Annotated in this window: 47 protein-coding genes and 1 pseudogene (1 of these 48 running past the window's edge); 26 read left to right on the forward strand and 22 right to left on the reverse strand. The window is 60.8% G+C overall.

Going from position 1 to position 56,778, the window contains the following annotated elements:
- Positions 1 to 1,418: the 3' portion of an ABC transporter transmembrane domain-containing protein gene (locus JV201_RS07965; protein WP_219406714.1), read on the forward strand. Its footprint begins 391 nt before the window's first position; 1,418 of the gene's 1,809 nt are visible here — the last part of the coding sequence; its start codon lies off the left edge, out of view; the stop codon is at positions 1,416 to 1,418.
- Positions 1,419 to 1,480: 62 nt separating this feature from the next.
- Here JV201_RS07965 and JV201_RS07970 read toward each other — a convergent pair whose 3' ends face one another.
- On the reverse strand, positions 1,481 to 3,409 hold the full coding sequence (locus tag JV201_RS07970) for a transglycosylase SLT domain-containing protein (protein WP_008437594.1): 1,929 nt from the start codon (positions 3,407 to 3,409) through the stop codon (positions 1,481 to 1,483).
- 212 nt (positions 3,410 to 3,621) lie between these two features.
- Here JV201_RS07970 and JV201_RS07975 point away from each other — a divergent pair, with 212 nt between their 5' ends.
- The gene (locus JV201_RS07975) at positions 3,622 to 5,541 is read left to right on the forward strand and encodes an ATP-binding cassette domain-containing protein (protein ID WP_003218986.1); all 1,920 of its coding nucleotides are present in this window, start codon (positions 3,622 to 3,624) and stop codon (positions 5,539 to 5,541) included.
- Between the two features lie 198 nt (positions 5,542 to 5,739).
- Here the strand turns inward: JV201_RS07975 and JV201_RS07980 are convergent, their stop codons facing one another.
- Positions 5,740 to 6,177: a universal stress protein gene (locus JV201_RS07980; RefSeq protein WP_003218985.1), complete on the reverse strand. Its 438-nt coding sequence runs from the start codon at positions 6,175 to 6,177 to the stop codon at positions 5,740 to 5,742.
- A gap of 104 nt (positions 6,178 to 6,281) precedes the next feature.
- Here JV201_RS07980 and JV201_RS07985 point away from each other — a divergent pair, with 104 nt between their 5' ends.
- The 7 genes from JV201_RS07985 to JV201_RS08015 all read left to right on the forward strand — a co-directional run bounded on the left by JV201_RS07985 (position 6,282) and on the right by JV201_RS08015 (position 14,666).
- A complete protein-coding gene (locus JV201_RS07985) occupies positions 6,282 to 6,719 on the forward strand; it encodes a hypothetical protein (protein WP_003218981.1) in 438 nt (145 codons plus the stop codon).
- Between the two features lie 452 nt (positions 6,720 to 7,171).
- Positions 7,172 to 9,319, forward strand: a complete 2,148-nt coding sequence (gene fadB, locus JV201_RS07990) for a fatty acid oxidation complex subunit alpha FadB (RefSeq protein ID WP_003218979.1) — start codon at positions 7,172 to 7,174, stop codon at positions 9,317 to 9,319.
- Between the two features lie 29 nt (positions 9,320 to 9,348).
- A complete protein-coding gene (gene fadA / locus JV201_RS07995; RefSeq protein ID WP_003218978.1) occupies positions 9,349 to 10,524 on the forward strand; it encodes an acetyl-CoA C-acyltransferase FadA in 1,176 nt (391 codons plus the stop codon).
- Positions 10,525 to 10,621: 97 nt separating this feature from the next.
- The gene (locus JV201_RS08000) at positions 10,622 to 10,858 is read left to right on the forward strand and encodes a DUF1653 domain-containing protein (protein ID WP_008437597.1); all 237 of its coding nucleotides are present in this window, start codon (positions 10,622 to 10,624) and stop codon (positions 10,856 to 10,858) included.
- A gap of 114 nt (positions 10,859 to 10,972) precedes the next feature.
- Positions 10,973 to 13,594, forward strand: a complete 2,622-nt coding sequence (gene topA, locus JV201_RS08005) for a type I DNA topoisomerase (protein WP_003218973.1) — start codon at positions 10,973 to 10,975, stop codon at positions 13,592 to 13,594.
- Positions 13,595 to 13,721: 127 nt separating this feature from the next.
- On the forward strand, positions 13,722 to 14,243 hold the full coding sequence (locus JV201_RS08010) for a DUF6586 family protein (protein ID WP_003218971.1): 522 nt from the start codon (positions 13,722 to 13,724) through the stop codon (positions 14,241 to 14,243).
- Positions 14,244 to 14,432: 189 nt separating this feature from the next.
- Positions 14,433 to 14,666, forward strand: coding sequence for a hypothetical protein (locus JV201_RS08015; RefSeq protein WP_003218969.1), 234 nt, complete (start codon positions 14,433 to 14,435; stop codon positions 14,664 to 14,666).
- 112 nt (positions 14,667 to 14,778) lie between these two features.
- On the opposite strand, the gene sulA is transcribed toward JV201_RS08015, so the two are convergent.
- Together sulA and lexA are read right to left on the reverse strand one after the other, a co-directional pair.
- Positions 14,779 to 15,252 (reverse strand): SOS-induced cell division inhibitor SulA, encoded by a 474-nt coding sequence (sulA, locus tag JV201_RS08020; RefSeq protein ID WP_003218967.1) that lies wholly within the window; start codon positions 15,250 to 15,252, stop codon positions 14,779 to 14,781.
- Between the two features lie 10 nt (positions 15,253 to 15,262).
- Positions 15,263 to 15,871: a transcriptional repressor LexA gene (gene lexA, locus JV201_RS08025; protein WP_003172575.1), complete on the reverse strand. Its 609-nt coding sequence runs from the start codon at positions 15,869 to 15,871 to the stop codon at positions 15,263 to 15,265.
- A gap of 262 nt (positions 15,872 to 16,133) precedes the next feature.
- On the opposite strand from lexA, the gene psrA reads away from it, so the two are divergent.
- Entirely contained in the window at positions 16,134 to 16,841 is a 708-nt protein-coding gene (gene psrA / locus JV201_RS08030) for a transcriptional regulator PsrA (RefSeq protein ID WP_087693656.1), read from the forward strand.
- A gap of 170 nt (positions 16,842 to 17,011) precedes the next feature.
- Positions 17,012 to 18,022 (forward strand): beta-N-acetylhexosaminidase, encoded by a 1,011-nt coding sequence (gene nagZ, locus JV201_RS08035; protein WP_003218962.1) that lies wholly within the window; start codon positions 17,012 to 17,014, stop codon positions 18,020 to 18,022.
- 112 nt (positions 18,023 to 18,134) lie between these two features.
- Here the strand turns inward: nagZ and JV201_RS08040 are convergent, their stop codons facing one another.
- The 3 genes from JV201_RS08040 to mfd are packed head-to-tail and all read right to left on the reverse strand — an operon-like array spanning position 18,135 to position 24,865.
- Positions 18,135 to 20,825, reverse strand: a complete 2,691-nt coding sequence (locus tag JV201_RS08040) for a DEAD/DEAH box helicase (RefSeq protein ID WP_008437598.1) — start codon at positions 20,823 to 20,825, stop codon at positions 18,135 to 18,137.
- A gap of 9 nt (positions 20,826 to 20,834) precedes the next feature.
- A complete protein-coding gene (locus JV201_RS08045) occupies positions 20,835 to 21,404 on the reverse strand; it encodes a CsiV family protein (protein ID WP_003218957.1) in 570 nt (189 codons plus the stop codon).
- Between the two features lie 11 nt (positions 21,405 to 21,415).
- Positions 21,416 to 24,865 carry a transcription-repair coupling factor gene (gene mfd / locus JV201_RS08050; RefSeq protein WP_219406715.1) on the reverse strand — a complete coding sequence of 1,150 codons (3,450 nt, stop codon included), beginning with the start codon at positions 24,863 to 24,865 and terminating at the stop codon, positions 21,416 to 21,418.
- A 339-nt stretch (positions 24,866 to 25,204) separates the two neighbouring features.
- On the opposite strand from mfd, the gene JV201_RS08055 reads away from it, so the two are divergent.
- A complete protein-coding gene (locus tag JV201_RS08055) occupies positions 25,205 to 26,668 on the forward strand; it encodes a glyceraldehyde-3-phosphate dehydrogenase (RefSeq protein ID WP_023659083.1) in 1,464 nt (487 codons plus the stop codon).
- Positions 26,669 to 26,831: 163 nt separating this feature from the next.
- On the opposite strand, the gene JV201_RS08060 is transcribed toward JV201_RS08055, so the two are convergent.
- Positions 26,832 to 28,130 (reverse strand): MFS transporter, encoded by a 1,299-nt coding sequence (locus tag JV201_RS08060; RefSeq protein ID WP_008437599.1) that lies wholly within the window; start codon positions 28,128 to 28,130, stop codon positions 26,832 to 26,834.
- Between the two features lie 286 nt (positions 28,131 to 28,416).
- Positions 28,417 to 28,959, reverse strand: a complete 543-nt coding sequence (locus tag JV201_RS08065; RefSeq protein ID WP_219406716.1) for a chalcone isomerase family protein — start codon at positions 28,957 to 28,959, stop codon at positions 28,417 to 28,419.
- 236 nt (positions 28,960 to 29,195) lie between these two features.
- Between JV201_RS08065 and sthA the strand changes: the two genes are divergently transcribed.
- Complete coding sequence (gene sthA, locus JV201_RS08070; protein WP_177040092.1) at positions 29,196 to 30,590, forward strand: Si-specific NAD(P)(+) transhydrogenase; 1,395 nt, start codon at positions 29,196 to 29,198, stop codon at positions 30,588 to 30,590.
- 42 nt (positions 30,591 to 30,632) lie between these two features.
- On the opposite strand, the gene JV201_RS08075 is transcribed toward sthA, so the two are convergent.
- Positions 30,633 to 31,355 carry a glycerophosphodiester phosphodiesterase family protein gene (locus JV201_RS08075; protein WP_003218946.1) on the reverse strand — a complete coding sequence of 241 codons (723 nt, stop codon included), beginning with the start codon at positions 31,353 to 31,355 and terminating at the stop codon, positions 30,633 to 30,635.
- Positions 31,356 to 31,421: 66 nt separating this feature from the next.
- Positions 31,422 to 32,006 (reverse strand): PilZ domain-containing protein, encoded by a 585-nt coding sequence (locus tag JV201_RS08080; RefSeq protein ID WP_003218944.1) that lies wholly within the window; start codon positions 32,004 to 32,006, stop codon positions 31,422 to 31,424.
- Between the two features lie 94 nt (positions 32,007 to 32,100).
- On the opposite strand from JV201_RS08080, the gene JV201_RS08085 reads away from it, so the two are divergent.
- Genes JV201_RS08085 through JV201_RS08095 form a run of 3 tightly spaced genes read left to right on the forward strand, consistent with a single transcriptional unit; the run spans position 32,101 to position 35,345 of the window.
- On the forward strand, positions 32,101 to 33,351 hold the full coding sequence (locus JV201_RS08085) for a lipoprotein-releasing ABC transporter permease subunit (protein WP_003218943.1): 1,251 nt from the start codon (positions 32,101 to 32,103) through the stop codon (positions 33,349 to 33,351).
- A 7-nt stretch (positions 33,352 to 33,358) separates the two neighbouring features.
- Positions 33,359 to 34,042: a lipoprotein-releasing ABC transporter ATP-binding protein LolD gene (gene lolD, locus JV201_RS08090; protein WP_003218941.1), complete on the forward strand. Its 684-nt coding sequence runs from the start codon at positions 33,359 to 33,361 to the stop codon at positions 34,040 to 34,042.
- Positions 34,043 to 34,100: 58 nt separating this feature from the next.
- Positions 34,101 to 35,345: a lipoprotein-releasing ABC transporter permease subunit gene (locus JV201_RS08095; protein WP_003218940.1), complete on the forward strand. Its 1,245-nt coding sequence runs from the start codon at positions 34,101 to 34,103 to the stop codon at positions 35,343 to 35,345.
- A 118-nt stretch (positions 35,346 to 35,463) separates the two neighbouring features.
- Here the strand turns inward: JV201_RS08095 and JV201_RS08100 are convergent, their stop codons facing one another.
- Positions 35,464 to 36,816, reverse strand: coding sequence for a heavy metal sensor histidine kinase (locus JV201_RS08100; protein ID WP_308340788.1), 1,353 nt, complete (start codon positions 36,814 to 36,816; stop codon positions 35,464 to 35,466).
- A complete protein-coding gene (locus JV201_RS08105; protein ID WP_003218936.1) occupies positions 36,816 to 37,496 on the reverse strand; it encodes a heavy metal response regulator transcription factor in 681 nt (226 codons plus the stop codon). The genes JV201_RS08100 and JV201_RS08105 overlap by 1 nt, the downstream gene beginning before the upstream one ends.
- Positions 37,497 to 37,652: 156 nt before the next feature.
- On the opposite strand from JV201_RS08105, the gene JV201_RS08110 reads away from it, so the two are divergent.
- Positions 37,653 to 38,177 carry a plastocyanin/azurin family copper-binding protein gene (locus JV201_RS08110; protein WP_219406718.1) on the forward strand — a complete coding sequence of 175 codons (525 nt, stop codon included), beginning with the start codon at positions 37,653 to 37,655 and terminating at the stop codon, positions 38,175 to 38,177.
- A gap of 57 nt (positions 38,178 to 38,234) precedes the next feature.
- On the forward strand, positions 38,235 to 39,065 hold the full coding sequence (gene queF, locus JV201_RS08115) for an NADPH-dependent 7-cyano-7-deazaguanine reductase QueF (RefSeq protein ID WP_177022890.1): 831 nt from the start codon (positions 38,235 to 38,237) through the stop codon (positions 39,063 to 39,065).
- Between the two features lie 126 nt (positions 39,066 to 39,191).
- Here queF and JV201_RS08120 read toward each other — a convergent pair whose 3' ends face one another.
- A complete protein-coding gene (locus tag JV201_RS08120) occupies positions 39,192 to 39,458 on the reverse strand; it encodes a DUF4404 family protein (RefSeq protein WP_219406719.1) in 267 nt (88 codons plus the stop codon).
- Positions 39,459 to 39,568: 110 nt separating this feature from the next.
- The gene (locus tag JV201_RS08125; RefSeq protein ID WP_219406720.1) at positions 39,569 to 40,180 is read right to left on the reverse strand and encodes an HAD family phosphatase; all 612 of its coding nucleotides are present in this window, start codon (positions 40,178 to 40,180) and stop codon (positions 39,569 to 39,571) included.
- A 195-nt stretch (positions 40,181 to 40,375) separates the two neighbouring features.
- On the opposite strand from JV201_RS08125, the gene JV201_RS08130 reads away from it, so the two are divergent.
- The 3 genes from JV201_RS08130 (at position 40,376) to rssC (ending at position 43,075) form a co-directional block, all read left to right on the forward strand.
- Positions 40,376 to 41,065, forward strand: a complete 690-nt coding sequence (locus JV201_RS08130) for a VacJ family lipoprotein (protein ID WP_008437615.1) — start codon at positions 40,376 to 40,378, stop codon at positions 41,063 to 41,065.
- 346 nt (positions 41,066 to 41,411) lie between these two features.
- Complete coding sequence (gene rssB, locus JV201_RS08135; RefSeq protein ID WP_003218921.1) at positions 41,412 to 42,593, forward strand: two-component system response regulator RssB; 1,182 nt, start codon at positions 41,412 to 41,414, stop codon at positions 42,591 to 42,593.
- On the forward strand, positions 42,593 to 43,075 hold the full coding sequence (gene rssC, locus JV201_RS08140; protein ID WP_003218919.1) for an anti-sigma factor antagonist RssC: 483 nt from the start codon (positions 42,593 to 42,595) through the stop codon (positions 43,073 to 43,075). Before rssB ends, rssC begins: the two co-directional genes overlap by 1 nt.
- 198 nt (positions 43,076 to 43,273) lie before the next feature.
- Here rssC and tal read toward each other — a convergent pair whose 3' ends face one another.
- The 3 genes from tal to JV201_RS08155 all read right to left on the reverse strand — a co-directional run bounded on the left by tal (position 43,274) and on the right by JV201_RS08155 (position 45,743).
- Positions 43,274 to 44,200: a transaldolase gene (gene tal, locus JV201_RS08145; protein WP_219406721.1), complete on the reverse strand. Its 927-nt coding sequence runs from the start codon at positions 44,198 to 44,200 to the stop codon at positions 43,274 to 43,276.
- Positions 44,201 to 44,503: 303 nt separating this feature from the next.
- Positions 44,504 to 45,499 carry a tRNA dihydrouridine(20/20a) synthase DusA gene (gene dusA, locus JV201_RS08150; protein ID WP_219406722.1) on the reverse strand — a complete coding sequence of 332 codons (996 nt, stop codon included), beginning with the start codon at positions 45,497 to 45,499 and terminating at the stop codon, positions 44,504 to 44,506.
- Positions 45,500 to 45,605: 106 nt separating this feature from the next.
- Entirely contained in the window at positions 45,606 to 45,743 is a 138-nt protein-coding gene (locus tag JV201_RS08155) for a hypothetical protein (RefSeq protein ID WP_166742147.1), read from the reverse strand.
- A gap of 227 nt (positions 45,744 to 45,970) precedes the next feature.
- Between JV201_RS08155 and JV201_RS29590 the strand changes: the two genes are divergently transcribed.
- Positions 45,971 to 46,204: a hypothetical protein gene (locus tag JV201_RS29590; RefSeq protein WP_003218911.1), complete on the forward strand. Its 234-nt coding sequence runs from the start codon at positions 45,971 to 45,973 to the stop codon at positions 46,202 to 46,204.
- Positions 46,205 to 46,291: 87 nt separating this feature from the next.
- Here JV201_RS29590 and JV201_RS08160 read toward each other — a convergent pair whose 3' ends face one another.
- The gene (locus JV201_RS08160) at positions 46,292 to 47,479 is read right to left on the reverse strand and encodes an MFS transporter (protein ID WP_134325967.1); all 1,188 of its coding nucleotides are present in this window, start codon (positions 47,477 to 47,479) and stop codon (positions 46,292 to 46,294) included.
- A 170-nt stretch (positions 47,480 to 47,649) separates the two neighbouring features.
- Here JV201_RS08160 and JV201_RS08165 point away from each other — a divergent pair, with 170 nt between their 5' ends.
- The 4 genes from JV201_RS08165 (at position 47,650) to JV201_RS08180 (ending at position 55,351) form a co-directional block, all read left to right on the forward strand.
- Positions 47,650 to 50,457: an ATP-binding protein gene (locus tag JV201_RS08165; RefSeq protein ID WP_219406723.1), complete on the forward strand. Its 2,808-nt coding sequence runs from the start codon at positions 47,650 to 47,652 to the stop codon at positions 50,455 to 50,457.
- Positions 50,454 to 51,653 (forward strand): EAL domain-containing protein, encoded by a 1,200-nt coding sequence (locus tag JV201_RS08170; RefSeq protein ID WP_102368407.1) that lies wholly within the window; start codon positions 50,454 to 50,456, stop codon positions 51,651 to 51,653. The genes JV201_RS08165 and JV201_RS08170 overlap by 4 nt, the downstream gene beginning before the upstream one ends.
- A 124-nt stretch (positions 51,654 to 51,777) precedes the next feature.
- On the forward strand, positions 51,778 to 54,675 hold the full coding sequence (locus JV201_RS08175) for an ATP-binding protein (protein ID WP_087693699.1): 2,898 nt from the start codon (positions 51,778 to 51,780) through the stop codon (positions 54,673 to 54,675).
- Positions 54,676 to 54,703: 28 nt separating this feature from the next.
- The gene (locus tag JV201_RS08180) at positions 54,704 to 55,351 is read left to right on the forward strand and encodes a response regulator (RefSeq protein WP_017477281.1); all 648 of its coding nucleotides are present in this window, start codon (positions 54,704 to 54,706) and stop codon (positions 55,349 to 55,351) included.
- Here the strand turns inward: JV201_RS08180 and JV201_RS08185 are convergent, their stop codons facing one another.
- From JV201_RS08185 to JV201_RS08195, 3 genes and pseudogenes are all read right to left on the reverse strand, one after another.
- A complete protein-coding gene (locus JV201_RS08185; protein WP_003218900.1) occupies positions 55,352 to 55,846 on the reverse strand; it encodes a fimbrial protein in 495 nt (164 codons plus the stop codon). It abuts the gene before it with no gap.
- A complete protein-coding gene (locus JV201_RS08190) occupies positions 55,843 to 56,310 on the reverse strand; it encodes a fimbrial protein (protein ID WP_003218898.1) in 468 nt (155 codons plus the stop codon). The genes JV201_RS08185 and JV201_RS08190 overlap by 4 nt, the downstream gene beginning before the upstream one ends.
- A 10-nt stretch (positions 56,311 to 56,320) precedes the next feature.
- Positions 56,321 to 56,778: pseudogene (locus JV201_RS08195) on the reverse strand (fimbrial protein); the annotation flags it as partial.

Below are 56,778 nucleotides of genomic sequence, written 5' to 3' on the forward strand. Positions count from 1 at the left end.
GCTCGGAAATCCAGTCCCGGCTGACCACCGACACCACCTTGCTGCAATCGGTGATCGGCTCCTCGCTGTCGCTGTTCCTGCGCAACGCCTTGATGGTGATCGGCGGGATCGTGCTGCTGTTTGTCACCAACCCCAAGCTCACCAGCATCGTCGTGATAGCGCTGCCACTGGTGCTGGCGCCGATCCTGATCTTCGGCCGCCGGGTGCGCAGCCTGTCGCGCCAGAGCCAGGACCGCATCGCCGATGTCGGCAGCTATGTGTCCGAGACCCTCGGCCAGATCAAGACCGTGCAGGCCTACAACCACCAGGTCCAGGACGAACAGCGCTTCGCGCTGACGGTGGAAGAGGCGTTCACCACCGCCCGCAAACGCATCGTGCAGCGCGCCTGGCTGATTACCCTGGTGATCATGCTGGTGCTGGGCGCCGTGGGCGTGATGCTCTGGGTCGGCGGCATGGACGTGATCGGCGGGCGCATTTCCGGTGGTGAGCTGGCGGCGTTCGTGTTCTACAGCTTGATCGTCGGCAGTGCCGTCGGTACGTTGAGTGAAGTGTTGGGCGAGTTGCAGCGCGCCGCCGGTGCGGCGGAGCGGATTGGCGAATTGCTGCAGTCGAGCAATGAGATCAAGGCGCCCGAAGCCAACGTGATCAAGTTGCCGGAGCGGGTCAGTGGCCGCCTGGAAATCCAGGATTTGCGCTTCTCTTATCCTTCGCGTCCGGATCGTTTTGCCATCGACGGCTTGAGCCTGAGCATCAATGCAGGCGAAACCCTGGCCCTGGTCGGTGCGTCCGGAGCGGGTAAATCGACGATGTTCGATCTGTTGCTGCGTTTCTACGATCCCCAGCAAGGCCGCATCCTGCTTGAAGGCCACCCGCTGACCGAGCTGGATCCGCTGGACCTGCGCCGCTGTTTCGCCCTGGTGTCCCAGAGCCCGGCGCTGTTTTTCGGCAGCGTTGAGGAGAACATCCGCTACGGCAATCCGACGGCCACCTTTGCCCAGGTCGAGGAAGCGGCGCGCATCGCCCATGCCCACGATTTCATTTTGCAAATGCCCGACGGCTACCAGACCCACCTGGGCGACGGGGGCATGGGCCTTTCGGGCGGCCAGCGCCAACGCCTGGCCATCGCCCGGGCCTTGTTGGTGGATGCACCGATCCTGCTGCTGGACGAAGCCACCAGCGCGCTGGACGCCCAGAGCGAACACCTGATCCAGCAGGCGCTGCCGCAGTTGATGGAAGGGCGCACCACCCTGGTCATCGCCCACCGGCTGGCCACCGTGAAGAATGCCGACCGGATTGCCGTGATGGACCAGGGCAAGCTGGTGGCGGTGGGGACGCATCAGCAACTGATCGCCAGCAATCCGCTGTATGCACGGCTGGCGGCGTTGCAGTTCAGTGATGGTGAGTCGACCACCCACTGATTCACCGCCCACAAAAAATGCCCGCATCTCTCAATGCGGGCATTTTTTATGGGACGCGTTACTTACTGATCATCAAAATACCGCTCATGCCAATCCACCAGCGGCTGCGGTGCATTGAGCTTCTGCCCGTAGATCACCGAATAAGACAGCACGTTCTGCACATACTGGCGGGTTTCGTCGAACGGGATGCTTTCCACCCACACATCGAAACTCAGGTGATCGGCGCCGCGCAGCCATTGGCGTACACGGCCCGGGCCGGCGTTGTAGGCGGCGGTGGCGAGCACGCGGTTGCCGTTGAACTGGGCGTGGACCTGGCTCAGGTAGGCGGCGCCGAGCTGGATGTTCTTGTCCGGGTCGAGCACCTGCTGTTGCGAAGCCAGCGGGATGCTGAACTTGCGCGCAGTCTCCTTGGCGGTGCCTGGCATCAGTTGCATCAGGCCGGTGGCACCGACGCCGGAACGCGCGTCGTCCATGAAGGCGCTTTCCTGGCGGGTGATCGCAAATACCCAGCTGGAATGCACGCCGCGGACCTTGGCTTCGCGCACCAGGGTGTCGCGGTGGGCCATCGGGAAGCGGATGTCCAGGTCGTCCCAGTACTGCGCCTGGCTGATGGTGCGGATCGCCGGGAAGTACCACTTCATGTCATAGGCCAGCTTGGCCTGGGCGACCATTTCGTCGCGGTTGAAATGCCGGCTGACGTGGTACCACTCGCGGCGGCCATCAACGATCTGGCCACGGGCGTAGAACTCCAGGGCGCGGCGCACGCCCGGTGTGTTGCGTACCTTGTTCATCAGCGCCTGGCTCATCACCAGTGGCTTGTTGTTCAGTTGGTACGGGGACTGGGAGCGATCCGCCGCCAGGAAACCGTAAAAGTCTCGTTCCTTGGCCAGGCCCTTGTACATCACCAGGGCTTGCGGGTTCTTCGGCTCTGCCAGTTCCAGGCTGCGGGCCTGCCAGTAGCGCCAGCGGTTGGTGGTGGCCAAATCCTGGGGCAGCTTGCGGGTCAACTGGTAGGCGTCTTCCCAGCGGGCCAGGCGCAACAGCAGGCGCAGGCGCCATTCGGAAACGGTGTTGTCCCGCAGTTCCGGATCGTATTTGGTCATCACGTCAAGGGCGCGCGGGTCGTAGCGACGCGCCAGGGTCAGGCCGATTTCCCGGGCGATCGACACTTTTTCGTCACGAGAGAAGTGCATGCTGCTGGCATAACCGTCGAGCAGGGCCATGGCCTTGTCCGGGTCCTGGCGTGCCAGGCGGCGCAGGCCAAGGCCTACGGCATCGGACATGGCTTCGTTGGCCGGCAGGAAGCGCGATGGGTCGCCGAGCATGTCGGGCTTCTGCGCCACGTCCACCATCAGGCGGCCCTGGGCGCCGAGGGTCGGCAGGGTCTTCACCAGGCTGTTGGCCAGCGGATAGTTGCGGGCTTCGGCGGCCAGCTTGGCGCGGTCCCAGATTTTCTGTTCGGTCAGTTGGCCGTCGGCGGCCCACTGGCCAAAGGTGGCATCACAGGCAGCAGGCTGGGATTTACCGGTCAGCCACAGCTTCTCGGTGGTTTTATAGCCTTCGGCTTTTTGGTTGTGGGTCAGCTGGAATTGGCCATGGAGGCAGTCCAGTTCGACGAAATTGAGTTTGGCGTCGTAGTACTTTTCAAAGGTTTGCCAGTCGCCACGGTCGGCCAGCCAGCGCAACCAGCGCAGTTTCATCCAGTTGGCCTGGGGCAGGTCGCCGTTCTTGGCGAGGAATTGTTCGATCTCCTCGTTGCTGGCGGTTTTCAGTCGCGCCGTGAGCTCGTCGTAGGCGAGGTACGGCGTCAACGGGTAGTCGGCCAGGGCCTGGCTGTATTGGAAATACGGGCCGCTGTCGCCTTTGGCGAGGGCTCGTTTGGCTTCATCGTAATATTGACGTTGGGTGGTGAGGTCCACGGCCTGGGCGGATTGAACGGCGGTGGCAGAAAGAAGCAGACAAGATAAAAAGCTGAAAAGGCGACTGCGCATGAGACGTCCGTGCAGAGGAATCTGGACTAGTGCCGACGTCGCCGACACTGATTGCCCCTAGCTTAGCCTTTTGCCCGCAACCGGTGAAAGCTTTGCCGGTCGCTTCGTTCAAGTTCATCTGAAATGTCCAACAGAACGTGTCAGCGGCGAAAATGCCGGCCGCCTCGAGCCCTAAGTCAGGTAGAATGCGCGCCCAGTTTTTGGAGAAGCGTATGACCCTGCTCAAATTCAGCGATGTGTCCCTTGCTTTCGGCGCTATGCCGTTGTTGGACAAGGTGTCCTGGCAGATCGCCCGTGGTGAGCGGGTGTGCATCATCGGCCGCAACGGCACCGGCAAGTCCAGCATGATGAAGCTGGTAAAAGGCGACCAGAAGCCCGATGACGGCTCTGTCTGGCGCGCCCCGGGCCTCAAGATTGGCGAATTGCCGCAAGAATTGCCGGTGGCCGACGGACGGACAGTGTTCGACGTGGTTGCCGAAGGCCTCGACGGCGTGGGCGCACTGCTCGCCGAATACCATCACCTGGCGCAGAACTGCGTCACCGAAGCCGACCTGGACAAGCTGATGCACGTCCAGCAAGACCTCGAAGCCCGCGACGGCTGGCGCTTGCAGCAATTGGTCGACAGCACCCTGAGTCGCCTGCAACTGCCCGCCGACAAGACCCTCGCCGAATTGTCCGGCGGCTGGCGTCGCCGCGTCCTGCTGGCCCAGGCCCTGGTTTCCGAGCCGGATCTGTTGCTGCTCGACGAACCGACCAACCACCTGGACATCGGCGCAATCGCCTGGCTTGAAGAAGCCCTCAAGGATTTCCAGGGCGCCGTGCTGTTCATCACGCACGACCGTTCCTTCCTGCAGAACCTGGCAACCCGCATCCTCGAACTGGACCGTGGCGGCCTGATCGACTGGAACGGCGACTACGCCAGTTTCCTGGTGCACAAGGAAGCCGCGCTGTCTGCGGAAGAAACCGCCAATGCCCTGTTCGATAAGAAGCTGGCCCAGGAAGAAGTCTGGATCCGCCAGGGCATCAAGGCCCGCCGCACCCGTAACGAAGGCCGCGTACGTGCCCTGAAAGCCCTGCGTGTCGAGCGCAGCGAGCGCCGTGAACGCACCGGCAAGGCCAATATCCAGCTGGACACCGCCGACAAGTCGGGCAAGCAAGTGATGGTCCTGGAAAACGTCAGCTTCCATCACCCGGACGGCCCGTTCCTGATCAAGGACTTCTCCATGGTCCTGCAGCGCGGCGACCGTATCGGCCTGCTCGGCGCCAACGGTACCGGCAAGACCACCTTGCTCAAGCTGATGCTCAACGGCCTGCAACCCACCAGCGGTACCGTGGAAGAGGGCACGCGCATCGACGTGGCCTACTTCGACCAGCTGCGCCACCAGTTGGACCTGGAAAAAACCGTGATCGACAACGTCGCCGAAGGTCGCGACTTTATCGACATCGACGGCCAGAGCCGCCACGTGCTGAGCTACCTGGGCGACTTCCTGTTCAGCCCGCAGCGTGCACGTACGCCGGTCAAGGCCTTGTCCGGTGGTGAGCGTGCGCGCCTGCTGCTGGCCAAGTTGTTCAGCAAGCCAGCCAACCTGCTGGTACTCGACGAACCGACCAACGACCTCGACGTGGAAACCCTGGAACTGCTGGAAGAGGTCCTGCTGACCTTCAACGGCACCGTGCTGATGGTCAGTCACGACCGGGCATTCCTCGATAACGTGGTCACCAGCACCCTGGTCTTCGAAGGTGAAGGCAAGGTGCGTGAATACGTCGGTGGTTACCAGGACTGGCTGCGCCAGGGCGGCTCGCCGCGCCTGCTGGGCGTGACCGAGAGCAAGTCCGGCAAGGCTGACTTGACCTCGGCCGTGGTTGCTCCAGTGGCTGCTGCTCCGGCACCAGCCCAGGAAGCACCTGCTGCGAAGAAGAAGCTCAGCTACAAGCTGCAACGTGAGCTGGAAGCACTGCCGGGTGATATCGACGCCAAGGAACAGCAGATTGCTGCCGTTGAAGCTGAAATGGCTGACGCGGGTTTCTACCTGCGTCCGGCTGCAGAAACCGCCAAGGTGATTGCATCCCTCGAGCAGCTTAACAGCGAGCTTGAAGCCCTGGTTGAACGCTGGGCCGAGCTGGATGCCTGAGTGATTCAAGCGCAATAAAAAACCCGGCGCTCATTTGTATGAGCACCGGGTTTTTTGTATGAAACGCGGTTCAGATGTGGGAACGGGCTTGCTCGCGAATGCGGTGTGTCAGTCCATATATTTGTCGACTGATCCACCGCTTTCGCGAGCAAGCCCGCTCCCACACAAGCCCGCTCCCACATTGGATTGCCGTTGGTCTTACGAGCTCTTGACCAGTTTCACGGCCAGCACATCGCAAGGTGCGCCGTGCAGCACGTCATTGGCGGTGGAGCCCAGCAGCAAGGCCAGGCCGTGACGGCCGTGGCTGCCGACCACGATCAGGTCGCAACCTTGCTCCTTGGCCAGGTGGTGGATTTCCTGGCGCGGCTGGCCGTAGGTCAGGTGGCTCTGGTCTTTTTTCAGGGCAGGGTATTTGTTGATCAGCCGGTCAAGGCGTTCCTTGGCCTGGTCGAACTGCTGCTGTTGCAGTTGGGAAAGGTCCATCGGCACATCGCCGCCAAAGGCCATGGCCATCGGTTCGACGATATGCACCAGGGACAGCTTCACCGAGTCGCCTGCAAGGCCTACGGCCCGCTTGATCACGGGGTCGCATTCTTCGGTCAGGTCCACGGCGACCAGAATATGTTCGTAGGGCATGAGGAGTCCTCCAAGGGAAAGCGATAAGTTCAGTATGGCTGGTTTCAAGCGGATGGGGTTGCGTCAGGTCAAATCCGCTCATCAAGAAATTCGGGAGTACACATATGACGGTCTGGATAGTGGTGTCAATCCTTGCGCTGGTTTTAAGCCCCCTGGCGTGGCTGCGTCCTTCGCGCCATTCGAGCGGGCGCATGGCTTTGCGCATGGAGGCGCGGCGCATTGGCCTGGCCATGCAACTGACGCCCCAGGAATGGCCGCACTGGCTCAAGCACGAGCCGCCAAGCCCGTGTGCCCAGTATCACCGGCCACGGCGTGGCACCACGCGGGTGACCTGGAGTTACTGGCAGTTGGAGCCAGGGGTTTGGGTCAATCAGTGGCAGGAAACCTGCGTCGATGAAAAGTTGTTGCCACATTTTGCGACGCTGCCGGCGAACGTCTACAAAGTCGAAGCCGACAAGCAAATGATCACCTTGTACTGGGGCGAGAAGGGCGAGTTGAGCGTGTTGCAGGACATTGACGCGGTGCTCAAGGCGCTGGCCTGAGATTCCTGCGGGCATTAAAAAGCCCGAAAGCATCATCGGGCTGGAGTTGGCCAGGCAGGCCGGTAATTCGTTTTACGTGCCGCTAGCCTAGCCGCATATTCGGTTCTGTACAGCCCTTTAAATCAAAATTCACATTATTGATTTCGCGAATGATTAAACATTGGCGGGGCGATGCCGGCTGCCCCGGGTTCTGAAATGACTGAAAAGTCGCGTTTTTGCGGCCCTTTCGAGCGATTGACAATTCTTCGGATTTGGCTGAAGGTGACGTACCCAAATCAAACGGGCGTATGAATTGAGCGTTTGTCTTTCAGACCGTTCGTACAGAATCCCGACTATCGCGTTGGCGGGTGTGCCTGGCAAATTGGCGTTAGCATCGACGGTAACGTCAGTGCCTACGCTGAATCCTGCGTCCGACGTGTACTGTTCAGCTTCCATATCGTGGAGATCAGTTGATGATTTACGAAGGTAAAGCCATCACGGTTAAGGCTCTTGAAAGTGGCATCGTCGAATTGAAATTCGACCTCAAGGGTGAGTCCGTCAACAAGTTCAACCGTCTAACCCTGAATGAATTGCGTCAGGCCGTAGACACCATCAAAGCAGATGCTTCGGTCAAGGGCGTGATCGTCTCCAGCGGCAAGGACGTGTTCATCGTCGGCGCTGACATCACCGAATTCGTCGACAACTTCAAGCTGCCCGATGCCGAGCTTGTGGCTGGCAACCTCGAAGCCAACAAGATTTTCAGCGATTTCGAAGACCTCAACGTGCCGACCGTTGCCGCGATCAATGGCATCGCCCTGGGCGGCGGTCTGGAAATGTGCCTGGCCGCCGACTTCCGCGTGATGTCTGCCACCGCGAAAATCGGCCTGCCGGAAGTCAAGCTGGGCATCTACCCAGGCTTCGGCGGTACCGTGCGCCTGCCGCGCATCATCGGTGCCGACAATGCCATCGAGTGGATTGCCGCCGGCAAGGAAAACCGTGCTGAAGACGCGCTGAAAGTCGGCGCCGTGGATGCTGTGGTGGCTCCCGACAAGCTTGCAGAAGCCGCGCTGAACCTGATCAAGGGCGCCATCAGCGGCGAATTTGACTACAAGGCCAAGCGTCAGCCAAAGCTGGAAAAACTCAAGCTCAACGCCATCGAACAGATGATGTCGTTCGAAACCGCCAAGGGTTTCGTGGCTGGCCAGGCCGGCCCGAACTACCCGGCGCCGGTTGAAGCGATCAAGACCATCCAGAAGGCCGCGAACTTCGGTCGCGACAAAGCCCTGGAAGTCGAAGCTGCCGGTTTCGTCAAACTGGCCAAGACCTCTGCCGCGCAGAGCTTGATCGGTCTGTTCCTGAACGATCAGGAACTGAAGAAAAAGGCCAAGGCCTACGACGAAATCGCTCGCGACGTGAAACAGGCTGCCGTACTCGGCGCCGGTATCATGGGCGGCGGTATCGCCTATCAGTCGGCGTCCAAAGGCACGCCGATCCTGATGAAAGACATCAACGAGCACGGCATCGAGCAGGGTCTGGCAGAAGCCGCGAAGCTGCTGGTAGGCCGCGTTGATAAAGGCCGCATGACTGCAGCGAAAATGGCTGAAGTGCTTAACGGCATTCGTCCGACCCTGTCCTACGGTGATTTCGGCCACGTCGACCTGGTGGTCGAAGCGGTTGTCGAGAACCCGAAGGTCAAGCAGGCGGTACTGGCTGAAGTTGAAGCCCAGGTGAAAGAAGACACGATCCTGGCGTCCAACACCTCGACCATTTCCATCACCTTGCTGGCCAAGGCCCTCAAGCGTCCGGAAAACTTCGTCGGCATGCACTTCTTCAACCCGGTGCACATGATGCCGCTGGTGGAAGTGATCCGTGGCGAGAAGTCCAGCGAGCTGGCCGTTGCCACCACCGTTGCCTACGCCAAGAAAATGGGCAAGAACCCGATCGTCGTCAATGACTGCCCGGGCTTCCTGGTCAACCGCGTACTGTTCCCGTACTTCGGCGGTTTCGCCAAGCTGGTCAGCGCCGGTGTGGACTTCGTGCGCATCGACAAGGTCATGGAAAAATTCGGCTGGCCAATGGGCCCGGCGTACCTGATGGACGTGGTCGGCATCGACACCGGCCACCACGGTCGCGACGTAATGGCTGAAGGCTTCCCGGACCGCATGAAAGACGACCGCCGCTCGGCGATCGACGCGCTCTACGAAGCCAAGCGCCTGGGCCAGAAGAATGGCAAGGGCTTCTACGCCTACGAGACCGACAAGAAGGGCAAGCAGAAGAAAGTGGCCGACCCATCGGTTCACGAAGTACTCGCGCCGGTCATCTACGAACAGCGTGAAGTGTCCGACGAGGACATCGTCAACTGGATGATGATCGCCCTGTGCCTGGAAACCGTGCGTTGCCTGGAAGACGGCATCGTTGAAACCGCAGCCGAGGCCGACATGGGCCTGGTCTACGGTATTGGTTTCCCTCCATTCCGTGGTGGTGCGCTGCGTTACATCGATTCCATCGGTGTGGCCGAGTTCGTTGCCCTGGCTGATCAATACGCTGATCTGGGCCCGCTGTACCACCCGACTGCGAAGCTGCGCGAGATGGCCAAGAACGGCCAGAGCTTCTTCGGTTAAGTGCCCAGACGACTAGAGCGAGAATATTTATGAGCTTGAATCCAAGAGACGTCGTGATTGTCGACTTCGGTCGTACGCCGATGGGCCGCTCCAAGGGCGGCATGCACCGCAACACCCGTGCCGAAGACATGTCGGCGCACCTGATCAGCAAATTGCTGGAACGCAACGTCAAGGTCGACCCGAACGAAGTCGAAGACGTGATCTGGGGCTGCGTCAACCAGACCCTGGAGCAGGGCTGGAACATCGCCCGCATGGCTTCCTTGATGACGCAGATCCCGCACACCGCTGCCGGCCAGACCGTCAGCCGCCTGTGTGGCTCGTCCATGAGCGCGCTGCACACCGCTGCCCAAGCGATCATGACCGGTAACGGTGATGTGTTCGTGGTTGGCGGCGTGGAGCACATGGGCCACGTCAGCATGATGCACGGTGTGGATCCGAACCCGCACATGTCCCTGTACGCGGCGAAAGCCTCGGGCATGATGGGCCTCACCGCTGAAATGCTCGGCAAAATGCACGGCATTACCCGCGAAGCCCAGGATGCATTCGGCCTGCGTTCCCACCAGTTGGCCCACAAGGCAACCGTGGAAGGCAAGTTCAAGGATGAAATCATCCCGATGAACGGCTACGACGAGAACGGTTTCCTGAAACTGTTCGACTACGACGAAACCATTCGTCCGGACACCACCCTGGAAAGCCTGGCGGCCCTGAAGCCGGCCTTCAATCCAAAGGGCGGCACCGTGACAGCCGGTACTTCGTCGCAGATCACTGACGGTGCTTCGTGCATGATCGTGATGTCGGCCCAGCGTGCCCAGGACCTGGGCATCCAGCCGATGGCCGTGATTCGTTCGATGGCAGTCGCAGGTGTGGACCCGGCAATCATGGGCTATGGTCCAGTACCGGCCACACAAAAAGCATTGAAGCGCGCAGGCCTGACTATCTCCGACATCGACTTCTTCGAGCTCAACGAAGCTTTCGCCGCACAGGCCCTGCCAGTGCTGAAAGATTTGAAAGTGCTCGACAAGATGAACGAGAAGGTTAACCTGCACGGCGGCGCGATTGCCTTGGGTCACCCGTTTGGGTGTTCCGGCGCTCGTATCTCCGGCACGTTGCTTAACGTGATGAAGCAAAATGGCGGCAACCTTGGGGTTGCAACCATGTGCATTGGCCTCGGCCAAGGCATCTCCACCGTCTTCGAACGTATCTAAACGTTTCGTTGACGGAAGCCGGGGCCCAGTGCCCCGGTTTTTGTTTTTTGGAATTTTTTATATTTTTTTTTAACAAATTTTGTAAGAGGGCCAGAGCATGAAAGTCGAACCAGGGCTCTACCAGCATTATAAAGGTCCGCAGTACCGCGTTTTTAATGTGGCGCGGCATTCCGAGACCGAAGAGGAAGTGGTGTTTTACCAAGCACTGTATGGCGATTACGGCTTTTGGGTGCGTCCCTTGAGCATGTTCCTTGAGACCGTCGAAGTTGACGGCGAACAGGTCCCGCGCTTTGCTTTGATGCAGGCCGAACCCAGCCTTTTTTCCGTGCAATAAAGGCAGGCCGCGCAGAATGCTGCGCTTGACCTCACCTTGTTGCCACTATATATAGCGTTGCCGCGTCAGGCGCCAACCGCCTTTCACTTCTCGAATTCAGGAATTTTCCGATCCATGGGCAAATCGCTGGTCATTGTGGAATCCCCGGCTAAGGCCAAGACCATCAACAAGTACTTGGGTAACGAGTACGTGGTGAAGTCGAGTATCGGCCATATCCGAGACCTGCCCACCAGCGGTTCGGCTAGCGCCAGCAAGGAGCCTGCCGCCAAGCGCGGCAAGGCGGCTGCGGGCGAAGGTCCGGTGCTCACGCCTAAAGAGAAAGCGCGCAAGCAGCTGGTCTCGCGCATGGGTGTCGATCCCGATCATGGCTGGAAAGCCAAGTACGAGATCCTCCCGGGCAAGGAAAAGGTCATCGAAGAGCTGCGCCGGCTCGCCAAGGATGCTGACACCATCTATCTCGCAACCGACTTGGACCGCGAGGGGGAGGCTATTGCCTGGCACCTGCGGGAAGCCATCGGGGGTGACGACAGCCGCTACAAGCGCGTGGTGTTCAACGAAATTACCAAGAAGGCGATCCAGGAAGCCTTCTCCAAGCCGGGCGAACTGGACATTGACCGCGTCAATGCCCAGCAGGCCCGTCGCTTCCTCGACCGCGTCGTGGGTTACATGGTCTCGCCGCTGCTGTGGGCGAAAATCGCTCGTGGCCTGTCCGCCGGCCGTGTGCAATCGGTTGCGGTAAAGCTGGTGGTGGAGCGTGAGCGCGAGATTCGTGCGTTCAACCCTGAAGAATATTGGGAAGTGCACGCTGACCTGGGCACTGCCAAGGGCAACAACGTACGCTTTGAAGTGGCCCGCGAGAAAGGCGAGGCCTTCAAGCCGCTCAACGAAGCCCAGGCCATGGCCGCGCTGGAGAAGCTCAAGGCTTCCAGCTACAGCATCGTCAAGCGTGAAGACAAGCCCACCAGCAGCAAGCCGTCGGCGCCGTTCATCACTTCCACCCTGCAACAGGCCGCGAGCAACCGCCTGGGCTTCGGGGTGAAGAAGACCATGATGATGGCCCAGCGCCTGTATGAAGCGGGCTACATCACGTATATGCGTACCGACTCCACCAACCTGTCGCAAGACGCGGTGGCGATGGCGCGCACTTATATTGAAAGCGAATTCGGCAAGAAGTACCTGCCGGAGAAGCCGAACGTCTACAGCAGCAAGGAAGGCGCACAAGAGGCTCACGAAGCGATTCGTCCCTCCGACGCCAACACCGAGCCAAGCAAGCTGAGCGGCATGGAGCGCGACGCTGAGCGCCTCTACGAGCTGATCTGGCGCCAGTTCCTGGCGTGCCAGATGCTGCCGGCGCAATACCTGTCGACGACTGTCAGCGTGGGTGCTGGTGACTTCGAGCTGCGTGCCAAGGGCCGTATCCTCAAGTTCGACGGTTACACCCGCGTGATGCCGCAAATCGCCAAGCCGGGCGACGACGATGTACTGCCGGACATGGCGCAGGGCGATGTGTTGAAGCTGATCAAGCTCGACCCGTCCCAGCACTTCACCAAGCCGCCGGCGCGTTACTCGGAAGCCAGCCTGGTCAAGGAGATGGAAAAACGCGGTATCGGTCGTCCTTCGACCTATGCGGCGATCATCTCCACCATCCAGGACCGCGGCTACGTGGCCTTGCACAACCGTCGTTTCTACTCGGAAAAGATGGGTGACATCGTCACCGAGCGCCTGTCCGAGAGTTTCTCCAACCTGATGGACTACGGCTTCACCGCCGGCATGGAAGAGAACCTCGATGACGTGGCCCAGGGCGAACGCGACTGGAAAAACGTGCTCGACGAGTTCTACGGCGACTTCAAGAAGAAACTTGAAGTGGCTGAAAGCGCCGAGAACGGCATGCGGGCCAACCAGCCGGTGATGACGGACATTCCGTGCCTCACTTGCGGCCGCCCGATGCAGATTCGTACCGCCTCCACCGGTGTGTTCCTCGGTTGCTCGGGTTACAGCCTGCCGCCGAAAGAGCGCTGCAAGGCCACCGTCAACCTGGTGCCGGGCGATGAAATCGCGGCCGATGACGAGGGTGAATCCGAGTCACTGGTATTGCGTGGCAAGCACCGTTGCCCGATCTGCAGCACGGCAATGGATGCCTACCTGCTGGATGAGAAGCACAAGCTGCACATCTGCGGTAACAACCCGGATTGCAACGGCTACGAGATCGAAGAAGGCACTTACCGCATCAAGGGCTACGAAGGCCCGAGCCTGGAATGCGACAAGTGCGGCAGCGAGATGCAGCTCAAGACCGGCCGTTTCGGCAAGTTCTTCGGTTGCACCAACCCGACGTGCAAGAACACCCGCAAACTGCTGAAAAGCGGTGACGCGGCGCCGCCGAAGATGGACCCGGTGAAGATGCCTGAACTCAAGTGCGAGAAGGTCAACGACACCTACATCCTGCGTGATGGTGCTTCGGGGCTGTTCCTGGCTGCCAGCCAGTTCCCGAAAAACCGTGAGACCCGTGCACCGCTGGTGATGGAGATCGTGCCCCACAAGGACGAGATCGATCCGAAGTACCACTTCCTCTGCGAAGCGCCGAAGAAGGACCCGGACGGTCGTCCGTCCGTGATCCGCTACAGCCGCAAGACCAAGGAGCAGTACGTGCAGACCGAGGTTGAAGGCAAGCCTACCGGCTGGAAAGCGTTCTACGACGGTGGCAAGTGGAAGGTCGAGGACAAGCGCCAGGGCGCTTGATACGATCAGCTACATGCACAAAGGCCGCCTTGATAGGCGGCCTTTTTTTTGCGCTTGCAGTGGCCTTGGCTGATCCGTGACACTGTTCAGCCAGCATCACGCTTTATTCGTTGTGGAGACTGCCTTCATGGCCAACGAACTCTATACCCGTACCAACCAGAAAATTTACTTCGCGGGTTTGTCCCTGGAAGCCCTTGGCCGTGCCGAGGAAGGAAAGGAGATGAACGCTATCGCGCTGGTACAGGCCGGGCGTGAAGCCGCGCTGTTCCACCTCTATGGCGCCTTGCTTGGCTTATGCCATGAGATCGCCGGGTTCTACCGTCTGCCGCAGGCCGGCTCGCCGCGTGCGGAAATGATCATCCACCGGGATGTGCTGGAGTCCATGGCCATCCCGGAGTTGGCCGAACTGGTGGAGATGGCGCAAAGCCCGGACAGTTGGCTGGCGCGCTTGCTGGTAGCCCACGCGGAGATGTTCCAACCGCCACGGGTGAAGCACACGCCCAAAGGCGATGTGACCCAGCCGCTGATCGTGGCCGTAAGCCTGGACGAAGAAGGACCCGAGCCGTTGAGCCGGGAAGAGCTGGAAAGCTGGCGGCAGGAGCTGAAGAAGTTGGCCATTCGGTTTCGGGATGGATTGAACGAGTGCTGAAGGCTTTTCGCTGACAACTACCGCTCTTAGTGGCGAGGGAGCTTGCTCCCGTTGGGTTGCGAAGCAGCCCCAAGGCTTTTCAGGCCTGGCAGTGTCAGCTGTCGGAGGGCCGCGGCTCAGCCCAATGCGGGCAAGCCCGCTCGCCACAAGACTGATATAATGCCGGCCTTTCGTGGAGAACAGACTTTTATGCCAACGTCCTTTCTGGAAATTGTTGAGTTGCCCGACGGCCGAATCGAGCTGCGCCGGGCTGAGGACGAGGGTTCTCTGGTGATCTTGGATTTTTCCGAGGACGCAAAAGCGTTCCTACAGGGCCAGCACGTGGAAGTGGCAAAAGCCATGTTGAGCGTAGGTGTGCAGATGGCGGGGCGCCTGGCTGAAGGCGAACCGGAAAAGGAAGACGGCCCGCGGATTCTTCACTGAGTCCGTCTGTCGACTTTTTTACAGGCTTCAATTGTGCAGATCGGCTTCTCAATTCTGAAGAAGCCTCGCGTCATGGCGGATCCTGACAGCTGTCAGTTACCCGCGTATCGTTTTATCCCAACCGAATGTTCAAGCTTTGCGCATCACCTGTGCGGGCGGCGCTGATCAGTTGCTGCCTGGCCGCTGTGGTCAGCGGATTCAGCCAGCTGACCACCGTATGGCTACGGCCCAGGCGCAAGGCTTCGCAGGTCAACTGCTGGGCGCTTTGAGCACCACGGGGTTGCAGCAACAGGATGCGTTCGCGGTTCAGGCCGGCATCCCGCAACCAGGCCTGGGTCAGACTGGACGGCGGGGCGATCAGCGTCAGCCAGCGGGCGTCCTGTTCCTCGCTCAATTCGCGAAGGATCGGCGCCAACAGGCTCAGGCAGTTCCCGGCAGCACCGCGCAACGACAGTTCACTGAACGCCTCGGGTTCGGCGCTCCAGGGCGCTTCGACCACTTCCTTGAGGATGGGCGCAAGGGGCTGGGCCATAAAGGCCTCAAACAGCGACAGTTGAGTGTGTTGTGGGGTCTGTAGGAACTGCATGATGCCTCCGTTAGCGGCGAATAACGCCGACGCTCAAGCCTTCAATCACCAGGTCCTGATCCTTCAGGTTCACTTCAATCGGCGCGAATTCGGGGTTCTCGGCCAGGAGCCAGACCTTGCTGCCTTCGCGCTTGAAGCGTTTGACCGTCACTTCATCGCCGATACGGGCGACGACGATCTGGCCATTGCGAGCTTCACGTGTGGTGTGGACGGCCAGCAGGTCGCCGTCGAAAATGCCCACGTCCTTCATGCTCATGCCATGGACCCGCAACAGGTAGTCGGCACGGGGATGGAAGAAGGTCGGGTTGATGTTGCAGGATTCCTCGACGTGCTGTTGCGCCAGGATCGGCGCACCGGCTGCGACGCGGCCGATGATCGGCAGTGTCGACTCGTCGGCCTTGGCTTCGAAGCCAGGGATGCGAATACCGCGTGAAGCACCCGGGGTCATCTCGATCGCGCCTTTGCGGGCGAGGGCCTTGAGGTGTTCTTCAGCGGCGTTGGGTGACTTGAATCCCAGTTCCAGCGCAATTTCCGCCCGGGTCGGCGGGTAGCCGTTGTCATCGAGGCAGCGCTTGATAAAAGCCAGAATCTCAGCTTGGCGTGGCGTCAGTTTTAGCATGTTGATCGCTCTGTCTTTTTATACAGTGACTGGGATTATATACAGTGGACTGCGCTTGGCAATCACCGTTTTCAGTCACTCCGCTGGACGGTCATTTATCACCTGTCCTACACACTGGAGACAGCGCTGCCTACAGACCTTGGCGAATGTGATTAAATGGCCATGAAATAGCTGACCGGCCAGCCGCAAACCGACCTGCAGGCTTGACAAGACATAGCTTGAAACGTATGTTTCAAACAAGTGTTTGTCAGGCGGAGTAGCCATGGCCCAGTCGGAAACCGTTGAACGCATTCTCGATGCTGCCGAGCAGTTGTTCGCGGAAAAAGGATTTGCTGAAACTTCATTGCGGCTGATTACCAGCAAGGCCGGGGTCAACCTGGCGGCAGTGAACTACCATTTCGGCTCCAAGAAGGCGCTGATCCAGGCCGTGTTCTCACGTTTCCTGGGGCCTTTCTGCATCAGCCTCGACCGTGAGCTGGAGCGTCGCCAGGCCAAGCCTGAAAACAAGCCAAGCCTGGAAGACCTGCTGGAGATCCTCGTCGAACAAGCCCTGGTGGTTCAGCCACGCAGCGGCAACGACCTGTCGATCTTCATGCGCCTGTTGGGCCTGGCGTTCAGCCAGAGCCAGGGCCACCTGCGCCGCTACCTTGAAGACATGTACGGCAAGGTGTTCCGCCGCTATATGTTGCTGGTCAACGAAGCCGCCCCGCGTATCCCGCCAATCGAACTGTTCTGGCGCGTGCACTTCATGCTCGGTGCCGCGGCATTCAGCATGTCCGGGATCAAGGCACTGCGTGCGATTGCCGAGACCGACTTCGGCGTCAACACCTCCATCGAGCAGGTCATGCGCCTGATGGTGCCGTTTCTCGCCGCCGGCATGCGTGCCGAAACCGGCGTCACCGACCAGGCCATGGCCGCCGCCCAATTGCGCCCGCGCAGCAAGTCAGCACCGGTCCCGGCCAAGGTTTAACCCCTCCCGGGTGTGCGCGGCCGCTTGCATCCGCTAAGCTAGCCGCCCATGCCGATTTCAGCTATTTATCCACAGCCCGTTGCGCTTGCTGAGCGTCCGTCTCCAGATTCAATCCTGGCGATGCGATCTCGCGGGGGCTTCGGGCTGCGCGCGTTATTTAAGGAAGCTATATGACCCAAGCCCTGCAAGGCTCTTTGATGGTGGACGTTGCCGGCACCTGGCTGACGGCTGAGGATCGCCACTTGTTGCGTCAGCCCGAGGTGGGCGGCCTGATCATTTTTGCACGCAATATCGAGCATCCTCGGCAGGTGCGTGAATTGAGCGCGGCGATTCGCGCCGTGCGCCCGGACCTGTTGCTGGCGGTCGATCAGGAAGGCGGCCGAGTGCAACGCTTGCGTCAGGGGTTTGTGCGTCTGCCGGCGATGCGTGCCTTGGCCGACAACCCGAATGCGGAGCAACTGGCCGAGCAGTGCGGTTGGATCATGGCAACCGAAGTGCTGGCGGTTGGCCTGGACCTGAGCTTCGCCCCGGTGCTGGACCTCGATTACCAACGCAGCGCCGTTGTGGGCACTCGCGCCTTCGAAGGCGACCCCGAGCGCGCCGCCGTGCTCGCGGGCGCCTTCATCCGTGGCATGAACAGCGCCGGTATGGCGGCCACCGGCAAGCACTTCCCCGGCCACGGCTGGGCCGAAGCCGATTCCCACGTCGCCATTCCCAACGACGAGCGCAGCCTGGAACAGATTCGCGCCAATGACCTGGTGCCTTTCGCGCGCCTGAGCAAGCAACTGGCAGCCGTCATGCCGGCCCATGTGATTTATCCACAAGTGGACGCGCAACCGGCCGGCTTCTCCCGGCGCTGGTTGCAGGACATCCTGCGTGGCGAGTTGCAGTTCGACGGGGTGATCTTCAGTGACGACCTGTCGATGGCGGGGGCTCATGTGGTCGGTGATGCTGCCAGTCGTATTGAGGCGGCGTTGACTGCCGGTTGCGACATGGGCCTGGTGTGCAACGACCGCGCCGCCGCCGAGCTGGCCCTGAGTGCTGCCCAGCGCATGAAGGTCACGCCGTCGGCGCGTATCGCGCGGATGCGTGGCCAAGCGGTGGCGTCGACCGAGTACAAGCAGGATCCGCGTTGGTTGGCGGCGTTGGGTGCGCTGCGGGATGCTCAGTTGATCGACTGACAACTGCGGTGCGCCCTTCGCGAGCAAGCCCGCTCCCACATCCGACCGCATTCCTCCAGGGTATATGCGGTCAAATGTGGGAGCGGGCTTGCTCGCGAAGGCGATCTAACAGTCAGCGCTTTTCCTGCTTATGAGGCAACGGCGCAAACAACGCCTCGATATCCTCATTCCCCAACTTCCAATCTCCCGTCGTCCGCCCATCCAGAACGCCCGCCGCCAGATCAGACTTTTCCTGCTGCAAATGCTGGATTTTCTCTTCCACGGTGCCCCGGGCAATCATCTTGTAGACGAATACCGGCTTCTCCTGGCCGATGCGGTACGCACGGTCGGTGGCCTGGTTTTCCGTGGCCGGGTTCCACCACGGGTCGTAGTGAATCACCGTGTCGGCTTCCGTCAGGTTAAGTCCGACGCCGCCTGCCTTCAGGCTGATCAGGAAGATCTGCAGCTTGCCGCTCTGGAAGTCTTTCACCGGCGTGCGCCGATCCCGCGTCTGACCGGTAAGCAGCGCATAAGCCACGCCACGCTTCTTCAACTCGGCCTCGATCAGGCTCAGCATCGAGGTGAACTGGGAAAACAGCAGAATCCTGCGGCCTTCGGCAAACAGCTCTTCGAGCATCTCCATCAAGCTGTCGAGTTTGCCCGAGCTACTGCCCTTTGCCGGCAGGGTTGCATCATTGACCAGGCGTAAATCACAGCACACCTGGCGCAACTTGAGCAGCGCCTCCAGGATGATGATCTGGCTGCGCGCCACACCCTTGCGGGTAATCTCGTCGCGGACTTTCTTGTCCATCGCCAGGCGCATGGTTTCGTACACGTCGCGTTGGGCTTCGTTGAGGTCGACCCAGTGGATGATCTCGGTCTTGGGCGGCAGCTCGGTCGCCACCTGCTCCTTGGTGCGACGCAGCAGGAACGGCTTGATCCGACCATTAAGGTGCTGCAATCGCACATCGCTGCCGCGCTTTTCGATCGGTACGCGGTAATCGCGGTTGAAGCTCTTCACGTCCCCCAGCCAACCCGGCAGCAGGAAGTGGAACAGCGACCACAGCTCGCCCAAGTGGTTTTCCAGCGGTGTACCGCTGAGGCACAGGCGCTGGCGGGCGTTCAGCTCGCGGGCCGCCTGGGCCGCCTTGCTGTTGGGGTTCTTGATGTACTGCGCTTCGTCAAGGATCAGCACGTGCAAGGGCAGGGCGGCCAGTTGCTCGATGTCCTTGGGCAGCAGGGCGTAGGTGGTCAGCAGCAGGTCGTAGTCCTGCAACTGAGGGAAATGTTTCTTGCGCCCCGCGCCGTACAACGCCATGACTTTGAGCTGCGGCGTGAAGTGCGCCGCTTCGTCGAGCCAGTTCGGGATCAGGCTGGTGGGCATCACCACCATGCACGGGCGGTCCAGGCGTCCGGCGATTTTCTCGCTGAGAATATGCGCCAGGGTTTGCAGGGTTTTGCCCAGGCCCATGTCATCCGCGAGAATCCCGCCGACGTCGAGTTGGCGCAGCGACTGCATCCAGCTCAGGCCTTCCAGTTGATAAGGGCGCAACGTTGCGTTCAAGCCTTCCGGCGCTTCGCAGCTGAAATCCTTGATGTCCCGCAGGCGCTGGGCGAAGTTGCGGATCTTTTCGCCGCCTTCCCATTGCAGCGGCAGGTCTTCCAGCGGGTTCAGGCGAATCGCGTCGGCCTTGGCCAGGCGCAGCGCGGTGGTGCCGGGCTCTTGCAGGTAGAACTCGCCCAGGGTCGCCAGCACCGGTTTCAGCCGGCCATAAGGCAGCGCGACTTGCAGCGGGCCGTGGCCGTTGGGCAGGCCGGGAATGTTCACCAGGATCAGTTCGTCATCGCGGCGCCGGGCGAGTTTTTCCGGGTTGAGAATCTCGGTGTGGGAGCGCATCAGGTTCAACAGGATCGGCAGCAAGCTCAGGCGTTCGCCGTTGACGATGATCCCCAGCTCCAAGTCGAACCAGTCACGCTCCGGCACTTCGTCGACGCTGGCGTACCAGTCGTCGACGGCGCTCAGGTCGAAGCCGAAATCTTCATCGATCTGTAGTTCCCAACCCTGGGCGCGCAGGTTCGGCGAGGCATTCAGGGTGAAGTTCAGCCACGCGCTGTCATTGACCATCTCGAACAGCTCGCCGGCGCTTTCCGGCAGGGCCTTGCTCTGGCGGGTGGCGATCTTGAAGCCCAGCAGGCGCAGCTGTTCGCGAAACTGCTGCTCCACCTCGGGGTGGCGCTTGATCCGCAGGCTCTGCTGTTCCTGGCGCACGATAATGTCGGCGTTCTTCTGGCCGCTGACGTAGTTGCCCAAATAGTTGAAGGACAACGCCGCGCGATGCTGGATATAACGCTGCATCTTGCCGTTGCGCGGTTCGAAGGCACTGAACTCGATACTCGCCAGCCACAGGCGCGGCACCGGTTGCACGTCTTCCATCACCACTTGCGGCAACACCACGCGGTTATCCAGCACCGCCTGGAGCTTCTCCAGCAACTCGGCATCCTGGGCCGCCGCCGGGTAGGCCAGGGTTTCCTGGACCTTGAGCAGCACGGCGGCGATGTGTTTGCAGTTGGTGTGCACGGGGCACGTGCAGCGGCTGTCCACCAGGATCAACGTGCCCTTGGCGGATTCGCGCAGCGAAATGGTCTGGCGGTAGACATTGCCACCCGAGCCTTCGCAGCTGGCAATGATGGTGCTGTCGCCGGACTCGACGATACGCACACGGTTTTCCAGGGCGTAGCGCCGGCCACGCTCGAGGCTTTGCTCTTTAAAGCGATTGGCCCACGAAGGGGCCAGGGGTTTGGTCAACGACGACGTCAGCGGCATGGTGCTGGATCAGTCCTGGACATCGGGCGGTGGAGCGCTGGGCGGCTTGGCGGTCAGCGAAGTGATCTTGATCAGCAGGGCGAGGTGGCCGCCGTCCAGGTAGTTGAGCTGGTTGTTCTTGGTGCGCACGTCTTGCTGGCTGAGGTGTTCGCTGGCGATGACGCTGCCGTTGGCGTCGAACTGGTTGACCCAGAAGTCTGCGTCGATATCGGTAAAGCGTCCAAGCTGCAGGTTCAGGGTACCTTCGATGGGGAACTGGCCGAACTGTTCCTGGCCATCGCTGATGGCCAGCTTCACCGGTTGCTCACCGAGATTCTGTTCCCAGGACTTGTGCAGCAATACGGTGTAGTCGCTGCTGGCTTGCAGCTTCTCGACAATATTGCCCAGTCGTGGCGGGCTCATTTTGTCAGTCCCCAGGCGTGGTGCGCCGGCGTCCCAGTTTTCCGGCGCCGCACGGCTGTTGATCACCGGCTCGGCGTTCTGGCGCACCAGGATCATCTCCACCAGGTACGGGCTGTCGGCGAACGCCGAAGGCGCAACGACCACCAACAACAAGCTCAAAATGCGGAACAGGCGCATTGGGGCGTCCTTCAAGCAGATTTCGGGATGAGGCGCTCAAACAGCGCCTCCAGTGTATTAAAGCGTTCTTCGGCGCGTTCCATCGGCACCATGAATTTGAACAGCGTAGCCCCTTCGAACTTGTAGCGATTGGGCTGGCCCTGAATCAGCTTGATCAGCACCAGTGGGTCCACCGGCGTCTGCGCTTCGAACTCGATACGCCCGCCTTGCGGGCCGGCGTCGACCTTCTTGATGCCCAGTTGCTCGGCCTGCAGTTTGAGCAGGGTCAGGCGCACCAGGTTCTTGGTCGGCTCCGGCAACAGGCCGAAGCGATCGATCATCTCCACTTGAAGGTCCTTGAGACCTTCTTCGTCGGTGGCCGAGGAGATGCGCTTGTACAGGATCAGTCGCGCGTGCACATCCGGCAGGTAGTCTTCGGGGATCAGCGCCGGCAGGCGCAGGTTGATCTCCGGGCCGCCACCCAGCGGTTGGTCGAGGTTCGGTTGTTCGCCCTTGCGGATGGACTTCACCGCGCGCTCGAGCATTTCCATATACAGGGTGAAGCCGACGGCCTGGATCTGCCCGCTCTGGCCGTCGCCCAGCAGTTCGCCGGCGCCGCGGATTTCCAGGTCGTTGGTGGCCAGCACAAAGCCGGCGCCGAGGTCCTGGGTGTTGGCGATCGCTTCCAGGCGCTTCTCGGCGTCGGAAGTGATCTGCTGGCGCGGCGGTGTCAGCAGATAGGCATACGCCTGGTGGTGACTGCGCCCGACCCGGCCGCGCAACTGATGCAGCTGCGCCAGGCCGAACTTGTCGGCGCGCTCGATGATGATGGTGTTGGCGCTCGGCACGTCGATGCCGGTCTCGATGATGGTCGAGGCGATCAGCACGTTGAAGCGCTTGTGATAGAAGTCGCTCATCACCTGTTCGAGTTCGCGCTCGCGCATCTGCCCGTGGCCGATGGCGATCCGTGCTTCCGGCACCAGTTCGGCGAGGTCGGCGGCGCATTTCTCGATGGTTTTTACATCGTTGTGCAGGTAGTACACCTGGCCGCCGCGCAGCAACTCGCGCAGCAGGGCTTCCTTGACCGTGCTTTTGTTCTGCTCCATGACGAAGGTGCGCACCGACAACCGGCGCGCCGGCGGCGTGGCGATGATCGACAGGTCGCGCATGCCCGACACCGCCATGTTCAGCGTGCGCGGAATCGGCGTGGCGGTGAGCGTCAGGATGTCGACTTCACTGCGCAGGGCCTTGAGCTGTTCTTTCTGGCGAACCCCGAAGCGGTGCTCTTCGTCGATGATCACCAGCCCGAGGTTCTTGATCTTCACGTCATCCGACAGCAGCTTGTGAGTGCCGATGACAATGTCGATCTTGCCTTCCGCCAGGTCGGCGATGGCCGCATTCACTTCCTTGGCCGATTTGAAGCGGCTCATCACCTCCACAGTCACCGGCCAGTCGGCAAAGCGGTCGCGAAAGCTGTTGTAGTGCTGCTGGGCGAGCAGGGTGGTGGGGACGAGGATCGCCACTTGGCGGCCACCGTGCACCGCAATAAACGCTGCGCGCATTGCCACTTCGGTCTTGCCGAAGCCCACGTCGCCGCACACCAGGCGGTCCATCGGCTTGGGCGCCAGCATATCGGCGCGCACGGCGTCGATGGTGGTTTGCTGGTCCGGGGTTTCTTCGAAGGCGAAGCCGGCGCTGAAGGTGGCGTAGTCGGCTTTTGGGTCGGCAAACGCATAACCTTCGCGGGCGGCGCGGCGGGCATAGATGTCGAGCAACTCGGCGGCCACATCGCGTACCTGTTCGGCGGCCTTGCGCTTGGCTTTCTGCCAGGTCTCGGAGCCCAGGCGGTGCAACGGCGCGAGGGCGTCGTCGCTGCCGGTGTAGCGGGCGATCAGGTGCAGGTTGGCCACGGGCACGTAGAGCTTGGCGCCCTCGGCGTATTCCATGGTGAGGAATTCGGCCACCTGGTTGTCGATCTCCAGGGTCTGCAGGCCCAGGTAACGGCCCACGCCGTGGTCGATATGCACCACCGGCGCGCCTTCGCGCAGCTCGGTGAGGTTCTTGATCACCGCATCGTTGTTGGCATCGGCGCGCTTTTCGCGGCGGCGACGCTGCATCACCCGTTGACCGAACAGCGGGCTTTCGGCAATCAGTGCCAGGGCCGGGTCGTCCAGCAGCAGGCCTTCGTCCAGCGGTGCGATGGTGATCGCCAGGCGGTCCTTGCTCTCGACAAAGTCCGGCCAGCTGTCGACGGTTTTCGGCCGCAGCTTCAGGCGTTCCAACAGCTCCAGCAGCACCTCGCGGCGCCCGGCGGACTCGGCGGTAAACAGCACACGGCCGGGGAAGTCACCGAGGAAATTCGACAGCGCTTCCAGCGGCTGGTTAGCCTTGGCTTCAATCGCCAGGTTCGGCAGCGCTTGCGCCGGAAAGCGCTCGCGGCCGGCGCCTGCATCCACGTCCTGCTGGCTGGCGACTACCCGCGGCCAGTTTTTCAGGCGGGCGAAGCAGTCTTCCACCGGCAGGAACAGCTCGGCCGGTGGCAATAAAGGACGGGACGGGTCGACGCGGCGTTCTTCATAACGGTTGCGCACGTCATTCCAGAAATTCTCCGCTGCCTGTTCGATGCCTGGCAGCGAGAACACCTGGGTGTCCTGGGGCAGGTAATCGAAGAGCGTGGAGGTTTCGTCGAAGAACAGCGGCAGGTAGTACTCGATACCGGCGGGGGTAATCCCGCTGCTCAAGTCCTGGAAGATCGGGCAGCGACGGAAATCCACGTCGAAGCGCTCGCGGAAACGTGCCTTGAAGCGCGTGACCGCGTCTTTTTGCAGCGGGAACTCCCGGGCCGGCAGCAGCTTGATCGACTGCACCTTGTCGATGGAGCGCTGGTTTTCCGGATCGAAGGTGCGCAGGGTTTCGATTTCGTCGTCGAACAGGTCGATCCGGTAGGGCAGTTTGCTGCCCATCGGGAACAGGTCGATCAACGCGCCACGCACGGCGAACTCACCGTGCTCGTACACCGTGTCGACGCAGCGATAACCGCTGGCCTCAAGCCGGGTGCGCATTTGCTCCACATCGAGCTTCTGGCCGATATCCAGCACCAGGCTGCTGCCCAGCAGGAACTTGGTCGGTGCCAGGCGGTGCAGGGCCGTGGTGATCGGCACCACCAGCACGCCGTGGGCCAGTTCCGGCAAGCGGTACAGGCTGGCGATGCGCTGGGAAATGATGTCCTGGTGCGGCGAGAACAGATCGTAGGGCAGGGTTTCCCAGTCCGGGAAATGCAGTACCGGCAAATCGGGGGCGAAGAAACTCAGCTCCTGTTCCAGCCGCTCGGCACTTTGGCTGTCGGCGGTGAGCAGCAGGGTAAAGCGCTTGGCAGCGCTGGCAGCCTCGGCGATGGCCAGGCTCAGGGCGGCACCGGGCAGATTGCCCCAGTGCTGTTTACCTGCCGCGGCAGGGAGAAGCGGTAGACGCAGAACGGGCACGGAAGGTTGAGCTCCAAGCGTTGCGACAAAGTCGGTAATTGTAACGGCCCTGAGTGCCGCCTGTCAGTTGCTGACTGAGCCTATTACGGTTTGTAGGAAATGTAGTGGCTAAGACAAACAAAGGTGCCTTTTGACTCATTATGTAGTGCCGAAATCGGTGTATGTTTCGGAGGGTTACGGACACTTTGTCACATTGGTCCAACAGGGGGTGCGCTGGAAGCCGCGTATTTACTGGGCTGCAGAGGGGCGATATTTTTTTGCAAGGGGTTTTGTTGCGGGCCGCGCATTGCTCCGAGGGCGGTCGGGCGGCATAATGTAGCCCCTTTTTTCTGCCCCTACATGTGGAAGGTTCCCGTGACTCAGAAGCCCGACCAGTGTCTTGGTGAATGGATCGACCGTGAAGCACTCGCTGAAGCGATGATTCCGCTTATCGGTCAGCTATACCGCAATAACAACGTGGTGAGCTCGATCTATGGCCGCAGCCTGATCAACCAATCAGTCATCGCGATTCTCAAGGCTCATCGCTTTGCTCGCCATCGTTCTGCCGACGATAGCGAACTCTCCGTCCACGAAACATTCCCTCTGCTTAAAGCCATGAGCGAGCTCAAGCTCGGCGCGGCTTCGGTAGACCTGGGCAAGCTGGCCTATAAATTCCGCAAGGAAGGCGCTGGCCGCACCGCCGAGCAGTTCGTACGTGAAGAAATGGCCGACGTGGTTGGCCAGCAAAACGCCGCAGCCCGCAAAGGCACCGACGTTGTGCTGTACGGTTTCGGTCGTATCGGCCGCCTGCTGGCGCGCATCCTGATCGAAAAAACCGGTGGCGGCGACGGCCTGCGCCTGCGTGCCATCGTGGTGCGTAAAGGTGCTGAAAACGACCTGACCAAGCGCGCGAGCCTGCTGCGTCGTGACTCGGTCCACGGTCCGTTCAACGGCACCATCGTCATCGACGAAGAAAACAACACCATCACCGCCAACGGTAACCTGATCCAGGTGATCTACGCGAAGAACCCGTCTGAGGTGGATTACACCCAGTACGGCATCAAGGACGCACTGCTGGTGGACAACACCGGTGTGTGGCGTGATGCCGAGGGCCTGGGCCAGCACCTGGCGTGCCCGGGTATCGACCGCGTTGTCCTGACTGCGCCTGGCAAGGGCAAGCTGAAGAACATCGTGCACGGCATCAACCACGGTGAAATCACCGCTGACGACAAGATCGTGTCCGCCGCTTCCTGCACCACCAACGCCATCGTGCCGGTGCTGAAGGCTGTGAATGACAAGTTCGGTATCGTTAACGGTCACGTTGAAACGGTTCACTCATACACCAACGACCAGAACCTGATCGACAACTTCCACAAGGGCGATCGCCGTGGCCGTAGCGCCGCGCTGAACATGGTGATCACCGAGACCGGTGCTGCCACCGCTGCTGCCAAGGCCCTGCCTGAGCTGGCCGGCAAGCTGACCGGTAACGCGATCCGTGTTCCGACGCCGAACGTGTCGATGGCCATTCTCAACCTGAACCTTGAGAAAGCCGCCACCCGTGAAGAGATGAACGAGTACCTGCGCTACATGGCGCTGCACTCCGATCTGCACAAGCAAATCGACTTCGTCAATTCGCAGGAAGTGGTTTCCACCGACTTCGTGGGCTCGCGCCACGCCGGTGTGGTGGACGCTGAAGCGACCATCACTCAAGACAACCGCGTTGTTCTGTACGTTTGGTACGACAACGAATTCGGTTACAGCTGCCAGGTGGTTCGCGTGATGGAAGACATGGCCGGGGTTAACCCGCCAGCATTCCCGCGCTAAGCATCAGCGGTAAATGAAAAAGCCCCGACTGGTTCGGGGCTTTTTTATGTCTGTTGTTTTTGTGTTGCTTGTACCGGCCTCATCGCAGGCAAGCCAGCTCCCACATTTTGATTTGTGAATACATTTCAAATGTGGGAGCGGGCTTGCTCGCGAAAGCGACCTATCAAGCGCCGCCGACTACAGAGGCCTGCGCGGTACGCAGTTCATGCCGGTTGCCCTTGAACAGAATCAATGTGGCGATCAAGCCCAGCACCGCCGCGCCGCTGAGCCAGATGCCCGGTGCGGCCTTGTTGTCCAGCACGTGGATCAGGTAGGTACAGGCCGCCGGAGTAAAGCCACCAAAGGTTGCCGTCGCCAGGCTGTAGGCCAGGGAGAAACCGGTGGTGCGCACTTCTACCGGCATGATTTCGGTCAGCGCTACAACCATCGCGCCGTTGTACGAGCCATACAGGAACGACAGCCAGAGCAGCACGATCAGCAGATGGCTGAAGCTCGGATTGGCCACCAGCCAGGACAGCGCTGGATAAGCGGTGAGGATCGCCAGAATAGTCGCCCCCAGCAGCAGGGGTTTACGCCCGATCTTGTCGGACACCGCGCCCATCACCGGCAGCCAGATGAAGTTCGAGATGCCCACGCACACAGTGACCAGCAGCGCGTCGAAGTCCGACAGGTGCAGTTCGGCCTTGCCGAAGGTCGGGGTGTAGGCGGTGATCAGGTAGAACGACACGGTGGTCATCACCACCAGCGCCATGCCGGCGATGACGATGCCGAAGTTCTGGCCGATCGAGCGGACGATTTCCTGCAGGGTAGGGCGGTGCTTGCGCGCCTGGAATTCCGGGGTTTCTTCCAGGGAGCGACGAATCACGAAGATCACCGGCACGATCAGGCAGCCGATCAGGAACGGCACGCGCCAGCCCCAGTCACCCATTTCTTCCGGGCTGAGCCAGTGGTTGAGGCCTACGCCCAGCAGGCCGGCGAATACCACCGCAGCTTGCTGGCTGGCGGACTGCCAACTGACGAAGAAGCCTTTACGGCCTGGAGTGGCGATTTCCGCCAGGTACACCGACACGCCGCCCAGTTCGACACCGGCGGAGAAACCTTGCAGCAGGCGGCCGAACAACACGATCAGCGGCGCCGCGACACCCAGGGTGGCATACCCGGGAACGCAGGCGATCAGCACGGTACCGGCGGCCATCATCGCCAGGGTGATCACCAGGCCCTTTTTACGGCCGTGACGGTCGATATAGGCACCGAGGAAAATCGCGCCCAGCGGACGCATCAGGAACCCGGCACCAAAGGTCGCCAGGGACAGCATCAGGGACGCGAAAGCGCTGTCGGTGGGGAAAAATGTCTTGGCAATGGCCGTGGCGTAGAAGCCATAGACCATGAAGTCGAACATCTCGAGAAAGTTACCGCTGACAACGCGAAAGATCGCCTTGCCCTTGCCCGTTGTAGTGGACATGTCATGCACTCATTTTGGCTATCTTATTAGTAATCCCTGGTCGCAACCGTCCTTGCTGTTAAAGCTTTGGCACGAGGCTGGCGCTGAACAGTTTTGTAACGATATGTGTATAAGCCACCACAGGCAACAAAAAACCGATGGCAAGCTGGCAAATTGCCGCAGGCCTCCCGGTGATGAAAATTCAATGCGGGAGCGGGCTTGTTCGCGAATGCGGTGTGTCAGTCAGCTTATGAGCCACTGACACACCGCATTCGCGAGCAAGCCCGCTCCCACAGGGTTTTTGCGATCAGTTGAGGAGGGTGCTACGCAGGCTGTCGGACAAGCCTTTTGGTGCCAGCCAGATGCCGAGATAAGCCTTGGCCAGTTCGTCATTGCGACTGCTGAACACCACCGTGCCGTTGATTTCCAGGTTCAGGCCGCGCTGAGGCTGGAAGTCCAGCGCATAACGGTCGCCGCTGCGGATGTTGCGGAAGCTTTTGTGCAATTGATCCAGTTCAGGCTTCAGGCGGGCGAGGGTGGCGGGTGTTTGCTGACGTTCGAGGGTGGCAGTGGCGGCCTTGATCACATCGTTGCGGTCGATATCGCGAAAGTAATACAGCTCCAGGCGCAGGTCTTTTTGCTGATCCAGGGCTTGTTTGGCGCTCAGGTCAGCCGGGGCGAACAATGCCGCCGCATAGACGTCTGCCCACAGGTAGGTCAGGACGGCCTGGTTTTTCAGCACCAGTTGATGAGATTTCGGCGGAAAATCGGCTTGTTTGAGGCGATCAGCCTCATTCGCCAGAACCGGGACCGAAAACATCAGCAATAAACAAATGACGACATGCTTCATAATGGCCAGTCCTGAAAAGGTGCTTGCCTACAGGTTAATTCAATAACGAGCGCCGTGTAGTAAAGGCAAAACTGGCCTACGACGCGACCAAGGGTTAATGTGCGCGACGTTGAGCGTTCTATAGACTGTGCCCCGGCTCACACACTTGAGCCACATTGATCCTTCATGACCGCTGGCCGCGGCATGATTTAGCCAGGCGTCCAACCGTGCGCCCTGGCCTGTTCTGAGGAGTACGCATGGCTGTCTACAACTACGACGTGGTGGTACTGGGTTCCGGCCCAGCTGGAGAAGGTGCGGCGATGAACGCCGCCAAAGCAGGGCGCAAGGTGGCGATGGTCGATAGCCGTCGCCAGGTCGGCGGTAACTGCACCCACCTGGGTACCATCCCGTCCAAGGCCTTGCGTCACTCGGTGCGCCAGATCATGCAGTTCAACACCAACCCGATGTTCCGGGCCATTGGTGAGCCGCGCTGGTTCTCGTTCCCGGACGTGCTCAAGAGCGCTGAAAAAGTCATTTCCAAACAGGTTGCCTCGCGTACCGGCTTCTATGCCCGTAACCGCGTCGACCTGTTCTTCGGCACCGGCAGCTTCGCCGACGAGCAAACCGTCGAAGTGGTCTGCGCCAACGGCGTGGTCGAGAAGCTGGTAGCCAAGCACATCATCATCGCCACCGGCTCGCGTCCGTATCGCCCGGCGGATATCGATTTCCACCACCCGCGTATCTACGATAGCGACACCATTCTCAGCCTGGGCCACACCCCGCGCAAACTGATCATCTATGGCGCCGGCGTGATCGGCTGTGAATACGCCTCGATCTTCAGCGGCCTGGGTGTATTGGTCGAGCTGGTGGATAACCGCGACCAGTTGCTGAGCTTCCTCGACTCGGAAATTTCCCAGGCGTTGAGTTACCACTTCAGCAACAACAACATCACCGTGCGCCACAACGAAGAGTACGAGCGGGTCGAAGGCCTGGACAACGGTGTGATCCTGCACCTGAAATCCGGCAAGAAGATCAAGGCCGACGCCTTGCTGTGGTGCAACGGCCGTACCGGCAACACCGACAAGCTGGGCATGGAAAACATCGGTGTGAAGGTCAACAGCCGTGGCCAGATCGAAGTCGACGAGAACTACCGCACCTGCGTACCGAACATCTACGGTGCCGGTGACGTGATTGGCTGGCCGAGCCTGGCCAGTGCCGCCCATGACCAGGGCCGCTCGGCCGCTGGCAGCATTGTCGACAACGGCAGCTGGCGCTACGTCAACGACGTGCCGACCGGGATCTACACGATTCCCGAGATCAGCTCGATCGGCAAGAACGAGCACGAACTGACCAAGGCCAAGGTGCCTTATGAGGTCGGCAAGGCGTTCTTCAAGAGCATGGCGCGTGCGCAGATCGCCGGTGAGCCCCAGGGCATGCTGAAGATCCTGTTCCACCGCGAGACTCTGGAAGTGCTCGGCGTGCATTGCTTCGGCTATCAGGCGTCGGAGATCGTGCACATCGGCCAGGCGATCATGAGCCAGCCGGGTGAGCTGAATACCCTCAAGTATTTCGTCAACACCACGTTCAACTACCCGACCATGGCTGAAGCCTATCGGGTAGCGGCCTACGACGGCCTCAACCGGCTTTTTTGAGCGGCTCCGGCCGGTGGCCTGAGCCGGCCGGGGAGACCGATTTCAGTAATTCCCGAGGGTGGCAGTGGCCAAACCGGGAAAGTCTGTAATCAGGCTATCTACGCCGAAGTCGGCGAGCCTGCGCATCAGCGCGGGTTCGTTGACGGTCCACACGGACACGTGCAAACCCTGGCGCTGGGCTTTTTCCAGACGCTCAGGGGTGCACAACGTCCAGTTCAACGCCAGAATCTCACAGCCATAGTTGGCCGCGACCTTCAACGGGTCGAGCCAGGCGTATTCGGCTACCAGCCCGCGGGACAGGTCCGGGGTGAGGTCCAGCGCCGCTTTCAACACTTCCCGCGAGCTTGAGGTCACGGTGACCTTGTCCATCAGCCCGAAACGCTGAGCCATTTCCCGGATCGCCAGCACGGTGGTTGCCGCGCGGGTGCGCGATGCGCTTTTGACTTCCAGTTGCCAGTGGTCGAAGTCGCACTGTTCGAACAGCTCTTCCAGGCGCGGGATCGGGCAAGGGTTGACCCAGCCCGGGCCGCCTTTGCGCGCGTCCATCTTCACCAGGTCGGCGGCTGAGTACTCGACGACCTTGCCGCGCCGGTCGGTGGTGCGCTTGAGCGTCGGGTCGTGGATGACCATCAGCTCGCCGTCCATGGACAGGTGCAAATCCAGTTCGCAGCGGCGCACGCCGTGCTTGAGGCATTCCTGGAAGCTGGTCAGGGTGTTTTCCGGTGCTTCGCCTTTGGCACCGCGGTGGCCATAAATCAGGGTCACAGTTGCTCCTTTACGCCAGGGTTCCTGGCTGGATGGATGACGCGACGCGCCATTCAATGATCGTATTCAGGTGTCGGATTCGTCGCTTTTTTCCCGCGCCAGGCGCCGTTCCTGGGCCTGTTTCTGCAGGATATAGCGTGCCAGCAACTGGCGTTGGGCATCGGTCATGGCTTCGAATTCCGTGCCGATTTCAAAGCCACCGGTCTTGGCATCGCAATGGGTCACCTTGGCTCGCAGCAACAGCCCGAGGGCTTGCGGCATCAGCACCAGCTTGACCGCCAGGTGGCTGTCGGGCTGGATCGCGGTGGGGTTCAGAAATTCGATGCCGCCTTCGGAAATGACCACGGGCTGCGGCGTACCGATTTCGCCCAGCAGGCTTTGCGCCATGATCTGGCTGAGCAAATCCATGCGTTTGTTCTGCACTTTGAGGAAGGCGGCCAGGGTGCGGTCCCGCTCGCCGATCTGGCGCAGCAAGTGCTGGGATTCAAATTCACTCAGGTGCAACTCGCTGAGCAGATTGAACAGCGGCGAATCATCCAGCAACACTTCCTTGCTCAGCGCTTCCGGGCCCGACAGTGGGGTAATTTCCAGTGCGATCATGTCCTCGATACGGTAGTATTCGCGGCGATCTTCTTCATCTAATGTCGACATGGCGAACCCAAGGCAGCGGTGATGGTCTGAGTGTAAAGCTGCTTACCTGACCCCGCCACAAGGACGTCTTCTTTTCCTCCGAACAAGCCCCGACATGTTCAGACCTCTCTTCGTATTTATTGGCACGCGTTATACCCGTGCAAAACGTCGCAATCATTTTGTGTCGTTCATTTCCCTGACCTCGATGATCGGGCTCGCCCTTGGCGTTGTCGTGATGATTGTGGTGCTGTCGGTGATGAACGGCTTCGATCATGAGATGCGCACCCGCGTGCTGGGCATGGTGCCCCACGCGACCATCGAGTCGGGTGAGCCCATCAGCGACTGGCAAAGCCTGGCCGCGAAGGTCAAGCAGAACCCCAAAGTGCTGGCGGTTGCGCCCTTCACCCAGATGCAGGGCCTGTTGACCAACGACGGCAAGGTGCAGAAAGTCCTGCTCAATGCCATCGACCCGGCGCAGGAACGCAATGTCTCGATAATCGATAACTTCATGCAGCAGGGCAAACTGGACGACTTGTCGCCCGGCAGCTTTGGCATCGCTATCGGCGACAAGGCGGCGGCCAAGCTCGGCGTGGGCATCGGCGACAAGCTGACCTTCGTCGCGCCGGAAGTCACCGTGACTCCGGCGGGCATGTTCCCGCGCATGAAGCGCTTTACCGTGGTCGGCATCTTCCATGTCGGCGCCGGTGAGATCGACGGCTACCTGGGCCTGACCAACCTGACCGACCTGGCCCGCCTGCATCGCTGGAAGCCGGACCAGGTCCAGGGCTTGCGCCTGAAATTCAACGACCTGTTCGACGCGCCGCGTACCTCGTGGGAAATCGCCCAGCACCTGGGTGAAAACCAGTACTACGCCCGCGACTGGACCCGTACCCACGGCAACCTGTACCAGGCCATCCGCATGGAAAAAGCCATGATCGGCTTGCTGTTGCTGCTGATCGTCGCCGTCGCCGCCTTCAACATCATCTCCACGCTGGTGATGGTGGTGAACGACAAGAAGGGCGACATCGCGATCCTGCGCACCCTTGGCGCCACGCCGGGGCAGATCATGGCGATCTTCATGGTCCAGGGCACGGTGATCGGTGTCGTCGGCACCTTGATCGGCACCGTGGTGGGGATTCTCGCCGCGCTGAACGTCAGCGCTGCTATCGCCGGGCTGGAAGTGTTGATCGGCCACAAATTCTTGAACTCCGATGTCTACTTCATCGACTACTTGCCGTCCCAGGTGCAGAGCCAGGACGTATTGATGGTCGGCGGCGCCGCGTTGGTCCTGAGTTTCCTTGCCACCCTGTATCCAGCCTGGCGCGCGGCACGTACCCAGCCGGCGCAGGCTTTACGTTATGAGTGAATCGGGCATGAGTGAAAAAGCAATCCTGAGCTGCCGCAACCTGGGCAAATCCTACGAGGAAGGCCCGGAGTCCGTGGTGGTGCTGTCCAACCTGCAGCTGGAACTGCACCCGGGCGAACGCGTGGCGATCGTCGGCAGTTCCGGTTCCGGTAAAAGTACCTTGCTCAACCTGTTGGGCGGCCTTGATACGCCGTCCCAGGGCAGCGTCTGGCTGGCCGGCGAAGAGTTGTCGGCCCTGGGCGAGAAGGCCCGTGGCCAGTTGCGCAACCGTTCGCTGGGTTTTGTGTACCAGTTCCACCACTTGCTGCCCGAGTTCACCGCCCTGGAAAACGTCTGCATGCCGCTGTTGATCGGCAAGACCGCGATCCCGGAAGCACGCCAGCGTGCCCAGGCGTTGTTGGAGCGCGTCGGCCTGGGCCATCGCCTGGAGCACAAGCCGGCTGAGTTGTCCGGCGGCGAGCGCCAGCGTGTGGCGATTGCCCGTGCCCTGGTCAACAACCCGGGGCTGGTGATGCTCGACGAGCCGACCGGCAACCTCGACTCCCACACCGCCCAGGGCATCAAGGACTTGATGCTGGAGTTGAGCACCCAGATGCGCACCGCGTTCCTGGTGGTGACCCATGACATGAGCATGGCCCGCCAGATGGACCGTGTGTTGCACCTGCAGGAAGGTCATCTGGTCGCCATCTGACCTGTTTCAAGCCCGGCGCCCGGCGCCGGGTTTTCTATTTTTTCAACGGTGCCCGCGAATGTTCAGACCGTTATCGATTTTCATCGGCACGCGCTATACCCGCGCCAAGCGCCGCAACCGTTTTGTTTCGTTTATCTCGATGACCTCGATGATCGGCCTCGCCCTCGGCGTGCTGGCGATGATCGTGGTGTTGTCGGTAATGAACGGTTTCCAGCGGGAAATGAGCTCACGCATCCTCGGCATGGTGCCCCACGCGACCATCGTTGGCGTGAAGCCCATCAGCGACTGGCAGCCGGTGGCAGATGCCGCGATGAAGAATCCGGAAGTCACCGCTGCCGTACCGTTCACACAGATGGACGGCATGCTCTCCTACAAGGGCGCGATGCAGCCGATCGAGATCAGTGGCGTTGATCCGGCCCAGGAAGGCAAGGTGTCGATCGTGGCCCAACATATTGTCCAGGGCCATCTGGAAGACCTGAAACCGGGCGAGTTCGGTGTGGTGATCGGCGAAATCACCGCCCGGCGTTTTCGCCTGAATGTCGGTGACAAGCTGACCCTGATCGTGCCGGAAATCAGCAGTGCGCCCGGTGGCATCACCCCGCGTATGCAGCGTTTGAACGTGGTGGGTGTGTTCAAGGTGGGCGCGGAGCTGGATGGCTCCATGGCCCTGATCCACATGGCCGACGCCGCCGAGATACAGCATTGGGAGCCGAACCAGGTGCAGAGCGTGCGCCTGGCGGTGAAAGACTTATATGCCGCACCCAAGGTATCGGCGGATATCGCCGCCAGCCTCGGTGCCGACTACAAGGCCGACGACTGGACCCACACCCAGGGCAGCCTGTTCAGCGCGATGAAGATGGAAAAAACCATGATAGGCCTGCTGTTGCTGATGATCGTCGCGGTGGCGGCGTTCAACATCATTGCGACCTTGATCATGGTGGTGAACGACAAGGGCGCCGACATTGCGATACTGCGCACCATCGGCGCCACGCCACGGCAGATCATGGCGATCTTCATGGTGCAGGGGACGGTGATCGGGATCGTCGGTACCTTGATCGGTGGCATCCTCGGCGTGATTGCGGCGCTGAACGTCAGTGAACTGGTCGGTTGGCTGGAGCGGGTCACCGGGCAGCATATCTTCAGTTCGGACGTGTATTTCGTCAGCAACCTGCCTTCGCAATTGCAGGGTGGGGATGTGTTGTTGATTTGCTCGGCGGGGTTTGTGTTGAGCTTTTTGGCGACCATCTATCCGGCGTATCGCGCGGCGAAGATTGAGCCGGCGCATGCCCTCAGGTATTCGTAATTCTTAAGACCGCCTTCGCGAGCAAGCCCGCTCCCACATTTTGACCGCGTTCTTCCTGAATGCACTCGGTCAAAATGTGGGAGCGGGCTTGCTCGCGAAAGGGCCGCTACAGCTTGCATCAATACCCCTGCGGCAACTCCATCACAAACCTCGCCCATCCCGCCCCCGACTCACAGAAAATCCGCCCCCCATGGGCCCGCACAATCGACTGGGTAATCGCCAAACCCAGCCCCGCATGCTCGCTGCTCCCTTCATGACGCGCCGGATCTGCCCGGTAAAAGCGGTCAAACAACCGTGGCAACAATGCCTCGGGAATGCCTTCCCCGGTGTTTTCCACACTCAGCGTCACGCTTTGCATCCCCTCGACGATCCGCACGCTGACTTCGCCACCCGGCGGGGTGAACCGCAACGCGTTATCCAGCAGGTTGGAAATCGCCCGGCGCAACATGCTGCGGTCACCTGAAGTGCTGGCGCTGCCTTCCCGAACCAGCCGCACCTGGACGTCCTCCGCCAGCGGCGCGAAAAACTCCAGCAACGCCTCCACCTCGTCCGCCAGCACCAGGGTTTCGCGCTTGGGCACCAGCAGCCCATGGTCCGCCTTGGCCAGGTACAGCATGTCGTTGACCAACTGCGCCATCCATTGCAGTTCTTCCAGGTTGCTGTGCAGGGCTTCGCGGTAGTCCTCCAGCGCCCGTGGCTGCGTGAGGATGACTTGGGTCTGTGTCAGCAAATTCGACAGTGGCGTGCGCAGTTCATGGGCGATGTCGGCAGAAAACGCCGAAAGGCGCTGGAAGGCATCGTCCAGGCGCCCAAGCATCGCGTTGAAGGACTGGGCGAGTTCTGCCAGTTCGGCGGGCATTTGTTCCTGGGGCAGGCGTTGGGTCAGGGAGTGGGCAGAGACGCCGCTGGCGACTTCGCTCATGCGCCTCAGCGGTCGCAACCCGCTGCGGGCGGCCCAGGCGCCGAGCAGGGCGGTGGCCAGGGCGGAAAGGCCGACGGTCAGCCAGATCAGATGCTGCATGCGTTGCAGGAAGTGTTGGTGATGGGTGATGTCGAGCATCAGCGTCAGTTGTGGCGATTCAGCGTTTCCAGGTACCAGGGGCACGTTATACACGCGGTAATCGGTCCCGGCATTCTGCAAACTGTGCAGGCCAGGCTCCTGCGGCAGGGCGACGCCCGGGGCGCCGTCGAACCAGCGCCGGTCGCCTGCGGTGATGCGCAAGGCCAGGTCAGGCTGGCGATTGAGTTCTTCGCGCAGCTTCCCTTCCCGCAAGGCGAATAGCTCGGGCGTGTCCGCATCCTGCAAGGTACTGCGCAGCGCTATCAGCTTGCCGTCGAGCAACTGCTGGTCCAGCTCGATAAAGTGCGCCTCGCTGGCATGGTTGAACAGCACGCCGGCCAGCAGCGAAACCACGGCTGTGCAGCCGGCAAACAACAGCGCCAGGCGGCTGGCCAGGGAAATCCGTTTCATCAACTGAACCGCTCCTCAAGCACGTAGCCCATGCCGCGTACCGTATGGATCAGCTTGTTGGGAAAGTTATCGTCGACCTTCAGGCGCAGGCGGCGGATCGCGACTTCGATGATGTTGGTATCGCTGTCGAAGTTCATGTCCCACACCTGGGAGGCGATCAGCGACTTGGGCAAGACTTCGCCCTGACGCCGCAGCAGCAGTTCCAGCAGGGAAAACTCCTTGGCCGTCAGGTCGATGCGCTGGCCGTCGCGCTCTACCCGGCGGCGGATCAGGTCCATACGCAGGTCGGCCAGTTGCAGGCTGGTTTCCTGGGGTGGGCTGCTGCCACGGCGTAACAGGCTGCGCACCCGGGCCAGCAGTTCGGAGAAGGCGAAGGGCTTGACCAGGTAATCGTCGGCGCCCAGTTCCAGGCCATGCACCCGGTCTTCCACGGCGTCCCGCGCGGTGAGGAACAGCACCGGCATGTCGAGCCCGGCGTTGCGTACGGCCTGGAGGATCTGCCAGCCATCGCGACCCGGTAGCATCACATCGAGGATCAACAGGTCGTAGTCACCGGTCAGCGCCAGGTGCTGGCCGCTGGTGCCGTCGGCCACCAGTTCGGTGTTGAACCCGGCCTCGGCCAGGCCCTGGCGCAGGTAGTGGCCGGTTTTCGGTTGGTCTTCGACGATCAGCAGTTTCATGGGCGGCTCATGGTTTTACGGGAACACAGACGTTATACCGCGCACATCCGGCAGCCGGCTCAAGCTGACAAAGTTGTAATCTGGCCGTCAGCTGGCTGGCAGCGGCGCGTTCGTAAAGTGTCCCACAGACTGATTCCGAACCTTTGGAGTGTGAGCATGTTTTTACGTAAATCCTGGTTGTTGGCGGGCTGCCTGATGGCGATGAGTCTTCCGGTGCTGGCATCCCCGGCTGAAACCTTCGCCTTCGGTGAGGCCGCGCCCGCCGCCAAGGCCACGCGCACGGTGGAAGTGGTGCTGCAGGACATTTCCTTTTCGCCCAAGGCTATTGATGTAAAAGCCGGTGAGACCGTGCGCTTTGTGCTGGTCAACAAAGGCCAGTTGCTTCATGAATTCAACCTTGGCGATGCCGCCATGCACGCAGCGCATCAGAAAGAGATGCTGCAGATGCAGGCCAGCGGCATGCTGACGGCGACCGGCATGGGCAAAATGGACCACAGTGCGATGGGGCATGGTGATATGGCAGGCATGAAGCACGACGACCCCAACAGCGTGTTGGTAGAGCCAGGCAAGACCGCCGAGCTGACCTGGACCTTCACCAAGGCCACCGGCTTGGAGTTTGCCTGCAACATTCCGGGGCATTACCAGGCGGGCATGGTCGGCAAGCTGAACGTCAGCCAGTAAGCCATTGACGGGCAAAGGCGGGTAGAATGGCGGCGTTTATTTAGCCAGGTTTCCGCCATGCATCCCGCAGCCGAACATTCGCCGCTGGGCAAGTCCAGTGAATACATCTCCACCTACACCCCGTCGTTGCTGTTCCCGATTCCTCGCGCCGCCAAGTGGGCCGAGCTGGGCCTGAGTGCCGAGACCCTGCCGTATAAAGGCGTGGATTTCTGGAACTGCTTCGAACTGTCCTGGCTGCTGCCATCCGGCAAACCCGTGGTGGCCATCGGTGAATTCAGTATCCCGGCCGACTCGCCGAACATCATCGAGTCGAAGTCGTTCAAGTTGTACCTCAACTCGCTGAACCAAACCGCGTTTGCCGATGTGCAAAGCCTTGAAGCGACTTTGCGCACCGACCTGAGTGCAGCGGCCGGCAAGCCGGTTGGCGTGCGCATCCGCAGCCTGGGCGAGGTTGAAGCCGAAGGCGTGGTCGCGTTGCCGGGTGTGTGCATTGATGACCTGGACATTACCGTCAGCAACTACGAGCACCCGCGCCCGGAACTGTTGCGTTGCGACGATTCGCGCGTGGTGGAGGAGAGCGTCCACAGTCATCTGCTCAAGTCCAACTGCCCGGTGACCAGCCAGCCTGACTGGGGCAGTGTGGCGGTGGAGTACCGCGGCGCGGCGCTGGATCATGCCAGCCTGCTGGAATACCTGGTGAGCTTCCGCCAGCATTCGGACTTCCATGAACAGTGCGTGGAGCGGATCTTTCTCGACCTGCAGCGCTTGCTCAAGCCGGAGAAACTGACGGTGTATGCGCGGTATGTGCGGCGTGGCGGGCTGGATATCAACCCGTATCGCAGTACTGAAGAGCAGCAGTTCCAGAACCTGCGCCTGGCTCGTCAGTAGACTTCACACAAAACAAATGTGGGAGCGGGCTTGCTCGCGAAAGCGGTGTATCAGCCAGCTTATGTATCAGCTGACGGACCGCATTCGCGAGCAAGCCCGCTCCCACATTTGATAGGTGTCCGACTATTAGATCCCGATGTTACCCAGGGTCACCACAATATTGCGCAAGGTCCCGGCAATACCCGGGTGGTCGAGTTCGAAGCGTTCTACCGCCAGGTTCACACCGTCGGCGATGCTTGGATCCTGAATGGCACCTTCCAGTGGCTCCTGAACTTCCAGTTCAGCAATCAAATCTCGCAGCTCTTCGCGCTGTTCGAGGGGCATTTCTGGATTCTGATCCAATTGCTCGCGCAAAATTTTGACCTGTTCTTGCAGTTGTTCGCGGGCAGGCATGGCGTTCTTCCTTTTATCGATAGGCACTGGCATAGACCGCGGCACGCCGGGAAAGGTCTATGGGCTGACCTGTAGATTAATCCACTGGCGCCGACTGTGCATGATCTCGATCAGGGCTTCTCGCCCTTAAGCTGGCGCAGACTGATGTCGGCCAGGCAGGTCTGCAGTTCGCCCAGGTGGTCAATCACCGAATGCACGCCCAGGCCATAGAGCGTGACAGTGGCTTTGGCGCGCTTATGCTCGCGTTCCTTCTCGGTGAGTGCTTGCCATTGCTGCGGCGAAAGCCCGCACAGTGAGCCACAGGACGCCAGGCCGATGGTCCACAGCCCGGCATTGAGCCCCGATTGCAGCAGGCGTGGCTCGCCGCTGACCAGGACGCAGCCTTCCAGGCGTTCGATATTCAGTTCCATCAGGGCCTGCCAGCAGGCGTGAGGCGCCGGCCAGCGGGTGGAGGAGGGCTTGGCAGCCTTGATCCAGCGGGGTAGCCCGGCGGCCAGCGGTGTGGAAACCGACGCCGGCAACTCGTCCAGCCATGCACAAGGGACGCGCTGTTCTTCGAGGCTGCGCAGGATCTTCAGGGCGCCGACAGTGGCATGGGTATCGCTGGAAGGCGCGGAATCGGCGCGGGCCTGGGAACCAAAGTCCACCAGGCAGCCACTAAGCCCGAACAGTACGGCCGTCAAGGACGGGGTGCTGGCACTAACAATCTCGGCATGTGGCATTTCGACGTCCCTGAAATAGCAGTGACGCTACCGGACTTGGGTGACAAGCAAGTTACACCCGCAGCAATTGTAGGAATTTTGTGCATTTGCTGAATGACATTTCTGCAAGGCTGCCTAATCTGACACTTCCGTCATATACTGACGGCCTCATTCAGGGCATAGCGCCCATGACAGACCATTCAAGGAGTTCAAGCTATGCGCTGGAGCCAATGTCTAGCTCAGCTGTCCGTATGTGCGAGTATTTTGCTGGTTCCTTTCGTAGCCCAGGCGGCCTCGGAAGATGATCCATGGGAAAGCGTCAACCGCCCGATCTTCACCTTCAACGATACCGTTGATACCTATGCCCTCAAGCCATTGGCTCAAGGCTATCAGTTCGTGACCCCGCAGTTCGTGCAGGACGGGATCCACAACTTCTTCCGCAACATCGGCGACGTCGGCAACTTTGCCAACGACGTACTGCAACTCAAGCCCCACGCTGCAGGCGTCGACACTGCCCGCTTGCTGATGAACACCACGTTCGGCGTGCTGGGTTTTGTTGATGTCGGCACCAAAATGGGGCTGCAACGCAACGACGAAGACTTCGGCCAGACTCTCGGCTACTGGGGCGTCGACAGCGGTCCTTACGTGATGCTGCCACTGCTGGGCCCAAGCACCCTGCGTGACGCGCCGTCCAAATACGTGGACAGCTACACCCAGCCGTACCGCTACATGAACGATATCGGCTGGCGCAACAGCACCTTCGGCCTGAATATCGTCGACACGCGTGCCAGCCTGCTGTCCTCCGAGAAGCTGATCAGCGGCGACAAATACACCTTCATCCGCAACGCCTACTTGCAGAACCGCGAGTTCAAGGTCAAGGATGGCAAGGTTGTAGACGACTTTTAAGCCCCAGGCTTGAAAGAAGAAGGCGGCCCTCGGGTCGCCTTTTTTGTGGGCGGCATTCGAGGTTTATCCGTGGGTTACGTGCTTACTTTAAGTCGCGGTTTTATGCGTTCTTATAACTACTGGTGATTTGCGATGTAAAGACGCCCGGCGACCATCGCCGTGAGCTTGAAACCCCTGGCGGATGGGAGTACCGTCTGCGCCTTAGAAGGGCACCTCTGCTTTACCTTTGTGCGTCGGCAATAACTCGGCGTTTTGTAGGACAGAGAGGCTAGAAAGCGAATCCAGTAGTAAGCCCGGCCATTGTCGAGCTGCCTACGCCAACCTAATTCTGGCGCCGTTTGCCCACATGCAGAAAACCAGTGCCACGCTGCTGATAATCGATGACGACGAAGTAGTGCGCGCGAGTCTTGCGGCCTATTTGGAAGACAGTGGCTTCAGCGTCCTGCAGGCCAGCAACGGCCTCCAGGGTCTCCAGGTATTCGAGCGCGACAAGCCCGACCTTGTGATCTGCGACCTGCGCATGCCCCAGGTGGGCGGCCTTGAGCTGATCCGCCAGGTAACCGACATCGCCCCGCAGACGCCGGTGATTGTCGTGTCCGGTGCCGGCGTGATGAACGATGCCGTCGAGGCCTTGCGCCTCGGCGCTGCCGACTACCTGATCAAGCCCCTGGAAGACCTGGCTGTGCTGGAGCACTCGGTGCGTCGTGCCCTGGATCGTGCACGGCTGCTGCTGGAAAACCAGCGTTACCGTGAAAAGCTCGAAACCGCCAACCGCGAACTCGAAGCCAGCCTGAACCTGCTCCAGGAAGACCAGAACGCCGGTCGCCAGGTGCAGATGAACATGCTGCCGGTGAGCCCGTGGAGCATCGACGAGTTCAAGTTTGCCCACCAGATCATCCCGTCGCTGTACCTGTCGGGTGATTTCGTCGACTACTTCCGCGTTGATGAGCGGCGTGTCGCGTTCTACCTGGCCGACGTTTCCGGCCACGGCGCCTCCTCCGCATTCGTGACCGTGTTGTTGAAGTTCATGACTACACGGCTATTGTTCGAGTCCAAGCGCAATGGCACCTTGCCGGAGTTCACCCCTTCGCAAGTGCTGGGCCACATCAACCGGGGCCTGATCAGCTGCAAGCTGGGCAAGCACGTGACGATGGTCGGCGGCGTGATTGATGAAGAAACAGGTCTTTTGACCTACAGCATTGGCGGTCACCTGCCATTGCCGGTTTTATACACTCCAGACAGTGTGCGCTACCTGGAAGGGCGTGGTTTGCCGGTTGGCTTGTTCAATGAAGCCACCTACGAAGACCACATCCTGGAATTGCCGCCGACGTTCAGCCTGACGCTGATGTCCGACGGTATCCTGGACCTTTTGCCAGAGCCTACACTCAAAGAGAAAGAAGCCGCCTTGCCCCAACGGGTCAGGTCGGCGGGCGGCAGCCTGGATGGCCTGCGGCAGGTTTTTGGATTGGCCACGCTAGGGGAGATGCCGGATGATATCGCCCTATTGGTGTTGAGCAGGAATCTTTGATGAGTACCGGAAGAATCCAATTCGCCGAGCAAGACGGGACGTTTGTCCTGAAGTTTGTCGGTGAAGTGCGCCTGACCTTGTGTTCGGCGCTGGATGCGACGATTGAGCGGATCTTCACAGCCTTGAATTTCTCGGCGATCGTGATTGATCTGACCGAAACCCGCAGCATCGATAGCACCACCCTTGGGCTGTTGGCCAAGTTGTCCATTCTGTCTCGGCAGAAGGTCGGACTGCTGCCGACCGTCGTCACCACCCACGAAGACATCACCCGTCTGTTGCAGTCCATGGGCTTCGATCAAGTGTTCAACATCGTTGACCGCCCGATCCCGTGCCCGGAATGCCTGACCGACCTGCCATCCCAGGACCAGTCCGAGGAAGTGGTACGGGTCAAGGTGCTGGAAGCCCACAAGATCCTGATGGGCTTGAACGACTCCAACCGTGAGGCGTTCCACGACCTGGTGAATGCGCTGGAGCGGCACTAATTTCCAGATGAAACACTGTCAAAGTGTGGGAGGGGGCTTGCTCCCGAAAGCGGCGGGTCAGTAGTGAATGTAGCGACTGACGCCTGTATTCGGGAGCAAGCCCCCTCCCACATTTTTAACTGAGTTCGGCTCGAAATCGGCTAATACAAAAAAAGGGCGGCACCCTCACAGGTGCCGCCCTTTTTGTCGCCGCCGTTTTTAGAGCTTGGCGGCCAACAGCGCTTCGAGTTTTTCCTGGTCGCGGGCGAACTGACGAATGCCCTCGGCCAGTTTCTCGGTAGCCATCGCATCTTCGTTGGATTCCCAACGGAACTGCGCTTCGGTCAGGTGCACACGCGCCTCACCGGCATGGCCTGGCGCCAGCTTACGCTCCAGCTTGCCATTGTCGGCAGCCAGTTTTTCCAGCAAGTCCGGGCTGATGGTCAGGCGGTCGCAACCGGCCAACTCTTCGATCTGGCTCAGGTTACGGAAGCTCGCACCCATTACCACGGTCTTGTAGCCATTGGCCTTGTAGTAGTTGTAGATGCGCGTCACCGACTGCACGCCCGGATCCTCGGAACCGGTGTAGTCGTTGCCGTTGGCCTTCTTGTACCAGTCGTAGATACGGCCTACGAACGGCGAAATCAGGAACACACCGGCTTCAGCGCAAGCCACGGCCTGGGCGAAGGAGAACAGCAGCGTCAGGTTGGTCTGGATGCCTTCCTTTTCCAGCTGCTCGGCGGCGCGGATGCCTTCCCAGGTGGAAGCGATCTTGATCAGCACGCGGTCACGGCCAATGCCGGCCTTGTCGTACAGGTCGATCAGGCGATGGGCGCGCTTGAGGACGGCGTCAGTGTCGAACGACAGACGGGCATCCACCTCGGTGGAAATGCGGCCGGGCACCACTTTCAGGATTTCCTGGCCGACGGCTACCGCAAAACGGTCGCTGGCCAGGCCTACATCGCCGTTGCAGTCGGCAACAGCCTCGTCCAGCAGCTTGGCATAGCCTGGGATCGACGCGGCCTTGAGCAGCAGGGAAGGGTTGGTAGTGGCGTCTTGTGGCTTGAGCTTGGCGAGGGTAGAAAAATCGCCGGTATCGGCTACTACAGTGGTGAATTGCTTGAGTTGTTCCAGCTTGGAAGTCATGGGCGTGCTCTGTCCTGTGGGTCTGATGACATTACCCGAGCGCTGACAGCCGCTCAAGGGCGCAAATGCATTCGATCGTTTGCGAGGGCAACAACCTGAAAACAGCCGTTTGAATCACCGGCCAATGCTCAATAGGAGGCCAAAACAGTCAGCAGGTTCAACCCAACTGCCCGATGACCACCCGATCAAACGGTGGGAGCAGCCTTGCCCCATCTTCCTGACATCCCCCCCATCCAAATGTGGGAGCGGGCTTGCTCGCGAAGGCGACGTGTCAGCCACCCAATAAACCCACTGACACCCAAATCACCGCCCCTCCAGCAACTCCCCGGCCTTATCCAGCAACGCCAGCGGATCACTGGCCTTGTGAATATCCACCGACAACAACTGCCGAAACTTCCGCGCCCCCGGGAAACCCGTCCCCAGCCCCAGTGCGTGGCGCGTGATGTGATGCATCGAGCCACCTGTCGCCAGGTGTTCGGCAATATAAGGACGCAACTGCGCCAACGCCTCGGCGCGGGTGATTACAGGTGCCGTACTGCCAAACAGCTGCTGATCCACCTCGGCCAGCAAATACGGATTGTGATAAGCCTCGCGGCCCAGCATCACGCCATCGAACGTCTGCAAATGTTCCTGGCACTGTTCGAGGGTCTTGATGCCGCCGTTGAGGATGATCTCCAGTTCAGGGAAATCCTGCTTCAACTGGGCGGCAACTTCGTAGCGCAAGGGCGGGATGTCCCGATTTTCCTTCGGTGACAGCCCTTCCAGAATGGCGATTCGCGCATGCACGGTAAAACTGGTGCAGCCCGCGTCCTTCACCTGGCCAACGAAATCGCACAGCTCGGCGTAACTGTCCCGGCCGTTGATGCCGATGCGGTGCTTAACCGTTACCGGGATCGAGACGGCGTCCTGCATTGCCTTAACGCAATCCGCCACCAAGGCCGGGTGGGCCATCAGGATCGCGCCGATCATGTTGTTTTGCACCCGGTCGCTGGGGCAGCCGACGTTGAGGTTCACCTCGTCGTAGCCGGCGTCCTGGGCCATGCGGGCGCAGGCGGCCAGGTCAGCGGGGACGCTACCGCCCAGCTGCAGGGCGAGTGGATGCTCGGCCTCGTTATGGCGCAGGAAACGTTCGTGGTCGCCGTGGAGGATTGCGCCGGTGGTGACCATCTCGGTGTAGAGGAGGGCGTTTTTGGACAGCAGGCGCAGGAAGAAGCGGCAGTGTCTGTCCGTCCAATCCATCATCGGAGCAACGGAGAAGCGACGGGAGAACGATGGCGTTGGTGCTATAGGTGAGGACATTAGGATCTGAGATGGATAAGGCGAAGGGCGGACAGTTTAACAGGAATGGGCGTGGTGCCGTGGTGGCCAGTGCCAGAGCTCCAGCCACCCTGGCACGGTTTTCAGCTTATTTCTTCTTTTTGTCGGGCGCCTGAGTCAGCGCCGAAGCCGCCACAGATTTCACATCCGGCGGAGTGGTGGGATCCGCCAGCAGCTTGGCTGCTTTTGAAGCGATGCTTTCACTGGTTTTTTCGTCTTTAGCCATTACTTGAGCTTCCCTCTACGTAGGCCGCAGGTTCATCTGAATTGATGCCTGGTCGGCTTTAATATGTAGGGGCTAACTGTTGATATCGCCAATCAGAATATGTGCCTGGATAATTCGTCGCCAAAACGACATCAACCTGAACCGATCCTGTCCTACGGCAAAGTTTCATAATTCTCACCGGCATTGAGGCCTACGCTCAGCCCATAAGCCCAAAGGGAACTGAAAAAATGATCTCCAACCTCGTCAAAGTCGTGATGGTCGCAGGCACGTTGCTCTTGGCCGCTTGTTCGTCGGGTTCATCGGGCATGAGTAGCGACCTGAGTAGCGACCCTTGTTATTCAGGGGGATGCCAAGCCTTTGGCGACCACAGCCCCAGCAAGGCCGCCAAGATGAATTTTGGGGGCAACGCGCTGGGGAGCAGTTACGGGGAGTATGGTTCGGGGTTGATGCATGATGACTGACTGAGCGGGTGGGGCAGTCATTTACTCAGTGACTGACCCACCGCTTTCGCGAGCAAGCCCGCTCCCACATTGGATCGTGGGAGGGCTTTAGTGACCGCCTTTCATACGTCGGGCGATCAGGTAGATGCCCAAGCCTACCAGCGCCGTAGCCGCGCCAATGTAGCCCGTGCTGGTCCACCCATACCCCGCCGTAATCGCCATCCCACCGAACCACGGCCCCAGCGCATTCGCCAGGTTGAACGCCGCGTGGTTGGACGCCGCCGCCAGGCTCGGTGCCTCATGCGCAATGTCCATCAAGCGGATTTGCAGCGGCGCGGCCATGGCGATCATGGTGCCGACCAGGCCAATACCCAGCAGTACGCCCCACAGCGAACTCGCGGCGAAGGTGAAGAAGATCAGCACGGCCATCGACCACACCATAATCCAGCCCACTGCGCGAAATTGCAGGCGATCAAACAGCTTGCCGCCGGCGATGTTGCCGATGATGCCGCCTACGCCAAACGCGGCCAGGCCGAATGGGATCCACTGCGGCGAGACTTTCGTCACTTCGAGCATGGTCGGCGCCAGGTAGCTGAACACGCAAAACATCCCGGCAAAACCAATAGCGCCAATGGACAGCGCCATCCACACCTGCGGTTTGGTGAAGGCGCGCAGTTCTTTGCGCGGGTCGCTGCGGGGTTCGTCGTGGCGATCCGGCACGAATTGCCAGACCAGCGCGATGGTGCACAGGGCGATAGCACTGACCAGTGCAAACGCCGAGCGCCAGCCCAAGTGTTGACCGAGGAAGGTCGCGATGGGGTTGCCGAGCAGCATGGCCAGGGTCAGGCCCATCATCACGCGGGCGACGGCGCCAGCGCGTTTGTCGTTGGGCACCATGCTGGAGGCGACCACGGCGGCGATGCCGAAGTAGGCACCGTGGGGCAGGCCGCTGATAAAGCGGAAGGCCACCAGCGAACCGAAGGTTGGGGTAAACGCCGTGGCGAGGTTGCCCAGGGCATAAAGGCCCATCAGCAATAGCAGCATGTGTTTACGCAGCAACTTGGCGCCGAGGATCGCCAGCAGCGGGGCGCCGACCATCACGCCCAGCGCATAGGCGCTGATGGCGTGGCCCACTTGCGGTTCGCTGAGATTGAGGTTGTGGGCGATGTCGGGCATCAGCCCCATGATGGCGAATTCGCCGGTGCCGATCGCAAAGGCGCCCACGGCCATGGCCGCTTCCATTTTGGCGGCGCTGCGCGCGGGCAGCACGTGCCCGGGTGTTTGCTGGATAGTCATGGGTAACTCTGTTTGATGAAGTGCACGAAGGACAGCCGCCGATGCTACGCATGCAGCGACGAAGGTGTCTAGAACAGCGTGTTGCGCGAGAGTTCCATCGGCGCAAGCAGTGCGGGGCTTTGAGATCCGTCTTATTCAACTACCCTCTCGCCACGCTTACTCTTTTGGCGATGAAGCTCAAACATTTCCTGCAACCACTCGACTCTTCTTTTTCGACGCCCAAGGCCGCGCGCAAGTTGTTGCGGCTGTTTGCCCTGGCATTGGTGCTCGGCGTGTATGTGGGTGCCTACAGCTACTTGCGTGCGGCGTTGAATGAGGAAATTTCGCTACGGCGCAGTTATATGAATGAGGCGATTTCCGATGCGCAGAGTTTTTTTGTCAGCCGCCAGACGCTGCTCAAAAGCCTCGGCCTGTCGACGGTTCGTCATGTCACGCCACCCGTGGGCAACCTCAATAATGTGCCGGCCGAAGAGTTGCACATCACCTTGGGCGAGGCGGGCAATATCTGGAGCCTTTGGCTGACTAGGCGCCTGCTTGATTACCTGCAGGTCAACCAGGTCAACCTGATCTACGTCGCGCAGCGCGCCGAGCCGGTGGTGGAGCGCCTGTTTACCGTTGGGGCGGCCCCGGAGAATGTGCCGCAGCCGGTATTGCAGCGGTTGATGGCGGTGGACACCGGCAAGGTCTCGGTCAGCGATGAGTTGTGGCTGACTGAGCAGAGCCGCCTGGATTCACCGCTATACATCTTCACCCGCCTCGACGACCGTAGCCCCACGTCGGGTTGGCTCGGGCTGGAGGTGGACGGCCCGGACCTGATCAACGCCCTGCAGCATGAAAAAGCCGGGGACTTCATGTTGCTTGACGGCGCCGGGCAGCTGATTTTCAGCAGCACGCCTCATCAACCCTCGGCTGCGCAGGTGCTGCGCCAGTATCACGCCACGGCCAGCTTTGGTTGGGAAGGCAGCCGCTGGCTGCCGGATCGCTTGGCCATTCGCAAGCACCTGGGTTACTCCCAGTGGCAGATCGTCTACAGCCTGGAGCTGAGTTCACTGTTGCCCAGCCTGGCCATGCCGTTGCTGCTGTGCCTGCTGTTGTGCGCAGCGGCCAGCTTGTTGATGGTGCGGTTGGTGCGGCGCATCGATCAGCGTTTGATTATCCCGGCAGCCAATCGCATCGAAGCGCTGGTGGAGAGTGAGGCATTCAGCAGTGCGGTGATTCGCATCGCGCCAGTGGCCTTGTGCGTGCTGCGCCGCAGCGACGGCGAGGTAGTGCTGGAAAACCCCCTGTCCCGGCAATGGCTGGGCAACGGCCACGAGCGCCAGCAACTGTGTCACGGCTGGATTCGCCGCGCGTTCGATGAGTCGGAACAAAGCAGCACCGACGAGCTGCAAATGGCCGACGGTCGTCACCTGTACCTGAGTTTCGCGCCAACCCGTTACCAGCGTGAGGAGGTGCTGATCTGCGCCTTCAGCGACATCACCGAACGCAAGCAGGTGGAGTTGGCCCTGCAGCAGGCGCGCACGCTGGCGGACGCGGCGAATGAGGCCAAGACCCTGTTCCTGGCAACCATGAGCCATGAAATCCGCACGCCATTGTATGGCGTGCTGGGCACCCTGGAATTGCTTGCGCGCACCGACCTTAACAGCCAGCAGCGTGGCTACCTGAATGCCATCGAGGGCTCGTCGGCGAACTTGCTGCAAATGATCTGCGATGTGCTGGACGTGTCGAAAATCGAAGCGGGACAACTGTCCCTAGAGTTCAGCACGTTCTCACCGATCGAGTTGGTGCAGGAAGTGATCCAGGGCTACGCAGGCGCCGCCCAAAGCAAGGGCCTGCAGTTGTTCGCCTGCCTCGACCCGCAGTTGCCCGACCACGTGAGCGGGGATGTCACACGCATCCGCCAGATCCTGAATAACCTGCTGAACAACGCGCTGAAATTCACCGAAAGCGGCCGGATTGTCTTGCGTCTGCGCCTGGAAAGCCGTGAAGGCGAGCGCACGATGTTGCAGTGGCAGATAGTCGACACCGGCAAGGGCATCGCCGAGGAAGACCAGCGGTACCTGTTCGAGCCGTTCTTCCAGGTCAGCGGCAATGCGAATGTGGTCGCCGGCAGCGGCCTGGGCTTGTCGATCTGCAAGCGCCTGATGCACTTGATGAACGGCACCTTGCGGGTGGTCAGCGAACCGGGCCTGGGCAGCAGCTTTTCCTTCACCTTGCCGCTGGAGCAAGTCAACGACGACGACCAGGCTCCCTGGGCGCAGCCGCTGCTCGGCGAGCGGGTGTATGTGGTGTCGCCGGTGCGTGAGCTGGCGGAAAGTGTTGGCGGCTGGTTGCGTCGCTGGGGCGCGCGCGCGCAACTCGGTGCGCCGGAGTCCGCCGAGGCCGACCCCGGCGCGGTATTGGTCGAGCTGTATCCCGGCCCGACCGAGCCCGACCAGTTGGTGCATTGGTCCGGGCCGCGGGTGATGGCCGCGGTCGACGAGCATGGCGCTTATCCCTGGCAGATCGGCCTGAACAACCTGCAGGCGCTCAACCGTGCGGTCAGCCGCGCCCAGGGCAGCGAAGAGTTGTTGTCGCCGAGGATCAGCGAGAAGCCCACCGAGTTCAGCCTCAACCTGCGCCTGCTGGTGGCCGAAGACAACCTGATCAACCAGTTGATCCTGCGCGACCAGTTGGAAGAGCTCGGCTGCAGCGTGGTGCTGGCCGGCGACGGCATTGAAGCGCTGTCATTGTGGGGTGATACCGCGTTCGACATGATTCTCACCGACGTCAACATGCCACGCATGAACGGCTATGAACTCACCGAACAACTGCGTCGCCTGGGTTGCTCACTGCCGATCATCGGGGCCACCGCCAACGCGATGCTCGACGAAGCCGAGCGCTGCCTGAACGCTGGCATGGATCATTGCCTGGTCAAGCCGTTCACCCTGCGCGCCCTCTACCAGTGCCTGCATCGCTATCAGAGGAGGGTGCTTTGAGCGCCTATCGCGTACTCATCGTGGAAGACCATCCTTTCCAGCATGAGTACTTGATCAACGTCTTCCAGGCCATCGGCGGGTTTGACGTCGATGTGGTCTGGGATGGCGCCACCGCGCTGCAACGCCTGGCCCGACAGCGCTACGATCTGCTGCTCAGCGACTTGATGATGCCGGGGATGGACGGTGTGCAACTGATCCAGCACTTGGCCCGCATGCACGCGCCGCCTGCGCTGGCGCTGATGAGCGTGGCGTCGCGGCGCATGCTGGTGGGCGCCGGGCAGGTGGCCGGGAACCTCGGCCTGACCGTCGCCGGGCTAATCTCCAAGCCGGTGCGCGAACGCGAGGTGCGCACCCTGCGCGATTGCCTCGACAAACTCGCCGAGCAGGCGCGCACGCCGTGTTGCCACCGGGGTGTCAGCCATGCCCGGGAGAACCTTGAGCGCGCCTTGGCCAATGGTGAAATCCAGGCGTGGTTCCAGCCGAAAAAATCCCTGCATGACGGGCGCATCGTGGGCGCCGAAGCCCTGGCACGCTGGGTGCACCCGGTGGAAGGGTTATTGATGCCCGGCGCGTTTCTTGACGACATCGAGCGCCTTGACCTGGAAACCCGCTTGCTCACCTGCATTCTCGGCCAAACCCTCATCGCCCAGGCCCAGTGGGCGCAACTCGGTTACCGGCTGCCGGTGTCGATCAACCTGCCCACGCATTTGCTCGACCAGAGCGACCTGGTCGACCGCCTGCTTGCCCAGGTGCAAAGCCGCGACGCCGAACCCCGGCAAATTACCTTCGAATTGATGGAAAGCTCCACCACACGGCTGCCCAGTAACTACTACGCTGGAGCATGTCGCTTGCGCATGATGGGCTTTGGGTTGGCGCAGGATGACTTCGGCAAGGGGTTCAGTTCCTACTTCAACCTGGTGTCGACGCCGTTCAACGAGGTCAAGATCGACCGGTCACTGGTGCATGGCTGTGCCGAGAACGAAAGCCTGGCGTCGGCCTTGCAAAGCATTGTCGAGCTGGGCCGCAAACTCGGGCTGACCACCATCGCCGAGGGCGCCGAGACCCAGGCGGAGCTGGCGATGTTGCGGCGTATCCGCTGCGATCAGGTGCAGGGTTTCCTGATCTCCCATGCCGTGGCGGCGGAAAAATTCAGCGCCCTGTTAATCGAGGATGGCCCTGCGCCAGCACTTATGTGAGTGGCCAGGGTCACACAGTCAAGAAGCCCGAAGGAAGGGTCGCCCGGTCAGCCGGGCGTTATTGGCCAATGCCGGGATCAAGCATAGGCCCCATATCCTGATTCAGGCTTCTGCGGTACTGACGATGAAACATGCAAGTCTGCGCCTGGACAAGCTGGCGCAAAGCTCTCAACGCTTGAACAAAGCCCTGTTATTGCTCACGGGGCTCGCCTTGTTGCTGTCCAGCAGTTGCTATTGGGCGGTGTCGCGGTTGCTCGACGCTGAACAGGAAAAGGTCGAGTTCCACTTCGCCCGCGTGGTGGAGATCATCCATGAGCACGAGGCGTTCCTGCGCAACGTGGCCAGTGGCTACAGCCGCAGCAACGCGCCGCCGCTGCCGGCCGTGCAGTCGACCTCGGTGGTGGAGTTGCAGCACGAAGGCGGGCAGGTGGTGTTGCAGGCCAAGGGGTTTGCGATGTCGCTACCCTTCACCTTGTCCCACGCCGAGACGTTCTCGGCGGATGACACGCGCCGGGCACTGGCGTTTGGCGTGCAACTGACTGACTACTACGGCGGCTACTGGGCCAGCTCGTTTTACGCCTCGCCGCAGCTGTTCGTGTTCACCCCCAATGCCGTCGCCAGCCTGGCCGTGCCCGGCGTGGGCGGCTTGCGCCAGCACCAGCCATTGTTGCGCGAGCAGTACCGCGACGTGGTGAGCCGCTTGCAGCAACTGCAACAGAGCCAAAGCCTCCTGCTGACCGACAGCCGCGTGCGCTGGATGCGTGCGCCGCCGCAGTTGTACCAGAACAGCCGCAGCGTGGTCGCGATGATCGGCCTCGACGCGCCTGCCGCCGTATTGCCGGCCAATCAGCCTCAGGGCCTGCTCACGCTGGCGGCGGTGGTGGACACCTCGCAGGTCGACGAAATCGAGCGAGTACTGCAACTGTCGGTCTACAACCAGTTCACCCTGATCTCGCCCCAGGGCGACGTGTTGCTCGGCAGCCTCGGCGATGAACACATGGCGCCCCTGGGCCTGAGCTTCAACAGCCAGGGTTTGCGCTTCAAGATGCTCAGCGAGGGTGGCGAGCACTGGACCGGCCTGTACGCCATCAGCTATCAGGATTTCCTGCGCTACGCCAAATGGCCGCTGCTGGGCCTTGGCCTGACGTTTCTGGCGGCCGTGCTGCTGGGCTGGTGGATCAACCATTGGTACAAGACCCGCATCGTCAGCCCGGCGCAACGCGCGCAGGAGCGTCTGTTCGAGAGCGAGGCATTCAACCGCATCATGCTGCACAACGCCCCGGTGGGATTGTGCGTAGTGCGCCGCAGCGATCACCAGTTACTCCTGGAAAACCAGCGCGCGCTGCAATTGCAGGGCACCGCACCGCTGCTCGACGTGCTCAAGGCCAACGATGGCCCGGATACCCCCGGCGAGATGTGCCTGGCGGTGGAGGGGCGGTACTTGCAGGTCGTGGTGGTGGCGGCGCGGTACGAAGGTGAGGACGTGTTCCTCTGCGGCTGCAACGACATCACCCGACACGTGGACGAGGCCCAGTTGCTGACCCAGGCGCGCCAGGAAGCCACCGAAGCCAACGAGGCCAAAACCGTGTTCCTGGCAACCATGAGCCATGAAATCCGCACCCCGCTGTACGGCGTGCTCGGCAACCTGGAACTGATGGCCCTGACCGACATGAGCGAGCGCCAGCGCCACTACCTGGAAATTATCCAGGGTTCGTCCACTGTGCTGTTCCAGTTGATCAGCAACGTACTGGATGTATCGAAAATCGAATCCGGGCAAATGGCCGTGGAAGCGGCGCCGTTCAGCCCGGGCCAGTTGGTGGCGGAATCGGTGTTGGCGTTCAGCGCGACCGCGCGCAATAAAGGCTTGCAGATCGATGCCGAGATCGACCCGCTGCTACCGCCGCAACTGCTTGGCGATGCTGGCCGCATCCGGCAGGTCCTGCATAACCTGCTGGGCAACGCGATCAAGTTCACCGACTCCGGGCGCGTGCGTTTGCGCCTGATGGTGCAGCAACTACTTGACGATAAAGTGACCCTGCAATGGCAGGTCACTGACACCGGCGTGGGCATTCCGGAAAAGGCGCTGGACCAGTTGTTCAAGCCGTTTTATCAGGTAGCGGGCGACCAGGACGGCAATGGCGCCGGCCTGGGCCTGTCTATCTGCTCGCGCTTGAGTGAGTTGATGGGCGGCAGCATGCGCGTGGTCAGCGAGCCAGGGTTGGGCAGCAGTTTTTCGCTGTTCATCACCTTGCCGGTGCTTCAGGAAACCCTGCCCTCTGCGGAACAACCGCCGATGCCGCCGTGCCTGGACGCACCGTGCCTGAACGTGCGCGTGCTGGTCGCCGAAGACAACCCGGTCAGCCAGGCCGTGCTGCAAGAACAGCTCGAGGCCCTTGGCGCCCACCCCACCGTAGCGCGTGACGGCGAGCATGCGCTGCAAATCTGGGGTTCGCAGCCGTTCGACCTGGTGATCACCGACATCAATATGCCGCGCCTCAACGGCTACGACCTGGCCCGCGCGTTGCGTGAACAAGGCGTCCAGGTGCCGATCATCGGCGTCACCGCCAATGCCCTGCGCGAGGAGGGCGAGCGTTGCCTGGCGGTGGGCATGAACGCGTGGGTGGTCAAACCGCTGAGCCTGAGCATGCTGCGCCAGGCGTTAATGGCGCACTGCCGGCGGGCCACGGCCTTGCCGGTGGTGCAGGTGGACCGGGACCGTGAAGGCTGGATCGAGCTTTCCCCGGCCATGCGCCAACTGATGGCCGACACGTTGCTGGTGGATGTGCAGCAGATCGAACAAGGCCTGACGGCCGGCGATGCCACCCTCGTACGTGAGCGTTTGCACAGCCTCAACGGCGCGCTGGCCAGTGTGCGTGCCGGGGAACTGTCCAGCGCTTGTCAGGCATGGGAGAACACCCTGTACGACGCACCGCTGGATACATACGCCACCACGCAGATTCGAGGCGTGTGCGCACGGCTTACAGCGGTTGCGCAGTGCTTGCTGGCAGAGTCGCAAACTTGATGAAAGCCCATTACAAGGAAGATAAAGAATGCGAGAAATGAACGTTGTGATCGCCGATGACCACCCGATCGTACTGGTGGGCGTGCGCGAAATTGTGCAGCGTGATTCACGCTACAGCCTGGTGGGCGAGGCGGTCAGTTCCAGTCAACTGATCGAGCAGTTGCGCAAGCACCGGCCGCAAGTCCTGATCACCGATTTCAACATGCCGGGTGACGACACCTATGGCGATGGGTTGAAGCTGATCGAGTACATCCTGCGTCACTTTCCCGCGACCCAGGTGCTGGTGCTGACCATGATTTCCAACAGCCTGATTCTCACCCGCTTGCAGGAATTGGGTGTGGCCGGGGTGATCCAGAAGAACCACCTGCACGGCGAGATCGAAAAGGCCCTCGGCGCGATCAGTGCCCAGCGCAGTTACCGCGCACCGGAGCCCGCCGCGACTTCGGTCTTGGCCAATGTGACCCAGGTGCAGGCGCGCTTCCAGAGCCTGTCGCCACGGGAGATGGAAGTGCTGCGTTTATTCGTGACGGGCATGAGCGTGAGCGATATCGCGCGGCAGTTGAGCCGCAGCAACAAGACCGTCAGCGCGCAGAAGATTTCGGCCATGCGCAAGCTGGAGGTGGACAGTGACCAGGCGCTGCTGACCTATTGCATCGAAGCCCGGCAGTTTCAGTAATCAGCGGTACGTCATCTGCATCAACAGGGTGGCTTTGTAGCTACCCGCCTCGGGCAGCTCGCCCAGGGACACGGGCTTGACGCGCAGGGTCAGCGCCAACGGTTCGTCTTCTACCGGCCAGGTGCCGGTTTGGCCCAGGCCGATCCCCGGCTTGTCGGTCTTGTCACGCAATTGCACCTGCAACCCCAGGGATGGGAGATTGGTGAGCAGCACCGGGCTGACGGTGAGGGCCCGGGCCATGCCCGCCGACAAACTCAGCTCGACCTGAGCGCCCGCCTGACAGTCGAAGACCAGCGGCACATCGGTGGCGACGGTGCTGCCGTCGGCCAACTGGTTGAGGTTGACCTTGCCCAGGTCCACCTGTTGCGTACTCGGAAACCTTGCGGTGCACGGCGGTGCGGTCAGCTTGCCGCTGACGTCGATCTGCGCTTCTTCCGCCGCTTGCGCAAGGGCGGTGCTGGCTACGGCCAGCAGCATCCAGGCGAGCGCTTTCATAGGTAATTGAGGGTCATGACCATCGACGAGGTGAACGCGCCCGGCGCCAGCGTGCCGCGTTCGACCAGTTGCGCCTTGAGGCTGATATCCACGTCGCCGCTGAGGTTGGTGTATTTCTTGACGGTGCCATTGAGGTTTGCCGCCGTGTTGTCCGCCCACAGCAACGACACACCGAGGTTATCCGCCGTGGTCTTGGCCACGGTGGAGGTGTAGGTGCCGTTATTGGACGTGAAGCTGACATTTAGCGAAGAACCCGACGAGCACTTCAAGCGCACCGGCACTTCCACAGTGCCGGTGGTCGCCACCTGGTCAGTACGCACGTCGCCAAATGCGGCGGTCAGGGTTGTGCCGGTACTCAATACGCACGGTGGGCGGGTGAGGGTGCCGCTGACGGTGATATTCACCACGTCGGCAGCGTGAGCGGTGCTGCTGAGCAGCATCAGGGCGAGCAGTGGAGTTTTCATGGCAAGGCCCTCATTGATAGTCGATGTTCAGCGTGTATTGGCTCTGAAACGCACCCGTCGGTGATTGCCCGGCCGCCAGTTGTGGCTTGAAGCTCAGGTTTACGTCATTGCTGCCCACGCGTAACTGCATAAAGCGCGGGGTAGTGAAGTTCACCGGGTTCAGGGTGTCGGTCCACAGCGCCTGCATGTTCAAACCTGCCAGCGAGGTGCGTGTCACACCGGTAGTAGGGCTGACTACCGCCTGGTTTGGAAGCAGGTAGACGTTGGCTCGCATCGCGGACTTGCAGTTGATCGACACGGTGGTCGACTGCATCTGGTTATTGAGGTCGCTGTTGCTGATAGAGCCAAAGCGCAGGTTGACGCTGCCGGGTGAACTCAGGCTGCACGCCGGCGGCACGACGGTGTATTCAAACAGCGTTTGCACGAACCACTCGCCATACCCCAGATAGTTCTGCGAAGTCACGCCCA

Source organism: Pseudomonas sp. Colony2, assembly GCF_019382755.1.
GTDB lineage: Bacteria > Pseudomonadota > Gammaproteobacteria > Pseudomonadales > Pseudomonadaceae > Aquipseudomonas.

Bases quoted from the DNA above. Each gene is read 5' to 3' on its own strand.
- tal (WP_219406721.1), bottom strand. From the start codon at position 44,200: ATGACTTCCAAGCTGGAACAACTCAAGCAATTCACCACTGTAGTAGCC.
- JV201_RS08055 (WP_023659083.1), top strand. From the start codon at position 25,205: ATGTGGAAGGTTCCCGTGACTCAGAAGCCCGACCAGTGTCTTGGTGAA.
- rssB (WP_003218921.1), top strand. From the start codon at position 41,412: ATGCAGAAAACCAGTGCCACGCTGCTGATAATCGATGACGACGAAGTA.
- JV201_RS07970 (WP_008437594.1), bottom strand. From the start codon at position 3,409: ATGCGCAGTCGCCTTTTCAGCTTTTTATCTTGTCTGCTTCTTTCTGCC.
- JV201_RS08160 (WP_134325967.1), bottom strand. From the start codon at position 47,479: ATGACTATCCAGCAAACACCCGGGCACGTGCTGCCCGCGCGCAGCGCC.
- JV201_RS08040 (WP_008437598.1), bottom strand. From the start codon at position 20,825: ATGCCGCTGACGTCGTCGTTGACCAAACCCCTGGCCCCTTCGTGGGCC.
- fadA (WP_003218978.1), top strand. From the start codon at position 9,349: ATGAGCTTGAATCCAAGAGACGTCGTGATTGTCGACTTCGGTCGTACG.
- JV201_RS08000 (WP_008437597.1), top strand. From the start codon at position 10,622: ATGAAAGTCGAACCAGGGCTCTACCAGCATTATAAAGGTCCGCAGTAC.
- JV201_RS08180 (WP_017477281.1), top strand. From the start codon at position 54,704: ATGCGAGAAATGAACGTTGTGATCGCCGATGACCACCCGATCGTACTG.
- topA (WP_003218973.1), top strand. From the start codon at position 10,973: ATGGGCAAATCGCTGGTCATTGTGGAATCCCCGGCTAAGGCCAAGACC.
- JV201_RS08185 (WP_003218900.1), bottom strand. From the start codon at position 55,846: ATGAAAGCGCTCGCCTGGATGCTGCTGGCCGTAGCCAGCACCGCCCTT.
- JV201_RS07975 (WP_003218986.1), top strand. From the start codon at position 3,622: ATGACCCTGCTCAAATTCAGCGATGTGTCCCTTGCTTTCGGCGCTATG.
- fadB (WP_003218979.1), top strand. From the start codon at position 7,172: ATGATTTACGAAGGTAAAGCCATCACGGTTAAGGCTCTTGAAAGTGGC.
- JV201_RS08105 (WP_003218936.1), bottom strand. From the start codon at position 37,496: ATGAAACTGCTGATCGTCGAAGACCAACCGAAAACCGGCCACTACCTG.
- JV201_RS08080 (WP_003218944.1), bottom strand. From the start codon at position 32,006: ATGTCGACATTAGATGAAGAAGATCGCCGCGAATACTACCGTATCGAG.
- JV201_RS08015 (WP_003218969.1), top strand. From the start codon at position 14,433: ATGCCAACGTCCTTTCTGGAAATTGTTGAGTTGCCCGACGGCCGAATC.
- JV201_RS07980 (WP_003218985.1), bottom strand. From the start codon at position 6,177: ATGCCCTACGAACATATTCTGGTCGCCGTGGACCTGACCGAAGAATGC.
- JV201_RS08190 (WP_003218898.1), bottom strand. From the start codon at position 56,310: ATGAAAACTCCACTGCTCGCCCTGATGCTGCTCAGCAGCACCGCTCAC.
- JV201_RS08110 (WP_219406718.1), top strand. From the start codon at position 37,653: ATGTTTTTACGTAAATCCTGGTTGTTGGCGGGCTGCCTGATGGCGATG.
- psrA (WP_087693656.1), top strand. From the start codon at position 16,134: ATGGCCCAGTCGGAAACCGTTGAACGCATTCTCGATGCTGCCGAGCAG.
- queF (WP_177022890.1), top strand. From the start codon at position 38,235: ATGCATCCCGCAGCCGAACATTCGCCGCTGGGCAAGTCCAGTGAATAC.
- JV201_RS08125 (WP_219406720.1), bottom strand. From the start codon at position 40,180: ATGCCACATGCCGAGATTGTTAGTGCCAGCACCCCGTCCTTGACGGCC.
- JV201_RS08045 (WP_003218957.1), bottom strand. From the start codon at position 21,404: ATGCGCCTGTTCCGCATTTTGAGCTTGTTGTTGGTGGTCGTTGCGCCT.
- JV201_RS07985 (WP_003218981.1), top strand. From the start codon at position 6,282: ATGACGGTCTGGATAGTGGTGTCAATCCTTGCGCTGGTTTTAAGCCCC.
- nagZ (WP_003218962.1), top strand. From the start codon at position 17,012: ATGACCCAAGCCCTGCAAGGCTCTTTGATGGTGGACGTTGCCGGCACC.
- dusA (WP_219406722.1), bottom strand. From the start codon at position 45,499: ATGTCCTCACCTATAGCACCAACGCCATCGTTCTCCCGTCGCTTCTCC.
- JV201_RS08100 (WP_308340788.1), bottom strand. From the start codon at position 36,816: ATGAAACGGATTTCCCTGGCCAGCCGCCTGGCGCTGTTGTTTGCCGGC.
- JV201_RS08175 (WP_087693699.1), top strand. From the start codon at position 51,778: ATGAAACATGCAAGTCTGCGCCTGGACAAGCTGGCGCAAAGCTCTCAA.
- lexA (WP_003172575.1), bottom strand. From the start codon at position 15,871: ATGCTAAAACTGACGCCACGCCAAGCTGAGATTCTGGCTTTTATCAAG.
- sulA (WP_003218967.1), bottom strand. From the start codon at position 15,252: ATGCAGTTCCTACAGACCCCACAACACACTCAACTGTCGCTGTTTGAG.
- JV201_RS29590 (WP_003218911.1), top strand. From the start codon at position 45,971: ATGATCTCCAACCTCGTCAAAGTCGTGATGGTCGCAGGCACGTTGCTC.
- JV201_RS08065 (WP_219406716.1), bottom strand. From the start codon at position 28,959: ATGAAGCATGTCGTCATTTGTTTATTGCTGATGTTTTCGGTCCCGGTT.
- lolD (WP_003218941.1), top strand. From the start codon at position 33,359: ATGAGTGAAAAAGCAATCCTGAGCTGCCGCAACCTGGGCAAATCCTAC.
- sthA (WP_177040092.1), top strand. From the start codon at position 29,196: ATGGCTGTCTACAACTACGACGTGGTGGTACTGGGTTCCGGCCCAGCT.
- rssC (WP_003218919.1), top strand. From the start codon at position 42,593: ATGAGTACCGGAAGAATCCAATTCGCCGAGCAAGACGGGACGTTTGTC.
- JV201_RS08095 (WP_003218940.1), top strand. From the start codon at position 34,101: ATGTTCAGACCGTTATCGATTTTCATCGGCACGCGCTATACCCGCGCC.
- JV201_RS08130 (WP_008437615.1), top strand. From the start codon at position 40,376: ATGCGCTGGAGCCAATGTCTAGCTCAGCTGTCCGTATGTGCGAGTATT.
- JV201_RS08085 (WP_003218943.1), top strand. From the start codon at position 32,101: ATGTTCAGACCTCTCTTCGTATTTATTGGCACGCGTTATACCCGTGCA.
- JV201_RS08155 (WP_166742147.1), bottom strand. From the start codon at position 45,743: ATGGCTAAAGACGAAAAAACCAGTGAAAGCATCGCTTCAAAAGCAGCC.
- JV201_RS08120 (WP_219406719.1), bottom strand. From the start codon at position 39,458: ATGCCTGCCCGCGAACAACTGCAAGAACAGGTCAAAATTTTGCGCGAG.
- JV201_RS08165 (WP_219406723.1), top strand. From the start codon at position 47,650: ATGAAGCTCAAACATTTCCTGCAACCACTCGACTCTTCTTTTTCGACG.
- JV201_RS08010 (WP_003218971.1), top strand. From the start codon at position 13,722: ATGGCCAACGAACTCTATACCCGTACCAACCAGAAAATTTACTTCGCG.
- JV201_RS08060 (WP_008437599.1), bottom strand. From the start codon at position 28,130: ATGTCCACTACAACGGGCAAGGGCAAGGCGATCTTTCGCGTTGTCAGC.